The sequence below is a fragment of the Paenibacillus sp. alder61 genome (genome assembly GCF_020179875.1).
Lineage (GTDB): Bacteria > Bacillota > Bacilli > Paenibacillales > Paenibacillaceae > Fontibacillus > Fontibacillus faecis.
In genome coordinates this window covers 1-57,671 of record NZ_JAIUDG010000013.1, presented here as the reverse complement: position 1 = coordinate 57,671, position 57,671 = coordinate 1, and the positions used below count along the sequence as shown (strand labels likewise).

General features: G+C 53.6%; 44 protein-coding genes and 1 pseudogene (1 of these 45 running past the window's edge). 25 read left to right on the top strand and 20 right to left on the bottom strand.

What is annotated here, in order from left to right:
• A protein-coding gene (locus tag LBW89_RS15110) for a metal ABC transporter substrate-binding protein (RefSeq protein WP_225039513.1) crosses the window boundary here: on the top strand, positions 1 to 123 show its 3' end. The gene continues 1,020 nt to the left of window position 1, outside the view; only the last 123 of its 1,143 coding nucleotides appear in the window; the start codon falls outside the window, past its left edge; the stop codon is at positions 121 to 123.
• Between the two features lie 48 nt (positions 124 to 171).
• Here the strand turns inward: LBW89_RS15110 and speD are convergent, their stop codons facing one another.
• Positions 172 to 978 (bottom strand): adenosylmethionine decarboxylase, encoded by an 807-nt coding sequence (speD, locus tag LBW89_RS15105; protein WP_213505264.1) that lies wholly within the window; start codon positions 976 to 978, stop codon positions 172 to 174.
• A 316-nt stretch (positions 979 to 1,294) separates the two neighbouring features.
• Positions 1,295 to 2,413 carry a saccharopine dehydrogenase family protein gene (locus LBW89_RS15100; RefSeq protein WP_225039469.1) on the bottom strand — a complete coding sequence of 373 codons (1,119 nt, stop codon included), beginning with the start codon at positions 2,411 to 2,413 and terminating at the stop codon, positions 1,295 to 1,297.
• Positions 2,414 to 2,737: 324 nt separating this feature from the next.
• Between LBW89_RS15100 and LBW89_RS15095 the strand changes: the two genes are divergently transcribed.
• The 6 genes from LBW89_RS15095 to sdaAA all read left to right on the top strand — a co-directional run bounded on the left by LBW89_RS15095 (position 2,738) and on the right by sdaAA (position 8,952).
• A complete protein-coding gene (locus tag LBW89_RS15095) occupies positions 2,738 to 4,474 on the top strand; it encodes a cellulase family glycosylhydrolase (RefSeq protein WP_225039468.1) in 1,737 nt (578 codons plus the stop codon).
• A 192-nt stretch (positions 4,475 to 4,666) separates the two neighbouring features.
• Positions 4,667 to 5,443, top strand: a complete 777-nt coding sequence (locus LBW89_RS15090) for an ABC transporter permease (RefSeq protein ID WP_148450696.1) — start codon at positions 4,667 to 4,669, stop codon at positions 5,441 to 5,443.
• On the top strand, positions 5,440 to 6,240 hold the full coding sequence (locus LBW89_RS15085; RefSeq protein WP_213505260.1) for an ABC transporter permease: 801 nt from the start codon (positions 5,440 to 5,442) through the stop codon (positions 6,238 to 6,240). The genes LBW89_RS15090 and LBW89_RS15085 overlap by 4 nt, the downstream gene beginning before the upstream one ends.
• A 15-nt stretch (positions 6,241 to 6,255) precedes the next feature.
• On the top strand, positions 6,256 to 7,245 hold the full coding sequence (locus LBW89_RS15080) for an ATP-binding cassette domain-containing protein (RefSeq protein WP_225039467.1): 990 nt from the start codon (positions 6,256 to 6,258) through the stop codon (positions 7,243 to 7,245).
• A 120-nt stretch (positions 7,246 to 7,365) separates the two neighbouring features.
• Entirely contained in the window at positions 7,366 to 8,031 is a 666-nt protein-coding gene (gene sdaAB / locus LBW89_RS15075) for an L-serine ammonia-lyase, iron-sulfur-dependent subunit beta (protein WP_225039466.1), read from the top strand.
• A gap of 39 nt (positions 8,032 to 8,070) precedes the next feature.
• The gene (gene sdaAA / locus LBW89_RS15070) at positions 8,071 to 8,952 is read left to right on the top strand and encodes an L-serine ammonia-lyase, iron-sulfur-dependent, subunit alpha (RefSeq protein WP_148450692.1); all 882 of its coding nucleotides are present in this window, start codon (positions 8,071 to 8,073) and stop codon (positions 8,950 to 8,952) included.
• A gap of 26 nt (positions 8,953 to 8,978) precedes the next feature.
• Here sdaAA and LBW89_RS15065 read toward each other — a convergent pair whose 3' ends face one another.
• On the bottom strand, positions 8,979 to 9,563 hold the full coding sequence (locus LBW89_RS15065) for a TIGR00730 family Rossman fold protein (protein ID WP_148450691.1): 585 nt from the start codon (positions 9,561 to 9,563) through the stop codon (positions 8,979 to 8,981).
• A gap of 221 nt (positions 9,564 to 9,784) precedes the next feature.
• Here LBW89_RS15065 and LBW89_RS15060 point away from each other — a divergent pair, with 221 nt between their 5' ends.
• The gene (locus LBW89_RS15060) at positions 9,785 to 10,552 is read left to right on the top strand and encodes a methyltransferase domain-containing protein (RefSeq protein WP_148450690.1); all 768 of its coding nucleotides are present in this window, start codon (positions 9,785 to 9,787) and stop codon (positions 10,550 to 10,552) included.
• Positions 10,553 to 10,608: 56 nt separating this feature from the next.
• On the opposite strand, the gene LBW89_RS15055 is transcribed toward LBW89_RS15060, so the two are convergent.
• Positions 10,609 to 11,640 (bottom strand): LacI family DNA-binding transcriptional regulator, encoded by a 1,032-nt coding sequence (locus LBW89_RS15055; protein WP_148450689.1) that lies wholly within the window; start codon positions 11,638 to 11,640, stop codon positions 10,609 to 10,611.
• A 277-nt stretch (positions 11,641 to 11,917) separates the two neighbouring features.
• Between LBW89_RS15055 and LBW89_RS15050 the strand changes: the two genes are divergently transcribed.
• Both LBW89_RS15050 and LBW89_RS15045 read left to right on the top strand, forming a co-directional pair.
• Positions 11,918 to 12,970 carry a 2,3-butanediol dehydrogenase gene (locus LBW89_RS15050; RefSeq protein WP_148450688.1) on the top strand — a complete coding sequence of 351 codons (1,053 nt, stop codon included), beginning with the start codon at positions 11,918 to 11,920 and terminating at the stop codon, positions 12,968 to 12,970.
• Between the two features lie 184 nt (positions 12,971 to 13,154).
• Complete coding sequence (locus LBW89_RS15045; RefSeq protein WP_225039465.1) at positions 13,155 to 14,054, top strand: GNAT family N-acetyltransferase; 900 nt, start codon at positions 13,155 to 13,157, stop codon at positions 14,052 to 14,054.
• Positions 14,055 to 14,286: 232 nt separating this feature from the next.
• Here LBW89_RS15045 and LBW89_RS15040 read toward each other — a convergent pair whose 3' ends face one another.
• A complete protein-coding gene (locus LBW89_RS15040) occupies positions 14,287 to 14,505 on the bottom strand; it encodes a hypothetical protein (protein WP_225039464.1) in 219 nt (72 codons plus the stop codon).
• Between the two features lie 278 nt (positions 14,506 to 14,783).
• Positions 14,784 to 15,599, bottom strand: coding sequence for a MerR family transcriptional regulator (locus tag LBW89_RS15035; protein ID WP_225039463.1), 816 nt, complete (start codon positions 15,597 to 15,599; stop codon positions 14,784 to 14,786).
• Positions 15,600 to 15,801: 202 nt separating this feature from the next.
• Here LBW89_RS15035 and LBW89_RS15030 point away from each other — a divergent pair, with 202 nt between their 5' ends.
• The gene (locus LBW89_RS15030; protein ID WP_225039462.1) at positions 15,802 to 21,954 is read left to right on the top strand and encodes a phosphodiester glycosidase family protein; all 6,153 of its coding nucleotides are present in this window, start codon (positions 15,802 to 15,804) and stop codon (positions 21,952 to 21,954) included.
• Between the two features lie 467 nt (positions 21,955 to 22,421).
• Here the strand turns inward: LBW89_RS15030 and LBW89_RS15025 are convergent, their stop codons facing one another.
• Genes LBW89_RS15025 through LBW89_RS15010 form a run of 4 tightly spaced genes read right to left on the bottom strand, consistent with a single transcriptional unit; the run spans position 22,422 to position 27,436 of the window.
• On the bottom strand, positions 22,422 to 23,180 hold the full coding sequence (locus LBW89_RS15025) for an ABC transporter ATP-binding protein (protein ID WP_225039461.1): 759 nt from the start codon (positions 23,178 to 23,180) through the stop codon (positions 22,422 to 22,424).
• A gap of 8 nt (positions 23,181 to 23,188) precedes the next feature.
• A complete protein-coding gene (locus LBW89_RS15020; protein WP_225039460.1) occupies positions 23,189 to 25,513 on the bottom strand; it encodes an ABC transporter permease in 2,325 nt (774 codons plus the stop codon).
• Positions 25,513 to 26,778 carry an MFS transporter gene (locus tag LBW89_RS15015; protein WP_225039459.1) on the bottom strand — a complete coding sequence of 422 codons (1,266 nt, stop codon included), beginning with the start codon at positions 26,776 to 26,778 and terminating at the stop codon, positions 25,513 to 25,515. The genes LBW89_RS15020 and LBW89_RS15015 overlap by 1 nt, the downstream gene beginning before the upstream one ends.
• A 10-nt stretch (positions 26,779 to 26,788) precedes the next feature.
• Positions 26,789 to 27,436: a TetR/AcrR family transcriptional regulator gene (locus LBW89_RS15010; protein WP_225039458.1), complete on the bottom strand. Its 648-nt coding sequence runs from the start codon at positions 27,434 to 27,436 to the stop codon at positions 26,789 to 26,791.
• Positions 27,437 to 27,637: 201 nt separating this feature from the next.
• Between LBW89_RS15010 and LBW89_RS15005 the strand changes: the two genes are divergently transcribed.
• A complete protein-coding gene (locus LBW89_RS15005; protein WP_225039457.1) occupies positions 27,638 to 28,219 on the top strand; it encodes a YdhK family protein in 582 nt (193 codons plus the stop codon).
• A gap of 279 nt (positions 28,220 to 28,498) precedes the next feature.
• Positions 28,499 to 28,612: a hypothetical protein gene (locus LBW89_RS27905; protein WP_225039511.1), complete on the top strand. Its 114-nt coding sequence runs from the start codon at positions 28,499 to 28,501 to the stop codon at positions 28,610 to 28,612.
• 134 nt (positions 28,613 to 28,746) lie between these two features.
• Here the strand turns inward: LBW89_RS27905 and LBW89_RS14990 are convergent.
• The 4 genes and pseudogenes from LBW89_RS14990 to rlmD form a co-directional block, all read right to left on the bottom strand.
• Positions 28,747 to 30,342 (bottom strand): annotated as a pseudogene (locus tag LBW89_RS14990) (bifunctional metallophosphatase/5'-nucleotidase); the annotation flags it as partial.
• Positions 30,343 to 30,598: 256 nt separating this feature from the next.
• Positions 30,599 to 31,060: a GNAT family N-acetyltransferase gene (locus LBW89_RS14985; protein WP_225039456.1), complete on the bottom strand. Its 462-nt coding sequence runs from the start codon at positions 31,058 to 31,060 to the stop codon at positions 30,599 to 30,601.
• Positions 31,061 to 31,239: 179 nt separating this feature from the next.
• A complete protein-coding gene (locus LBW89_RS14980) occupies positions 31,240 to 31,812 on the bottom strand; it encodes a nucleotidyltransferase domain-containing protein (RefSeq protein WP_225039455.1) in 573 nt (190 codons plus the stop codon).
• 811 nt (positions 31,813 to 32,623) lie between these two features.
• Complete coding sequence (gene rlmD, locus LBW89_RS14975) at positions 32,624 to 34,135, bottom strand: 23S rRNA (uracil(1939)-C(5))-methyltransferase RlmD (RefSeq protein WP_225039454.1); 1,512 nt, start codon at positions 34,133 to 34,135, stop codon at positions 32,624 to 32,626.
• Positions 34,136 to 34,454: 319 nt separating this feature from the next.
• Here rlmD and recQ point away from each other — a divergent pair, with 319 nt between their 5' ends.
• The 10 genes from recQ (at position 34,455) to LBW89_RS14925 (ending at position 49,045) form a co-directional block, all read left to right on the top strand.
• Positions 34,455 to 36,296 (top strand): DNA helicase RecQ, encoded by a 1,842-nt coding sequence (gene recQ / locus LBW89_RS14970; protein WP_148450677.1) that lies wholly within the window; start codon positions 34,455 to 34,457, stop codon positions 36,294 to 36,296.
• A gap of 11 nt (positions 36,297 to 36,307) precedes the next feature.
• Positions 36,308 to 38,083, top strand: a complete 1,776-nt coding sequence (locus tag LBW89_RS14965) for a B12-binding domain-containing radical SAM protein (RefSeq protein WP_148450676.1) — start codon at positions 36,308 to 36,310, stop codon at positions 38,081 to 38,083.
• A 16-nt stretch (positions 38,084 to 38,099) separates the two neighbouring features.
• On the top strand, positions 38,100 to 38,801 hold the full coding sequence (locus LBW89_RS14960) for a response regulator transcription factor (RefSeq protein ID WP_148450675.1): 702 nt from the start codon (positions 38,100 to 38,102) through the stop codon (positions 38,799 to 38,801).
• Positions 38,798 to 39,799 (top strand): sensor histidine kinase, encoded by a 1,002-nt coding sequence (locus LBW89_RS14955; RefSeq protein WP_148450674.1) that lies wholly within the window; start codon positions 38,798 to 38,800, stop codon positions 39,797 to 39,799. Before LBW89_RS14960 ends, LBW89_RS14955 begins: the two co-directional genes overlap by 4 nt.
• A 182-nt stretch (positions 39,800 to 39,981) precedes the next feature.
• Positions 39,982 to 40,752: an ABC transporter ATP-binding protein gene (locus tag LBW89_RS14950; RefSeq protein ID WP_148450673.1), complete on the top strand. Its 771-nt coding sequence runs from the start codon at positions 39,982 to 39,984 to the stop codon at positions 40,750 to 40,752.
• Positions 40,727 to 42,682: an FtsX-like permease family protein gene (locus tag LBW89_RS14945; RefSeq protein WP_148450672.1), complete on the top strand. Its 1,956-nt coding sequence runs from the start codon at positions 40,727 to 40,729 to the stop codon at positions 42,680 to 42,682. Before LBW89_RS14950 ends, LBW89_RS14945 begins: the two co-directional genes overlap by 26 nt.
• A gap of 105 nt (positions 42,683 to 42,787) precedes the next feature.
• Positions 42,788 to 42,916, top strand: a complete 129-nt coding sequence (locus tag LBW89_RS14940; RefSeq protein WP_225039453.1) for a sporulation protein YjcZ — start codon at positions 42,788 to 42,790, stop codon at positions 42,914 to 42,916.
• Between the two features lie 187 nt (positions 42,917 to 43,103).
• Positions 43,104 to 48,620, top strand: coding sequence for a HAMP domain-containing protein (locus LBW89_RS14935; protein ID WP_148450671.1), 5,517 nt, complete (start codon positions 43,104 to 43,106; stop codon positions 48,618 to 48,620).
• On the top strand, positions 48,604 to 48,831 hold the full coding sequence (locus LBW89_RS14930) for a hypothetical protein (protein WP_225039452.1): 228 nt from the start codon (positions 48,604 to 48,606) through the stop codon (positions 48,829 to 48,831). Before LBW89_RS14935 ends, LBW89_RS14930 begins: the two co-directional genes overlap by 17 nt.
• Entirely contained in the window at positions 48,803 to 49,045 is a 243-nt protein-coding gene (locus tag LBW89_RS14925; protein ID WP_148450670.1) for a hypothetical protein, read from the top strand. Before LBW89_RS14930 ends, LBW89_RS14925 begins: the two co-directional genes overlap by 29 nt.
• Positions 49,046 to 49,676: 631 nt before the next feature.
• On the opposite strand, the gene LBW89_RS14920 is transcribed toward LBW89_RS14925, so the two are convergent.
• Genes LBW89_RS14920 through LBW89_RS14905 form a run of 4 tightly spaced genes read right to left on the bottom strand, consistent with a single transcriptional unit; the run spans position 49,677 to position 52,571 of the window.
• Positions 49,677 to 50,609, bottom strand: a complete 933-nt coding sequence (locus tag LBW89_RS14920; protein ID WP_148450669.1) for an alpha/beta hydrolase — start codon at positions 50,607 to 50,609, stop codon at positions 49,677 to 49,679.
• A 15-nt stretch (positions 50,610 to 50,624) separates the two neighbouring features.
• The gene (locus LBW89_RS14915; protein WP_148450668.1) at positions 50,625 to 51,020 is read right to left on the bottom strand and encodes a VOC family protein; all 396 of its coding nucleotides are present in this window, start codon (positions 51,018 to 51,020) and stop codon (positions 50,625 to 50,627) included.
• 10 nt (positions 51,021 to 51,030) lie between these two features.
• The gene (locus LBW89_RS14910) at positions 51,031 to 51,621 is read right to left on the bottom strand and encodes a tRNA (mnm(5)s(2)U34)-methyltransferase (protein ID WP_148450667.1); all 591 of its coding nucleotides are present in this window, start codon (positions 51,619 to 51,621) and stop codon (positions 51,031 to 51,033) included.
• A gap of 2 nt (positions 51,622 to 51,623) precedes the next feature.
• Positions 51,624 to 52,571 (bottom strand): TIGR01212 family radical SAM protein, encoded by a 948-nt coding sequence (locus tag LBW89_RS14905; RefSeq protein ID WP_148451193.1) that lies wholly within the window; start codon positions 52,569 to 52,571, stop codon positions 51,624 to 51,626.
• A gap of 386 nt (positions 52,572 to 52,957) precedes the next feature.
• Between LBW89_RS14905 and trmB the strand changes: the two genes are divergently transcribed.
• On the top strand, positions 52,958 to 53,665 hold the full coding sequence (trmB, locus tag LBW89_RS14900; protein WP_148450666.1) for a tRNA (guanosine(46)-N7)-methyltransferase TrmB: 708 nt from the start codon (positions 52,958 to 52,960) through the stop codon (positions 53,663 to 53,665).
• 68 nt (positions 53,666 to 53,733) lie between these two features.
• Here trmB and LBW89_RS14895 read toward each other — a convergent pair whose 3' ends face one another.
• Together LBW89_RS14895 and LBW89_RS14890 are read right to left on the bottom strand one after the other, a co-directional pair.
• Positions 53,734 to 54,873 carry an MGDG synthase family glycosyltransferase gene (locus LBW89_RS14895; RefSeq protein WP_148450665.1) on the bottom strand — a complete coding sequence of 380 codons (1,140 nt, stop codon included), beginning with the start codon at positions 54,871 to 54,873 and terminating at the stop codon, positions 53,734 to 53,736.
• Between the two features lie 51 nt (positions 54,874 to 54,924).
• Positions 54,925 to 55,452, bottom strand: coding sequence for a phosphatase PAP2 family protein (locus LBW89_RS14890; RefSeq protein ID WP_148450664.1), 528 nt, complete (start codon positions 55,450 to 55,452; stop codon positions 54,925 to 54,927).
• A gap of 561 nt (positions 55,453 to 56,013) precedes the next feature.
• Between LBW89_RS14890 and LBW89_RS14885 the strand changes: the two genes are divergently transcribed.
• Positions 56,014 to 57,252 carry a glycosyltransferase family 2 protein gene (locus LBW89_RS14885; protein WP_148450663.1) on the top strand — a complete coding sequence of 413 codons (1,239 nt, stop codon included), beginning with the start codon at positions 56,014 to 56,016 and terminating at the stop codon, positions 57,250 to 57,252.
• Positions 57,253 to 57,671: the final 419 nt, after the last annotated feature.

Here is a 57,671-nt window from a genome sequence, read left to right as displayed (position 1 = left end):
GCGAAAACCGCGGTGCTGAATCCGATCGAAGGTTTGACGGACGAGGATAGAGCCGAAAACTTGGATTATATCGGAATCATGCGTCAAAATCTGGCGGCGCTGAAGGCGGCGCTGCAGGAATAAAGCGCATATTGCTGTATCCACACAAACATGACCGGCCCGGTGGGCCGGTCATAGTATATTTTTGCCGTAAAAAATTTCGTCCATCTCGATCTTCAGACGCTCCGTGATTTCGTCTTGTTCCCGCGGACTGAGCTGGTCCTTGGTATAGCCAAACAGATAATTGTTCAGATCAAATTCCCGCAGTTTGCATTTCGTATGAAAAATATGCTCCTGGTAAACATTGACATCGATCATATGGTATTGTTCCAGCACCTCATCCGGAATGTAGTTCTGAATGGAGCTGATATCGTGGTCGATAAACAGCTTGTGCCCGTTAATGTCGCGGGTAAACCCTCTGACGCGGTAATCGATCGTCATGATGTCCGTATCGAAAGAGTGAATCAGATAGTTGAGCGCTTTCAGCGGCGAAATCTCACCGCAGGTGGAGACGTCGATATCGGCCCGGAACGTGCTGATCCCTTCATTGGGGTCATATTCCGGATACGTATGAACCGTGATGTGGCTTTTGTCCAACTGAATCACCACATTATCCGGCAGGGGTCCCGGCGACTCCTCGTACGATTCGTTGGGGACTTCCACGACGGGGCCCTCGGAGACGAGCACGGTTACGCTGGCTCCCTGGGGCACATAATCCTGCTTGGCCACATTGAGGACATGGGCGCCGATAATCTCGGCGACCGTGGTCAATATATGGGTCAACCGGTCGGAATTATACTGCTCATCGATATATGCGATATAGGCTTCGCGCTCTTCTTTGGTTCTCGTGTAACAGATGTCGTACATATTAAAGCTCAACGATTTGGTGAGATTGTTGAACTCGTGAAGCTGAATCCGCTGTTCTTGAGTCAGTTTCATAAGGGAATCCCCCTTCGGCTATTCTCACGGTAGTGTGTTGGCATTACCTTATTTTTATACCCCATTTGGCCGGGAAAAAACGCGCGCTGACGAGAATCGGAGAAATTCGGTTCGAGATACGGATAAATTGCTTGCGGCCTTATTTTAGGGAAAAACGGGCCGAAACCTGATTTTTGGACCCGCATCAGTGAAATAAGGCCCTTTTGGCCGCTATTATTCACTAAAACGCAAATCGGGTCAAAATAACGGCCCAAAAAGCCGTTATTCGGCGGTCGGCAAGATAGCTGAATCGGCGGGTGGGTAAGGGAGTACGGAGCTAATCCCCGTTTAACAAGACGGTGACTCCCATCGAACGCATATCTTCGATGAACCGATCCACCTGGACCAGATTGGCCTGGCAGTACAGTCCCGGCCGTGAAATGGAACCGTCTAAGTATTGCAAAAGGCAGGCAACGACGGGGATCGCCGTAAGCTGATAGCCGTCTTCATGGTAGAGCGACCCGGTGAAGAAGGCCGGCTGGCCGTTCCTTACTCCTCGCGCCTCCACCCGAATAACCGTCCCGTAAGGCGGCTTGCTGAAACGCAGCAGCCCCCAATGCATCCATTTGCCGATCCATGGCAAGGCGCGACGGGGGAAAAGCCGGAAGGCGATCATCGCGAAGGGAATGACCACCCAATCGACAAAGCCGTTAAAGCCTCCGACATAAAACCCCGTCTCCTTCAGGCCGGGGTAGCGGACGGGAAGCTCGCTCATTTCCTCCAGCATCATGGCCGTGCAGCGGTTAACACCGAAGGGGGGGCCGAAATCCATTTTTCGCATGCCGCCTTTTTTCCAGAGCCCATCGGAGAAGTAGGCCGCGTTAAAATCTTTGAGCTCGCCAACCAGTTCTAAAATGGTGGCTCGCGTCGGATTCAAGGCCGGCCAATCGATCCGGATGACGCTGCCTACCGCGGCGGCCTCCAGTTGATCCAGGCGGTCGGCCGCCCGGTGAACAAGTACGGCGGCCAAGCCGGGGTGAAATCCGCCGTCCGTAATGAAGCAGCGGCCCGCCTTAAGGATTTCGGGCTCAAGTTGTTTTAGAACGTCCAATTTATTTGAGGAGTACTGAATATCCAAATAGTCCGTGTCCGCAGCCAAGGCGGCACCGGCGATTTCCGGGGTGTACCGGGAAGTGCTGGAGGCGACGACGACGATGTCCGCAGGTTCGAACACTTTAATTAAAGCGGGCTTGTCGGCGGCATCGGCATACCGCCCTTCTACCCTGACGCAGCGGAATTCCGCGTTAAGAGCGGCGGCGGTTTCCTTGGCTTTGGCTTCATCGCGGCCCGCCAAGATGAGGTGAGCGGAGGAGAATTGCAACAGCAGCCTTGCGATCATCAAGCCGGTGATTCCATAGCCGCCCAGAATAACGATTTTCATTGTGTTATTTTTCACAAAATCAGTCCTGTTCCGTTGGATTAGGAATCGTAACGGAGGATTTGCGCGTGGGGAGCGTCTCTACGGGTCCTGCTTCTAATCTAACATAGTTGCCTTTCATGGAAACATACCAACTAAAGGGGAAAGGTGACAAAATCAAAAACCGACGGATCGATCCGCCGACTTTTAAAGTATGAATCGACAGTCTTTTTGTGAAGACCTGCAATTTACACATGATTTTATTTAAAATTATTCAGGTATATTCGACAAGGATAATTATGGTAGGCTGTTATATAGAAAACGCTTTCATAATAACGTTACTTCCGGGAGGGATTTTAAAGGATGAAGAAAAGGCATTACCGGTCGTTTTTGTCATTTGCTTTGGCCGCGGTCATGGCGATGACGGCTTTTTCGGCGTCCGTGTTGGCGGACCCGAAAAATGAAAAGGCTTCCAGTTGGGCGGGCAAGAAGCTCAGCAGCATCCAGGCTTATGTGGAAGATATGCAGCCGGGTTGGAATCTGGGCAATACGCTGGACTCGACGGGCAGCGACGAAACATCCTGGGGCAATCCCCGCGTAACCAAACAACTGATTCAACAGATCGCGGCAGAAGGCTACAAGAGTATCCGTATTCCGGTTACTTGGGATCAGCATATCGGAGGAGCTCCGGGCTACACGATTGATCCCGCCTATATGGATCGGGTGGAGGAGGTCGTCAACTGGGCTCTGGAGGCCAAGCTCTACGTTATGATCAATATCCATCATGATTCGTGGATTTGGGTCAGCCATATGGAAAAGAAACACGATGAAGTGATGGCGCGATATCAGGCGGTTTGGACGCAAATTGCCGACCGGTTCAAAAACCACTCCAATAAATTGATGTTCGAAGCCATCAACGAGCCCCGGTTTACGGACGGGGGAACGACGGATCATGCGAAGCAGCATGCCATGCTGAAAGAGCTGATCACTTCGTTTCATAGCATCGTCAGAAGTTCCGGCGGGAACAATGCGGTTCGACCGCTGGTCATTCCGACGCGGGAAACTTCTCCGGCCCAGGAGGATTTGAATGAGCTGTACAATAACATCGTCAAGCTCAACGATCCCAATCTCATCGCAACGGTCCACTATTATGGGTTCTGGCCGTTCAGCGTAAACATCGCCGGTTATTATAAGCTGGAAAAAGACACGTTAAACGATTTGACCACCACTTTCGACAATGTACACAAAACGCTGGTGGCCAAAGGGATTCCGGTCATCCTCGGCGAGTACGGCCTGCTCGGCTTCGATAAGCATACCGGCGTGATCGAGCAAGGGGAGAAACTGAAGTTTTTTGAAATTCTGACCCACGCTCTGAAAGAGAGAAACATTACGCACATGCTGTGGGATAACGGGCAGCACTTCAACCGGACGACCTATCGATGGAATGACCAAGAGCTGATTGATATCATGAAAGCCGGTTGGAAGAACGGGCGCGCCGCTACGGCTGAAACGGATCTGATCCATTTGAAAAAGGGCGGTAAGGTAAAGGATGCCAAGGTGAAGTTGAACTTGAACGGCAATAAGCTGACCGGGCTATGGGTCGGCGGCGAGCATCTCGTCGCTGGCAAAGACTACGCTTTAAGCGGCGAGGAATTGACGATTAAGGCGGCTCGTCTCTCCAAGCTGACAGCATCCGGACAACTGGGGCAAAATGCCGTCCTGAACGCCAAGTTTAATCAGGGACCGGATTGGAGATTCAAAGTTGTCGTATTTGATCGTCCGGTACTCGGACACGCGACGGGAACCACCGAGAAGTTTGCCGTTCCGGTCGACTTCAAGGGAAATCAGTTGGCCACGATGGAAGCCGTCTACGCGGACGGGAAAAACGCCGGCCCGCAGGACTGGACTTCCTTCAAGGAGTTCGGATATGCGTTCTCCCCCTCGTACGACAGCAAAGAGATTCAACTGCTGCCCGAATTTTTTAAGGAAGTGAAGGATGGCGAGGTCCAGTTGAAATTCCATTTCTGGAGCGGGGAAATCGTCAGCTACAAAATAACGAAATCGGGCACGAGCGTGACCGGTCAGCCGGTAGGGAAATAAAACATTTAAAATGTGCGGGTTGTTACGGGAAAAAGAGTCCTGTGCAGCCCGTATTTTTTCTTTGTTTACGTTGTCGGCGAAAAAAGGATTGTCTCCTATGGAAAATTACGGTATGATGGAATCCTTCTTGCAAAAATCGCCTTGTCTGAAGTGGACGGAAGAGCCGTCTAATACGCTTATCGGAGGTGCTTCATGCTTTATTTCACATTGGCTTCCAAAGCCTACACCCGCAATTTGCAGTACCGCAGCGCACATATGGTGCACAATATCGCGAGCGCGATGTTCGGCTTTATGTACGCCTGTATCTGGATCGGGCTCGGCAGGGATCATCCCCTGGGAGATTACGGAACCGCAGGTATGGTGAGTTACATCTCGTTCACGCAGGCGCTCCTGTGGGTCACGAGTTTTACCACCAACGGTCTCGGCATCCCCCAGTCCGTCAGAACCGGTCAAATCTCGCTCGATTTGATGCGGCCCGTCCATTTGTTCAGCCACATGATGGCCAAGGAATGGGGCCAGATCGCTTATCAATTCGTGTATAAGTCCATCCCGATCTATCTCCTGTACGTCTTTGTCTTTTCTCTTCAACTTCCCGATCAAGGCCTGACTTATTTGTATACGGTCCTTAGTGTGCTGGGGGCCGCATACCTGTCCATTTGCATCAACTACCTTATTGGTGTCAGCGCGCTCTGGACGACCGAGTCTTCATGGCTCTATTGGGGAAACCACGCGCTGATCAATGTGCTGGCGGGATTCTTTATTCCGCTGGAATGGCTGCCCCGCTGGCTTGAACAAATCGCCTGGATGTCGCCTTATCCGTATTTGCTTTATACGCCGACCACGATTTATCTGGGGACGGGAGACCCAAGCCGTCTTTGGGGGACCTTGCTATGGTGCGGTTTGTTCACCGCGGCCTGTTTGCTGGCTACCCGGCTGATGCGCAGTAAAGTGGAGGTGCAGGGCGGATGAAGGCGGGAAGCTGGTTTCACTTGTATCGGTTGCTGATAAAGACCAGTGTCCGCAGCCGGATGCAGTATAAATTTAACTTTATCCTCGCTTCCGTGCTCGCGGCTTTAATCCAGATTTCCGAATTTTTAATGATCGCGATCGTGCTGTATAAATTCGGGGCGATTCAGGGCTGGTCCCTGTATGAAGTGGGGTACTTGTTCGCGGTCATGACGCTGTCCAAAACGGTGTACCGCACCTTTGCGGACGAGGTCCACCATCTGGAGAAATACCTCGTCAGCGGCGACTTCGATCAGCTCCTGACCCGGCCGATCCCCGTCCTTCTCGCGTTGATGCCGCAAAACTTCCGGATTATGCTCGGCGAGGTTTTGCAGGGCGGGTTTATTTTGTGCTGGTCGCTGGCGGGGATGATGCGGACGGGACAGGTGGGATGGACCGCGGTGCCGCTTACCTTGATGATTATCCTGACGGGGGCGGTCATCCTGTTTTCCATCGGACTGGCTACGGCTACGATCGGATTTTGGACAACCCGGATCGAAGAGCTTCAGAACATTACGGAGGATGCCGCGCGAACGGCGGCCCAATATCCGCTGACGCTGTACCCGAAGTGGATGTCCTCCGTACTGTTGGTGGTGATTCCGGTCGGATTCGTGAACTATGTCCCGTCTTTGTACATCCTCCGCGATGAACTCGGCGTTTGGGTGCTTCCCGCGATAGCGGGGGTTGCGGCCTTGTGCCTCGGAGGGAGTTTACTGTTTTGGCGATTCGGTATAACCAAGTACCAGAGTACGGGAAGCTAAGGAGGCGTTAGCGCGATGATTAAGGCAAGAGATTTGCATAAGGAGTTTAAAACGGCCGTCGTCAAGGAAGGGCGATTTTCCGGGCTGCGGACGTTGTTCTCCAGGGAATACCGGATGAAGGAAGCTGTAAGGGGCATTAGTTTTCAAGTCGAACGCGGAGAATTTGTCGGCTATATCGGTCCGAACGGGGCGGGAAAATCGACCACCATCAAAATGCTTACGGGCATTTTGCATCCGACCTCGGGCGAAGTGAGCGTGGGCGGTTATAACCCGCACCGGGATCGCCGGAAGGCGGTCAGGCAGCTGGGGGTTGTGTTCGGTCAACGGAGTCAGCTTTGGTGGGATCTGCCGGTTAAAGATTCCTACGACATTCTGGCCGAAATGTACGGGGTGACGGCGGCGGAAAAGCGGCAAAGGCTCGGACGTTTTGCCGAGCTCTTGAATCTGGACGAATTTTGGCAGACTCCCGTCCGGAAGCTGTCGCTCGGCCAGCGGATGCGGGCCGACATTGCCGCCGCCCTGCTGCATGATCCCGAGCTGCTGTTTCTCGACGAACCGACGATCGGGCTTGACGTTCACGCCAAAGTAAACATCCGTGAATTTTTGCGGGTGCTGAACCGGGATTTCGGGAAGACGATTCTGCTTACCACCCATGATATGGACGATATCGAGCAGCTATGCGGGCGTGTAATGGTTATCAATCACGGGACATTGACTTATGACGGATCGATCCCCTCGCTGCGGGAAACGATCGGACTGCCAACGCGGATGACCTTGAAATTCCGCGGGCCGTTCCAAGTGCCGGACAATTTTGCCGCCTCCGCTTCAGCAGGGGTGTTTCGGATCCTCGGCGTCGAAGGCGATACCGTTCGTCTCGAGGCGGACCGCCGGGAAATCCGGGCGGTGGATATTATTAGGGAGCTGGACGGCTGGGGGGAAATCGACGACGTCTCCATGGAAGAGCCGGAATTCGAGGAGGTCATCCGCCGCTTCTCGTCTTCGTAAACGCTGCCCTTATCGAGCCGCGTTCGGCCTTAATCCGTCCTTTATTCGAAAATTCATAGCAACGGGCCGAGTTCCGGGGTAAGCTTAAACAAAGGACTATAATTACCGGAGGGACCAAAGATGCGGTTTAAAAATGTATTCTCCATCATCGGACCGGCCATGATCGGCCCTTCGAGCTCTCATACCGCCGGAGCGGTCCGGATCGGAAGGTTCGCCCGCCAACTGTTGGGCGAACCGCCCGAGGCGGCCCGGATCTGTTTTTACGGCTCGTTCGCGGAAACCTATGCGGGACACGGTACGGACCTTGCCGTGGTCGGGGGAATTCTCGACTACCGCACGGATGACGAGCGAATTCGCCGCTCGCTGCAAATTGCGGAAGACTCGGGGATCCAGGTGCATTTTACGACCGGAACCGCTCCCGGAATTCATCCGAACACCGTAAGAATCTTGCTGTCCGCTGGGGAGAGAACCTGCGACGTGACCGGGGCTTCCATCGGCGGGGGGACGATTTCCATCCGGCAAATGAACGGCTTCGAAGCGAAATGTTCGGGCGAACTTCCGACCTTGGTGATCGAGCATGCGGACCGGCAGGGGGTGCTGGCGGGGATTACCGCGCTATTCAGCCGGGAGGATGTAAATATCGGGTATATTAATACGGACCGCAAGGGAAGAACCGGTGAAGCGCTGACGGTCGTGGAGGCGGACCAAGTCATTCCGGATTCGCTGATCGGCGAAATCTCGGGTCTGCCCCATATCCGCCGGGTTTCTTTTATCCATCTCACTTAATATAGATGTCAGACCAACCTAATTTAAGGAGCGGGTAAGATGCGTTTTCGGAATTTAAGGGAGCTCATCGAAATATGCCAGACGGAATCGAAAACGATTTCGCAAATTATGCTGGAGGACCAGGCTGAGGAAAGCGGTCAGCCGGAATCCGAAATTACGGCCGTCATGACGGAGTATTATCAGATTATGAAAACGGCCGTTCATAAAGGCCTGACCGAGGATATCACCTCCACGAGCGGGTTGACGGGCGGAGACGCGAAGCGGGTGGAAACCTACCGTAAAAACGCGGAACCTTCGGCCGGCGACATCGCCTGCCAGGCCATGGCCTACGCTTTGGCCGTATCGGAGGTCAACGCCTCGATGGGGCGGATCGTCGCAACGCCGACCGCGGGCTCCTGCGGCATTATTCCAGGCGTTTTCGTCAGCGCGCAGGAGCGGTTCGGCTGGCCCGACGAGCATCTGGTTCGCGGCCTGTTCTGCGCCGGGGCCATCGGGTATGTCATCGCCAACAATTCCTTTATCTCCGGCGCGGAAGGCGGCTGCCAAGCGGAGATCGGCTCGGCGATCGGGATGGCGGCCGGGGCGATGACGGAGCTGCGCGGCGGCAGTCCGGAGCAGGCGGTGCACGCGGTGGGCCTGGCCCTCAAAAACACGCTCGGCCTGATCTGCGACCCGGTGGGCGGCCTGGTGGAGATTCCCTGCATCGTCCGCAACGGCTTCGGAGCGGTTAATGCCTTGGCCGCCTCAGATATGGCTCTAGCCGGCGTCAAAAGCGCCATTCCCTCCGACGAGGTAATCGACGTGATGCTCGAGGTCGGTTCTTCGATGCCGAGCCGCCACCGGGAGACGGCCCAAGGCGGATTGGCCCAGACACCGACCGGCCGCAAAATCATGAAAGAACTGCGGGCAAGAAAAAAATAGCGGGCCGTCGCCCGCTATTTTTGCTGTTACAGCTGTTTTTCCGACTTTAAAAAAGTTTTAACCGTCGGCGGCTCATACGTGCGGAATTGATCCAGCAAACCTTCCGGCGTGCCGTCGGATAAAACCATGGACCGGAACTTCTCCTGAATAAACTGTTCATCGGTCATATGGTTGAAGAGTTCGATCAGGAGATCGTAATATCCCCCGAGGTTCAGCAGGCCGCAAGGCTTCCGGTGGAGGCCCAACTGGCCCCAGGTGAAAATCTCAAAAAATTCGTCCATCGTTCCCGCACCCCCGGGAAGGACGATGAAGCCGTCGGCAATTTCGGCCATCTTGGCTTTGCGTTCATGCATCGTATCGACGATGATCAATTCGGACAGGTTGCGGTGGGCGATCTCCCGATCCTGCAAAAACACGGGGAGAACCCCAATCACCTGACCGCCTTCTTCCAGAACGGCATCGGCCACGGCCCCCATCAGCCCCACGCTTGAACCGCCGTAAACCAGGGAAAGTCCCCGGGCGGCCAATTCCTTGCCCAAAGCGATGGCTCCTTCTTTGTACACGTCTTTTGCCCCGAAGCTCGATCCGCAAAACACGGCTATTTTTTTCATCCCATCGCCTCCAGTTTATGATCATACCAAATTATAACATGACAATGTCATCTCTGTTTAAATTACGGGGCAGAGTGGAGGAAATCGCGTAAGCGATAGTCGGGCTGCTTCTTTTGGCCTCAACCCCCGGTTGAGAGAACCGGAAAATTCAAATGCCCGGTTATTGTGCTTGCTCGCCGATGTCCCCTACAATGGGCTTACGAAGAGGAGCGTGATTCGTTATGAAAGAAAAGCTGGCGAGAACGATTAGTCACTACCGGAAAGAGAGGGGGTTCACACAGGAGGAACTCGCCCAAAGATTAGGCATCTCGTTCCAGGCGGTATCCAAATGGGAGAATGCTCAGACGATGCCGGACCTTGTCTTGCTGCCCGAATTGTCGAAAAATTTGCGGATCAGCGTCGACAAGCTGTTGGGGTATGTGCCGCAGGAGAGCCCGATCACGATCTATGAGGAGGAATACCGCAATAAGCAGTCCTATTACTGGGGAATCGAACCGAATCAGGCGTGCTATGAAGTTTTAAAATGCATGCCGCCCACCCGGCCGCTCAAACTGCTGGATATCGGCTGCGGCGAGGGGAAGGATGCGGTCTTCTTCGCCCGCAACGGGTATGAGGTGAGCGCATTCGATGTAACGGACGCGGGGATCGAGAAGACGAAAAGACTGGCCGAACAGACCGGCGTTCACGTTCATGCCTTTAAAGCCGATATTTCCGATTTCCGGCTCGATACCGATTTTGACATTTTATATTCCAGCGGAGTGCTGCATTATATCAAACCGGAGCTTCGAAACGAGATATTTGCCAACTATAAGCAATTTACCAGGCCCGACGGACTCCACGTTTTTAACGTCTTCGTGAACAAACCGTTCATAGCGCCCCCGCCCGAAAAAGAGCCCCATGCTTACCCCTGGCGTTCCGGTGAGCTGCTCGGCCATTATCATGACTGGCTGTTCGTCGAAAGCGCCGAGGTCGTGTTCGATTGTCATTAGTCGGGCATTCCACACCAGCATGCTATGACAAAAATGATGGGCCGGAAAATGCGCTTTTAGGCCTCGTTGCGCGAGTAATGTTTCATGCTGACGCTGGATTCCCTAACGATCAGCCGCGGCTCGAATTCCACCCGTTCATAATCCAAAGGCTGCGCGGACTGGATGCGCTTCAGCAGCAGCTCCGCGGCCAGGCGCCCCACCTCATTGCCCATAATCGATACCGAGGTGATCTGCGGAGTCGTGACGGTCGTCCATAAATTGTTGTCGATTCCGGCGACGGCCACATCCTCCGGAACCCGGACCCCCAGTTCCTTGAACCGGTTCACAATTCCGATCGCCACCATGTCGTTCACCGCATAGATGGCATCCGGCATATGTTTCAGGCTATAGAAATAATCGGCCGCCTGCCGCCCCGTTTCGAACGAGAAATCTTCACCGAAAAACACGAGCGAAGCCTCCACCTGTCTCAAGGACTGCTCGTAAGCGAGATAACGCTCCTCGATCTTGTCCTTGGGAGCGCCGGCATAGGCGATCCTTGTTCTCCCGATCTGCAGCAGATGCTCCATCACCAGCTTTCCTTCCTGGCGGGCCAATCCGACGATATCGGCCTTGAGGTCGGTGCTGAGTTTTTTTCCGTAATTGATAACGGAGACGGGAATGCCGCACTGATTGATCAGGCTTTCCAGCGTCTTCGGGTAAGCCAGCGGAAACAGAACGAGGCCGTCCACATGCAGCTTCTTAACCTCCCGCAAAATCTCAAGCTCAAGCCGGGCATTGCCCAGCGTATTAATCTGCACTACCCGGTATCCATGCTGCTTGGCCGCCTGTTCTACGGACCAGGCTATGTCGGGAATGATCGCGTTGCGGATATCGGGAACCGCCAGCGCAATCTGGCGGGTTTGGCGAATTTTCAGGCTCTGCGCCGAGGTATTCGGAACAAACCCCATCTCTTCAATGACCTGCATGATGCGCGCCTTGGTCTTCGCGCTGATGCCGCCGCTGTCATTCAGCGCCCGGGACACGGTCGCTATGCCGACGCCCGCTTGCTTCGCTACATCTTCAATCGTCACCTTTCTCCTGTTGGCCATTCGATTTTACCCTTTCTTATAGGAATCGTTTCCGAAAAATAACGAAAATTTTCACTCTTTGTTTATATTATATCATGTAACAGGCTTTGACTTTATAGTTACTATGGAATCAAATTACATTAATCACATGCAACAGGTAAAATCATTTGACAATATGTCGGATATGTGACAATATAGACATCGGAAACGTTTCCTAAATTATTTTATATTTTGACTGTTTAAGCTTTTTAATTTGTGACTTTTTCACTTTTTCTTCAAGACAGGGAGATGAGCTTTAATGAAGGCATTGAGATGGCACGGAGTAAAAGACTTGAGGGTTGATAACATTGAAGAACCGACTTCCCTTAAAGGGAAAGTTAAAATAAAAGTGGAATGGTGCGGGATCTGCGGCAGCGATTTGCACGAATATGCGGCAGGACCGATTTTCATTTCACAAAATAGCCCGCACCCGCTCACTAATGAGAAGGCGCCTGTCGTCATGGGACATGAGTTTTCCGGTCAGGTTGTTGAAGTCGGCGAGGGCGTGACGAAATTCAAAGCGGGCGATCGCGTTGTGGTCGAGCCGATTTTCGCCTGCGGCAAATGTACGGCCTGCAGACAGGGCAAATATAATCTTTGCGAACAAATGGGCTTCCTCGGACTGGCCGGGGGCGGAGGCGGTTTCTCCGAATATGTCGCAGCGGATGAGCACATGGTTCATAAAATTCCAGACAGCGTATCTTACGAGCAGGGCGCTCTTGTCGAGCCATCCGCTGTGGCGCTGTATGCCGTACGCCAAAGCCAGTTCAAAGTCGGCGACCGTGCGGTGGTGTTCGGCGCGGGACCGATCGGGCTGCTTGTCATCGAAGCGCTCAAAGCTTCCGGCGCATCGGAAATTTATGCGGTGGAGCTGTCGGCCGAGCGGAGAAACAAAGCGGAAGAACTGGGAGCCATCGGTTTGAATCCGGCGGATGTGGATGTCGTCCAAGAAATTCACCGGCTGACGGATGGCGGAGCGGATGTTGCTTATGAGGTAACCGGGGTACCGGTTGTACTGACCCAGGCGATCGAATCCACCAAGCTGAGCGGCCAGATTATGATCGTCAGCATCTTCGAGAAGGAAGCTTCCATCCATCCGAACCGGATCGTGATGCATGAGCGCAATATTGCCGGTATCATCGGCTACCGGGATGTGTTCCCGGCCGTCATCAGCTTGATGAATCAAGGCTACTTCTCCGCGGAGAAGCTGGTTACCAAACGGATCGGGCTGAACGAAATCGTGGAGCAGGGCTTTGAAGCTTTGCTGAAAGAGAAAAATCAGGTCAAGATCCTCGTTTCTCCAAATCTCTAATTGTTGAAAATATCGCAGCCGGGCAGGGCGTTCCTGTTCCGGCTGCTTTTGCGTGGCGTGTCATTTTCAAGTATAGCCGAGTTTGGCCTGGATACCCCGGGAGGCCCGTGTTAAGGTCGAGATAATAGAGCCGAAGGAGGCGTTTGCCATTAGCACGATTCCATCTCCCGCGGGAGAGGAGACAATGATCCGCCATTTTGATAAAGAAGATATGCCCATGCTGGGCGAACTGTATCAAGCCGTCATGAGAAACAAGGACGCCTTGTTTTGGTGGGTCGGCGATGAGGACAATTGGGAGAATGTATACTGCGCTTTCGAGCACGGCAGAATGATCGCCAAAGGTCAGGTCGCCGTCATTAATGTCGTTCCGCCGGGCCGGTCTACGGCATGCAAGCACTCCATTTATCTCAACTTGAAGACCGTTCCGGAAAGGGAGGGCGATACGGTCCTGCTGGATCGGGTTTATTCGCATTTGTTCGCTAGGTCGCTGGCATTGAAAAAGTCGCTGTCTACCGAATACGGCACTTTGCTTTGTATGGGAAATGATGCCGGGGAGGAAGTCAACACCCGTTATTTTACCGACAAAGGATATCGTCCCTTACACAGTCTGTTCTGCATGAGCCGCGACTTGCATGAACCGATCCCGGAACCAGCGCCGGTCCCGGAATTTGATTATTCCTGCTGGAGGATGGAGTCCGCCCGGGAGGAGCGCGAGTATTTGCAGATAGAAGCGGAAATTTGGCCGGATACGCCGCTAGGGCTTGAAAGGCTGAGGGAATACAAGGGAAAAGACCTGTGGACCTCCCTGGTGATCCGGCAAGAAGACCGGATCGTCGCCGGATTAATGGCCTGGCGGGAGGGGGACGAAGGGACGATCGAGGACGTTTTTGTCAGGGAGCCTTGGAGAAAACGGGGTTTGGCCAAGGTTTTGCTGGCCCAGGGTTTGCTTTACCTTAAAGCTCACGGTCTTTCGCGCGCCAATCTGATGGTGGCTACCGCAAACGCTTCCGCGCTATCCCTTTACGTATCGTTAGGCTTCAGGGCAACGAAAGAGGAGAGACGGTACGGCGTGGATTTGGAGTAACGAAAAGGGGGCGGCTGCTTTTTTATGCAAATGATAGCTGCCTCCATCTCATTCCACTGGTGAAAAATTAACGGGAATTCTGCCCGTTAATTTGGTGCCTATGCGGCGGCAGAGATGAATTACCGGGAAAATCTCCCGTTAATTCGTCCGAAATGGCGGATATCGGCAGCCCGGCCGCGAAATAGCTGGAGGTTTTCCTGCTAAATTTGATCCATGGGCAAAAAGCGGGGAATTAACGGGAAGTTTTCCCTCTATTTTCGTACCACATGCTGCAGTAGGAAGCGTAGTTCCCTTCCGGAGTGAGAACGGCCACCTTCAGGCTCAAATCCACGTGAGGACGTAGCATTTCCGCACTTAAAGCCTGTTCGGTTTCCGGGGTAAACCGGAATGAGCCTTCCCCGTTGGCCTCATGATCGAAGCCCCTCCATAAGACGCGCCCGTACTGGTACAAGTCCAGGCCATCCTCCATGCTCGTGATGGAGAACCCTGCGGGCAGCTCATAGCGCGTTGGTGTTTTGTCCGGACAGAAAACGGAGTCGGTCTCCTTATGTTCCGAGGCAAAATAACCGAGGTCCGCGGCAATATCTTGAAACTCCGTGTCGGTATCCGCGATAACAACGGAAAATTCCTTTTTACTGGAAGAATATCCTACTTTGTTTAGAATTGTTCTTTACCAAAGAGAAAGGTCTGGATGGCGATCCAGACCTAAAAGTTATACGGAAATACGGTTTATTTTTTCGTGACGGGAGCTTGAATTTCGGTCAGATAGTCGGCCGGATCTTCTCCGGTCCACGGCCCTTTATGGTAGATAGCCCGATGCGGGCCGTTCCAGCGGTAACCGTTGGATTCCAGCCAAACGCCCAGGGCATGATAGGCCGCCGACATTTCGTCGAACGGACCATGATGAAAGATGCAGGCCATTTCAGGAACAGCTTCGAGCTCCCTCACCTTGATACGGTCAGATTCGGCCGCTTGGCCCTGGAAGCACATCGTGACCTCCACGTCGACATTCCCTTCTTTATAACCCTCATCGTAATATATCGCGTAGCATGGTGCGGTCACCTTAACATGGTGCTCCTGGACAAAGTCCCCTAACTCGTTCCACAACGCCCCCTCCGCGTTATAAGCGTGCAGGGTGTCTCTCAGCGCCAGAACTTTATAGGCGGGGATCTGCTTAACAGTTACTTCATAATTCATATACATATCCTCCTTGTTAAGTTGGCCGATCAGAAACTCGACGCGCCGCAGTTTCGTGTGTTCACTCTCGATGACTTCCGTAATTTGACGCTTCCGGTTTTCCAACAGGCTGAGCAGTTGTGTGGTATCCAGATCCTGATTCATTAAGCCCGATATTTCCGCCAGGGAAAATCCCATCTCTTTCAAAACCTGGATTCGGTTAGCCCGGGGAATCTGCTCCACAGAGTAGTAGCGGTAACCCGTAAACTCGTCCGTGGACATTGGCTCTAACAGTCCAATTTCGTCGTAATGCCGCAGCATCCTTATCGATACTCTGACCAGTTTGGAAAAATCACCGATTTTAAACATAAGGCCTCCTCATATTTCGTTGATCCGGATCGTAATTATCATAGACCCTCCCATATTGTGAGAGTCAATGCGAAATCTCTTAACATAGTTTGCGATTCCATTTAATCTCTTGTTTACGTTTCGACAGTAAGATGTTCTTTATGTCATCGTTCTTAAGTTGATTTTGGGAGCGGAAAAACCGACAGGGAGGATATCGGGCAAAATGAGAAGGTTTAGGCGACAGATCAACGCAATTGTAGCATTTGTATTGTTTTTATCGTTGTTGCAGCCGTTAAGCAGCGTAAACGCGGCTTTCGGCGAGCCGCAGGCGGGCGGTTACGGCCAGGTTATCGATACAAGACGGACGGAAATCGGGCCGGAAGCCGTTTATGCCTGGATGGACATCCAGGATAACCGCGGCCGGCAGAAGATTCATGCGATCGAGTTTAATCCGGCCCATCCGGGTCTTGAACTGCAGGCCGGGACCAAAGACGGCAAGGTCTACGGGATGAAACCTTTGACAGAGATGGCCGCTTACGCGGACAAACCGGGAAATCGGGTCATTGCGGGAATCAACGGCGATTTCTATGAAATTTCCGGGATGGCTACCGGTGTCCCGAACGGCCTGTTTGTGGATGACGGCATCATTCTAAACAGCGGCAGCTCTTCCTACGCATTTGGACTTACGGAAGAAGGGCGCTCGTTATACGGAAAGCCGGTCCTGGAGAAAACCGTGACGATCGGCGGGCAAAAGACGAATTTGACCAGCATCAACCGTTACCGGAACGAGAATCAGCTCGTTCTGTTTACGCCGGATTATGCGAATTCCACGAAAACACCGGCTACAGGTGATGAGTTTATTTTAGATGTGTTGGAGGGTGAAGTAAAAAGCGGGCAAACCCTGAAGCTGAAGGTAGCCGAAGTCCGCTTGAACCAGGGGGATGCGCCCCTGGCAGAAGGGCAAGTCGTATTGTCGGCGTCCGGGACGTCCCGTGCGGTGACGCAGGATCTGAAAATCGGGGATGAACTGACGGCGAGCTTTGCGCTGGACGGAGAATGGAATGAGGCGGAGCTGATCATCAGCGGACAGGGGCCGCTCGTGAAGGACGGGGTTGTTAGAACCGGCATAGGACCAGCCGGCGTACATCCGAGAACGGCGATCGGCACCAAGACCGACGGCAGTGTCGTGCTTTTTGAAGTGGACGGTCGCGCTCCCGGGTTTAGCGAAGGGATGGAGACCGAAGAGCTGGCCGCGGCCATGCAATCCATGGGTATCGTCAATGCCATGAACCTGGACGGCGGGGGGTCCTCCACACTGGTTGCCCGGATGCCGGGGACTACGGGCGTCAAGATGATGAACCGGGGATCCGACGGCTATGAGCGAAAAGTCGGAAACGGCCTGCTGCTGGTCAATACCGCTCCCGAGCTGTCCACCGTCGCAAGTTTGGCGGTCCAGCCCAACGCCGAACGGATTCTTGCGGGAGCTTCGGTCCCTTTTCAGGCAGCGGGTGTAGATGCCAACGGGCATCCCGCTCCGGCTTTGGGGCAGGTGTCATGGCAGGTTGATCCCGTGCTTGGGACCATCGATGCGAACGGTTTGTTTACGGCCGGAGCGGCTGCGGGAACGGGCCGTGTGGAGGCGACCCTAGGGTCAGCCGAGGGCAGCGCGGAAATCGAAGTGGTGGATCAACTGACCGCCTTGGCGTTCCCGGATTCGATCAAAACGTATAGCAACGGCGAAAAGGTCGTTTTGTCCGTCAAAGCGCTGCGAAACGGGCAAACGATTCAGGCCGGCAACGAGAATTTTACATGGCGGGTCGAAGGCAACATCGGCACGGTCGACGAACACGGCGTCTTTACGGCGACGAACGAGAACGGGGCGCATGGCAAAATATATGCCGCCTACGGGGATGTAGAGGCCTCGTTTGAAGTCAACGTCGGTCTCCCTCCGGTTATGCTGGAGGATTTTGAAAATGGCGTCGGAAACTATAAAGCCACCATGGCGACAGCGACGAAATCCGCCTCCATTTCCGAAATCACCGATCTGGATTATGTGCGCGGAGGGAGCAAAGCGGTTAAATTGGAGTACGATTTCACCGGTACAACCGGAACCTCCGGCGCTTATTTAACCGCGCTCGATGGGAAATCGATCCAGATTCCGGGATACCCGGAAAAAATCGGCATGTGGGTCTACGGCGACGGGCAGAAGCACTGGCTGCGCGGCCAGCTTCGGGACGGAAACAAGGCCGCCATTGCGGTGGATTTTACCGATCAAACGACGGGCGTCGATTGGACCGGGTGGAAATATGTCGAGGCGGTTGTGCCTAAGGGGAAGACAACGCCGCTAACGATGGATCTGCCGGTCAGATATATGGAGACCAAGAACACGAACAAAACCGCGGGGGCGCTGTATATCGACGACATTCGTGCGGTATACGGACCCTTGGACGAAGACCGGACCCCACCGGTTTTCAAACAAAGCTCCCCCGGGGACAATGAAGTGGTGAAGACGGGAACTCCGACCATTTCCATTACCGCGGAAGATGCGGGCTACGATCCCGTGCAGCACCCGGGTACGACTCTGATCGACCCGGCGACGATCCGCGTCTATGTGGACGATCAGCAGGTGGAGTACGGATTCTATCCGCCGAAAGGGCAGATTTCCTATCAGCCGAAAACACCGTTGGCGGAAGGAAGGCATAAGGTGAAAGTGGCCGTCCGCGATTTGAGCGGAAACCAGAGCATCAAGGAGTGGTATTTTACCGTAAACCTGGGTTCTCCGTTCTATGTGTACGATACACCGGATACGTTGTATGCGGGCAAAACCTATACGTTGGACATCTATGCGGAAAGGGCCGCGGAGTTGAAGGAGGGGGTTGTTGCCTTCAAATTTGACCCGGCCGCCGTTAAAAATTTGGAAGTGGTACGCGGCGAAAAAGTAAGTGAAGGGCAATTAAGCTCCAACGTGGACGACCAGGGCGTCGTCAAGCTGGAACTGCATAATCTCCATGAAGCGAAGCTGGGAGACCGGGATCTTATCGGTCAAATCCGCTACACCGTACGGGGCGACTACGTCGGACCGCATACGTTGGAGGAGGCGGACGGACAACTGAGTAAGCCGCTGAAGATCGCCTTCCATGAAGGCTCGGTCACTTCCACCAAGGGATCGGGGCAGCCGGTTACTTATTTAAGCGCGGACGTGGAAGCTACCGTGCTGACGGAGCTCGGACTGACATGGAACACTTACGAGGTTGCCAAGGGCTATGAGGCTTCTTTCACGGTAAAAGAGGCGAGTGGAGCCGGCGCGGCAGGTGCAAAGCTGCTTCTGGACGGGGTGGAAGTACCTGATGCGGTCGCGGATGCGGCCGGTGTGATCAAGACGGACAGGATCACGCAAAATACGGGGACTTTTCACATTCAGGCGGTAAAAGGGGACAGTTACAGTCCATTAATGATTTTTAAAGTTGCCGAGCATGCGGGTTCCGCCGAACCGCGAAACATCAGCGTGACGATGGGCTCGGACGCCGCGACGTCCCGGCACATGACCTGGCATACGGATCCGGCAACGGAGGGAACGGTGGTGGAGTTGGCGAAACGTTCGGAATTTACCGATTTCTCGGCTGGGAACGTCATTCGCATCACCGGCGGAAGCTCCCTCTATAACACGAACAACGACGGTACGATCCGCGTGCACAAGGCGGAGGTTCAGGGCCTGGAGCCGGATACGGAGTACGTGTACCGCGTTGGAGACGGCGGCGCCAACATGAGCGCGGTCGGAACATTCCGTACAAGCGGACATACGGGAGACGCCGTAAAATTCCTGTTCATCGGCGATTCCCAAGCCGAAAACAAGAGCGGCTTTGCCCAATGGGGGAACACGCTGGACCAAGCGGTGCAGGATATGCCGGATGCCGACATGCTGGTCCATGCCGGCGATATGGTCGACAAAGGCTTTGAACAGGAGCAGTGGGATTGGTGGTTTGAGGCCGCCCAGCAAGAGCTGATGCAGACGACCCTCGTACCGATTATCGGAAACCACGAGGTCATGGGCAACAATGGAAACGGCGATTATCTCGCCCAATTCCATAATCCCCAGAACGGGCCGGCCGATACGAAGGGCTCAAGCTTCTCGTTCGATATCAATAATACGCATTTTGTCGTTCTGAACACGGAAGGTTCAGAGGAAAGTTTTAAGGAACAGGCCGAGTGGCTGGACAAAGACTTGGCGGGCACGGACCGTAAGTGGAAGGTGCTGTTCTTTCACCAGGGTCCTTACGGAAGCATTTATGCCAATGAGCGGGTGCAAAAGATCTGGGTTCCGATTTTCGACAAGCACCAAGTGGATCTTGTATTGAACGGACATGATCATATTTATATGCGCAGCTTTCCGATGAAAGGCGGAAAGATCGTTCCGGAAGGCCAAGGAACCCGATACGTGATCGGCGGTTCTTCGGGACCGAAGTTTTACTCGCTGACGGAGCGGTTCTGGCAGGAGAAAATATACGACGAGGACATCCACGTCTTTACAGGTGTCGAGATTGTCGGCGACACGCTTACACTAACGGCCAAAACGGTGGACGGTACGGTGATCGACGTGTTGACCTTGGGCAAGACCGAGCCAACGCTTCAATCGATTGAAATTCAAGGTAAGCTGCAGCTCGCTCCGGGCGACAGCGATCGTCCCGTAGTGGAAGGCGTATATTCTTCGGGAGCGCGGACGATCCTCCATGAAGGTATCGCGTATAACAGCAGCGAAGAATCGGTCGCTTCCATCGACGCGGACGGAACGATTAAGGCGCTGGCGGAAGGGATGACGGTCATTTCCGCAACCTACGAGGGATTGACCGATTCCTATAACCTGAAGGTTACCTTGGATGCACCTAATATGAGCGGAGTGGCCCTCCGCGGTCCGAAAGAACTCAAGCGGGGAGAAACCGGTACGGCTGTGACCGAGGCGGTTTACAGCGACGGCTCAAGCTATCCTTTGAAAGAGGGAGTCCTTTACAACTCCTCGAACCATAACGTGGCCACGATCGATGCCGAGGGCAGATTGAAGGCCGTGGGAGAAGGGATTTCCGTCATCAGCGCGGTGTATGAGGACTGGTCGGACGCGTACGAGCTGACGGTCAGCGCGGGCCTCAGACCGACGCCGACCCCGGATCCGGACCGGGATTCGGATGATTCGGACCCGGGAAATACAACGCCACAACCGGTTACACCGCCAGCAGCGGTCCAAACGCCGGGCGAGCTTATCATCGGAGAACGGGAGCTGCTTAACCGCGGGGCCGATGGAAGCGTGTCGGTGGAAACGAAGGGTGAAATCCGGAAGATTGTTCTGCCGGGCAACGCCGCCGAACTGCTCAAAGAGGCGCCGCTGCGGATTCACTCGGAGGAGTTGCAGCTGGACATTCCGGCAGCGGTATTCGGCCAGCTTGCGGCTCAACGGCCGGCGGGTACGACGGCAGGTTCTTCGATCATCCTGTCGGCGGAACCGGCGGGGAATGCACGGAATTGGCTGGACGGCGCAAGTGCCCGTTCGGGGGCGACTCTCTCGGCGGTCGGCGCGATGTTGACATTGTCGATGGAACTGAAAGATTCAGCGAATCGGACGATGGCTTCCACTGGCGCACTGACCGAACCCGTAACGGTCTCTTTCCCGGTATCCGTCGAAACGGATCGCGAACTAACCGGTATTTATCTTATCGGTCAAGACGGATCATTACGGTATGCCGGCGGGAAATGGGAGGGCGACCGGATTACGGCCAAAATCCATCAATTCGGAACGTTGGCCGTAGTGAAATTCGACAAATCGTTTGCCGATCTGCCTTCCGACCATTGGGCGGAGCGGACGGTGAAGAAACTCGCGGCCAGGCTGCTCGTGGAAGGCGTGTCCGCGGACCGGTTTGAACCGGACAGACAGGTTACCCGGGCCGAATTTACGGCGATGCTCGTCCGGGCTTTGGGGCTTGAGGGCAGCCAGAGTCAAGGGGGCACACCTGTTTTCGCCGATGTGAAGGCGGGCAGTTGGTATGCCGAAGCTTTGGCGCTTGCCGGCCAGGCTGGACTGATTCAGGGAACGGGCGAAGCGAACTTCCATCCGGATCGGGCCATCACCCGTCAGGAAATGGCCGCCATGCTGGTGAGAGCTTATGCCAAGGCGGCGGGAAGCGGCGCGATTTCTATAGCGCCGGCAAGCCTGTTCTCCGACCTGGACGGCTCGCCGGTCTGGGCTCGCAGCGCCGCCGATCAAGCCGGCGGACTGGGTCTGATGAAAGGGCGGGGGCAAGGCCAATTCCATCCGTCCGCCAACGGTACCCGCGCCGAAAGCGCACAGATGCTGCTGAATCTGATTGAACGGTTGGAGCAGCGGCAATAACCAAAGAAGACAGGACTGCCGAAGTGAGTAATGAGCGGTCCTGTCTTTTTTATTTGGGGTTCTAGGCGGTTGAGCTCGCGAAGCGTACGAAACAAAAAACACCTGATGGGTTCGTTATCATAGGAGTGTTCAAGCTACAATGTATAACGAAAGGAAGAGGTGGTTTAATGGCCAATGGAAGTGATATGTCACATACAAAGAAGCGCCTAGTGTGCTTTCAAACTTCCAACTCCAAAAAGATGCAAATCTGCAGGTATTTAGGCCGCTTCCCGAGGGGATGTGGAAAAAGATGCAAATCTGCAGGGATTTCCAGCGATTTTAGAGAAACGAGCCGGTTTCGTCGAAAATTCCTGCAGATTTGCAGGTATTTAGGAATTTTGAGTCCAAACAGGAAAAAAGCATGCAGATATGCAGGAATTTTATGTTATCAAGGTTGTTTGACGGGTAGTTATGAGTGTTTTCGCAAGTCAAATCCCGATCTCCCGCATTTTTAACGTCACTTCTTCCATTCTTCCGTCCAGATCCGTACCGCGGAACTTCGGAAGCTTCAATTCGCTTGCGATATTTCCGTCGCGCATAAACAGGATCCGCTCCGACCGCGCCGCAACCTTGGCGTCGTGGGTAACGAGCAGGATCGCCGTCCCGTCCGCGTTGACTTCGGCAAACAAGTCCATGACCTCCTCCCCCGACCGGGAGTTCAGTGCGCCTGTAGGCTCGTCGCCGAAGATGATTTTCGGGTTGTTCATCAGTGCCCGGCATATGCCGGCGCGCTGCAGCTGACCTCCCGAAACCTGCGTAATGTCGCGCTTTTCCAGGTCCCCGATGCCCGTTTTTTTCATCAGGACTCTCGCCTTTTCCAAAATTTCAGCGGCGTTTCTTCGGTTTCCGCGCATGGACGGCAGAATGATGTTGTCGAGAATATTCAGATTTTTCAGCAGGGTCGGCTGTTGAAACACAAACCCCATTTTCGTTCTGCGCAGGTCTGAGAGTTCGTTCTCTCCGACCTTCGTTAGATCGCTGCCATCAAACACCACTTTACCGCCGTCAATGCGATCCGTTCCGCTTAGGGCAAACATCAGTGTAGATTTTCCCGAGCCCGAGGGGCCCATCACCGCGGCGAACTCTCCTGCGTGGATTTCGAGGGAGACTCCGTCCAAAACGATGCGTTTTTCATTACCCTCGCCAAAAGATTTTACCATCCGATCCCCGATCAGCACTTTTTCCATTGGTAGGTTTACTCCTTTACATTTTCGGATATTTTGATTCGACCCGCGTTCGCTGTACCGATTAAGGTGGCGGCAAGCACCGTGCACATCATCATGAGCGGACTGAGAAAATACGCGGAAAGCGAATGGACCGAGAAATGAAACGTTGACGCTCCGAACGAGGAGATCACCGCACCGGCAAGCATCTGTCCGAGCGTGTTGGCCAGCAGGGTGCCGAGAACGATTCCGATCAACAGAACGAAAATCGAACGCGAAACATACTGTGCCGTGATATCCGAGTTCGTGAAACCGAACGCCTTCATGACGGCGATAGAATACCGGTCTTTGGCCACAAGCAGCTTCGTAAACAGCAGCGTAACGAGGGCTGCGATCAGCAGGCTAACCGCGATGGCGGCGTTGGAGGCCTTTTTCACGGCGCTGATCGTTGACCCGAACGTCTGCCGGACGAATTCCGCAATGTCCGAAACCTTGGCAAACCCAAACCGGTTGGCATATACCGATACCTTTTCACCGGCAAGAGCCGGGTTCGCGAGCTCGGCGCACACAATGCTCCGCATTGGAGCCGCCGAATCGTCTGCAAATACAGCCTTGGCGGTTTTGCCGCCGTTTGTCACGTCGGAATAGATTCCGACCACCATGAGCGTTTTCTCCTCCTCGTGAAGAAGTAGGGTAAGGGGGTCGCCGACCTTTTTGCCCAGATCATCGGCATAGATGACCGAGAGGGCGATTTCGTCATCCGCAGCGGGCGCTCTGCCAGCGGAATAAGCAATAGGAAAGACCGAATGGTCGCCGAGCTCGACCTTCATATTCTCCTCCGAGCCGCTCTCCAGCTTGGCCCGAAAAGTTTTGGTGGTGAGGACGGCGTATTTGGCAATGTCTTTGTCACCGTCCATGACGTCGGTAATTTCGCCGGTTTTCTCGGAAATCCGGTCGGTCTGCTGAATGTCGATGCGCAGGTCGTAGCTCCCGATTCCCATATATTTGATAAAGCTGTTCGAAGAGATGGTATGATGCAAGTTTTGCGGAACGATCAGAATAAATGCGGAGATGACCAGAACCGCGAGCATGGTGGCGTACAGTTTTTTTCGCGACAGGACTTCCTTTATCCCCAGAAACAGATTTGTACCCAGCAAACGATTTTCGCTTAAATGAAAGCGCCGGCCGGCCGTGGTCTTTTCCTGTGAAACGCCGAAACGAATGGCTTCCGCTGCGGAAATATCTCTGAAGCGATTCAGGACCCGGTCAACATACGCCACGATGGCGAGGGAGACGAGCATCACGCCGATCCCGCCCCAAAGTAGCGCGTAAGAAGAGTTTCCGCTTTCCCCCATAAACAGCCGGATATTTTCAAGCAGCATGCCTTTGAACATAAGGGATAGGACAAAACCGAGTAAGCCGCCGGCCGTCGCCGTCGCCGCGTACTTCGCCAAAACCATTTTTTTGATGTCGGACAGGCGGAGTCCAATGGCCTTCAAAACGCCGATTTCACGGTAATCGTCTTCCATTTTCGCCAGGAGGGTAAACCGGATGCATAGCAGGGCGATGGCGACGACAAGCAGGCTGATCAGTAAAATAACGCCGATCATCATTCCGTCGGAAAGGGCGTTCAGCATTTTAAAAAGCGGATAGGTGACCGTAGGGCCGTTCGCTTCGAGACCCGCGGAAGCGTACGCGGTTTCGAACGCGCCTAGTTTGGATGCATCCTTCAATCTGAACTCGATCAGATACTCCAGGCTACCGCGCCTTTTGAGTTCGGCATAGTCATGCTTGCTTACTAGAAATCGCTTTGAAGCGGAGAGGGTGGAGTTCATCTGGGAATCCCGGAGGAACCCCGCTACGGTCAACGCTTTCCCGCTGATTACGGCCTTGTCGCCGACCTTGACGGCGTTGTCCCGCATAAAGTGAATGGGTACATAGAGTTCACCTTTAGCCGGCCGGATCACGTTCCCGTCGAGATCAAGCAAGTAGTCAAACCTCTCGCTCTGTACGCTGAACCCGTTGTCCTGAACGCTGTTCATAAGCGTCCGATCGCCCAAAACAATCTTCGACCCGTCGATATTGAGAAATTCAAGCACCTGAAATTCATCGACGTTCCCGTTCCGCTCCGCAAAGGCGTTAAGCCGGGCCGTGTCGATCCCGCCGGAATGCATCTGCATGAAATGCGGCGTTTTCGCCGTCTTCATCAGCGTATCCAGCGCTCCGGTAAGATGGATGGCGAGGATGCATGCAAGCGAAAGGAGCATACCGGCGGCAGCTACGAAGATCAGGGTTGTGAGCGTAACGGCTTTGCTTCGGAGAATATCTTTTTGCATAATTTTAAAATATAAGTGCATTAGCCACCTCTTGTTTCAAGCTGTCTTACTGATTTGATCCGGTACAGAATACCTGAAGTCACGCAGAGCAGTGCCCCTCCAAGTATAATGAGAAGCCCCGCGCCTCTTCCGCTTCCCGTCCCGATGATCCGTCCCACACTGCCGGCAAGCGTCCCGCCGTCAAGCAGCAAGGGCGTGAACGCAACGTCCGCCAGCACGCCCGAGATCGAATAAGCGGCTACATATCCCAGTTGGGAAATCAGGCCGATCAGTCCCCAAGCTCTGCCTTGAACCGAATTTCCGATATGGGTTCGAATCAAATAATCCAAGCTTGTGTTGGCAAACGGAAGCATGCCAAAAAACAGAAACCCCGACACGCTGATGAGAACCAGATTCTCGCGCAGTCCGAACGCCCCCATAAAAATACCGGCACAACACAGCGAGACCGAGAGGATGTTCACATGCCCCCGCTTGATGGGGATCATCCCGATCATTACACTGGTCACGAGCATTCCCGAAGCGGCGATCGTAATGACTGTTCCTAATTTGGAACTGTCCGTAAAGGAAAGAATCATCGGCGTGGCCAGCGTTTGGATAAATCCGAGGAAAAATACGATCACCGACGTCATAAGCACAAGCACGAGCACGCCTTTATTTTCGGAAAGGGCACCCCATCCGTCTTTAAATTCGCGGACAAACGGTTGTTTTGTTTCGTGGTTTTTGGAAGCAAGGCCTCTGCGTACGGCGACCGTCGCGGCAACGGTAACCCAAAAAGTGCATATGTCGATCGCCAGCAGCAGCTTAATATCCGAAATCTGGAGCAGAAATCCGGCTAAGATCGGCGAAATCAAATATTTTGCCGAACCCGCCGCCTGAACCAGGCCGCTAGCTTTGGTGTACTGTTCCTTGGAAAGCAAGTCCGAAACCGTCGCTTTGTAAGCGGGGTCCATCAGTGAGGAGAACACCGAGCTGACCGTAATTCCCACGCAAATCTGCCACAGCTGAGCGCCGCCTTGAAGCATACAGACCAGAATATACACAAGGCCCGCCGCGGACAGGCTGTCGCCCGCCACCATGAGAAGCCTCCGATCATAGCGGTCCGCCAGGACTCCCGCCAAGGGCGTTAACAGCAGTGAAGGCAGAAACGCCAACAAAGTCACAAGCGCCGCAGCCGAAGCTTTGCCCGATTGCTGAAAAACATAGACTCCGAGCCCGAATGACGTAAGTCCGCTTCCCACGGCGGAAACAAACTGACCGGACCACAGCAGGAGAAATTTCCCGAACATTAGGTCTGGACTACGCATGAGCGCCCCGATTTTCACCGCCGAACATGGGTATCACGGACATTAAACTTCCGCTCTCCGCACCCAGAAGTCGCTCCGTATTAAAGACGAATGCCTGTAGGCGTGAGGCGAGTTCTTCGTCCGTCAAAAGAACAATATCGTCATCAAAAATGGTGTTCGCATAAACCACGACCATTTCCATGCATTCATACGGAAACGGGGTGTTGAACACTCCTTGCCCGATACCTTCACGGATAATTTCCGTCAAGATCGGGGGGACTCCGCCGATGATGAACTTTTGTATTTTTCGATGCATCAGCGCGTTTTCCGGCTTATGAATCTGCTCCATAATTTCCTCGCTGCTTCCTCCGCTTAAGTTCAGAGCCATAACGACGCGGACAATGCGTTCGACGACGGGGACGCTCCGATCCGCGGCCACTTCCCGTGCCGCGCTTAACAGCCGGGCGCTGTAGCGTTCGATCAGCGCGTCCATGATATCCTCCTTCGACTTGAAGTGATGATACAGCGTGCCCCGGGCGATTCCGACCTTTTCGAGAATATCGTTCGTACTGGTGCCCTCGAAGCCTTTTTGCCCGAACAGCTCATCCGCCGCGTCGAGAATTTCATTCTTTCGCTCCTCGGCGTTTTTTACGACTCTCATTTCATTCACCTCACCTTTATGCTCTTCCCACTAGACCGACTGTCTGTCGGTTATATTCTAACATGATCCTCCATCGTAAAGTCAAGATTGCGGGATAAATTTTACAAAATAGATAAGAAATCAGGGGGGTGATAGGTTTGATATATACCCCAATGGGGTATATTGTGTTTGTAGCGATAAAAACAAGGAGTGAAGCAGGGGATGAAGAAACAGCTAATTTTACTCGGTATTGCCGCGCTGATTTCTTTGAGTGGATGCCGCAATAACGCCAACCAAAGCACTACAGAAGGCAGCGCCCCCACCGCGGGAGATGCGAGTCATTCCGAGATGAATCATTCCGAGATGAGCCATTCGGGATCGGGTGTAATTCCGTCAGGTTTAAAGGAATCGACAAACCCGAAATTCAGAGTGGGAAGTCAAGCGGTTATTCACGCGGACCATATGCCGGGAATGAACGGGGCAACGGCAACGATTGTCGGGGCTTATGAAACCACCGTCTATTCGGTATCGTACATCCCTACAACTGGTGGCGATCCGGTTAATAAACACAAGTGGGTTATCCACCAGGAAATAAAAGACGCAGGGGACAAACCTTTTGAGCCGGGTGCCAAAGTGATCTTAAATGCGGACCACATGCCGGGAATGCGCGGAGCGAACGCTACCGTGGATACCGCCCAAGCCATGAACGTCTATATGGTGGACTATACACCGACCACTGGCGGAGAAACCGTTAAAAATCATCAATGGGTTACGGAGGATGAATTGTCTGCAAAGGACCTGTAGAGTATGGAGAGAGCCGCCTGTACGGGCGGCTCTCATTTTACCATTTAAGTAGTACGATTCACTAACGGCAGCACGATCCTTTGTCCCGGATAAATCACGCGGGGGTTTGTAATCTTGTCTTTGTTCAATTCATAAATTTCTCTCCAACGCGTTCCGTCGTTTAGCGTTTTCTGAGCAATTCGGAAGAGATTATCCCCCTTAACTACGGTATACGTTTTTGCGGCTCCCTTTTGTTCTTGTGCGGAGGATTCGCGGTCAGACGCTTCGGTTGCAGGAGCCTTGCTCACGGAAGCTTCGCTTCCAGGGGCTTTGTTCACAGGAGCTTCACTGGCAGAAGCTTCGCTTTCTCCCGACGGCTTGGCTCGCCACTCTTTGACCGACTTTAAAGAATAGCTATCCGCGTCCGGTTTTACAACCACTCCGCCATTCAAATGCTCCGTAAATAACTCGACAAGCGGTACCGCATATTGAATATAAGTTTCAACTTTTACGTCAGGATCTCTTTCGACGGCCTTTTCAAAAGTGGCATATCCATCTTTACCAAGAGCCGTGAACGAATTCGTGGCTACAACATAGGTTTTGTTCATGTCGATGGGGGACCATACACCTGTTTTGCGATCTTTGACTTCAAGATTGTACGCGCTCTTCATTCCTTCGTCGGCGTTTAAATAAACGTCATATCTCAAGTGTGACGAATAGGGGAATGCGCCTGTCGACTGCGTAATCCCTTGCGAATAACGAATGGCTTCGTCCAACACATCGCGTATTTCTTCGCCGGTTAATTCAAGAGTCGTTATCGTATTCGAAAACGGCAGCATCGTATAGGCATCGGCCATCGTAAAATCGCCTTGCCTAAAAGTTTCTCTTACGCCGCCCGCATTTTGGATAGCCACGTCGGCATGGGGCAGGCCGTACAAAAACGAGTCGGCAACCACCTGTGCCGCAAAGCTGCCGTTCGCGTCGTTAGGATTCGTGAAAGGTTTCGGAATTCGTTCGTTAGACAGATTTTCCTGGATAGAACCGATGACGGTTTCCATTTGGGCTTCTAGTGCTTTTCGGTAAGGCGTAATAGTTTCCTCCATAGTCGGATCGATTTGACCCTCCACTAGAACGCTGTTGTTTGCAATAGCCTTTTTAATATGGGTTAAAGCTGTCTCGTTCGCATCAACCCATTGATCGTCCACATTCACTTGATACGGTCCGCCGACAGGTAGAATCGGACTCCCTGCCGCGCTGATGATTTCGCCCTGTGCATCAAATTTCAAATCGATCCTGCCCAAAGCTTTAGCATATTCCCATGCTTGAACAATATAAGTGCTCTTGCTGTCTGCGTTCTGAACCATCGTCGGATATTCGCCGGTTACCGGCAAGCCTAAAGCCTTTGCTTCTCCCGAAGAATCGAGCAAGTTGTGCGTGTCTCCGCCAACGATCAGGTCAACGTCGCTCGTTTCGGCTGCCAACACTTGGTCGAAATCGTATCCTAAGTGGCTCAGCACGATGATTTTATTGATGCCTTGTCTCTTTACCTCTTCCACCGTAGACTTAACGAACTCGATTTCGTCAATAAATTCGACATCCTCGCTAATCAGAGAAGATTCCTTCGTTTTTTCAATTTTGATAACGCCGATGATGGCGATCTTTTCACCGTCGACTTCTTTGATCAGATAGGGCTGGTCCAGGTTTCCGTAGAGAGGCGATCGTTTGGTCGGCTTTATGTTGCCTGCCAGAATCGGGAACCGCGCCGTCTGATACAAATCGGCAAAATGTTGGTCGCCCTCGTCAAACTCGTGATTGCCGACCATGTAAGCATCAGGCCGTAAGGCGTTGATTACCTTCATGTCGGTTTCGCCCTTGTACAGGCTGTAATAGAGGGTTCCGTTTAATTCCCCGCTCTGCAATAGCAAGGAATGATCGTTTCTATGTTCACGAATGAATGAAGATATGTAAGACATTCCGCCCAATTGCAGGCGCACCTTTTCTCCTTCTTGAGTGTCGTCATAGTTTAAATTCAGATCAAAGGTTTGGGGATCCAGATGCGAATGATGGTCATTCACGTGCAAAATCGTCAAATTAAAAGGTTCCGAGGCACGAGCCGTTGCAGGGCTGCTTAATGAAGCGAGCATCATAGCAGCTAAACCAAGCCCAAGCAAGTTTCTTTTCAACATAACTCTCTCCTTTAAGCTGATTTTTTATAAGGAGAGTTTACACGTCGAGGATTTTGATACGTTGCGTTATACGTTAAGATTATGTAAATAAAGAGGTTGGGACGAGCGCCCGTTACCGCTTTGACAGCGGGGCAGATAAATAGAGGCGTTTTTGGCGCCTATTTTGTCGAATTCGGCTGGGCGGGGTGAAGTAGCAGCCCAAAAGGCCGCTATTTCAGCGGGCGGCTTGAGAAATGCAGGGCATCCTTAGACTCATAGTAATGTTTCTTTCAGAGAATCCCATTTGTTTATAAAGTCGAACAGCATGATTATCTGCAAAAACTCCCAGACGAATCTCAGGATATCCTTCGGACTGCAGGTGCTCAATGGCACTTTTCATTAAGTGTTTAGAGATGCCTTTTCCTCTATACTCTTGAGTTACATATAATTCGTATATAAAGCCAATCATCTCATCGGTGAATTGGTCTTTGATTGAACCTATTAGAATCCATCCCATCAAATTATCTTTTTCTGCAGCTATTAAGTAGTAGCGGCCCCTCTCCAAAAGTGGCTCAACGAGTCGCTTGATCCTTTCGTCTGTTGGTCTAACTCTGCCCAGTGTCCCTTCAAATAAGGCTTGTGGCGAGAGTTTCAAAATGCTTTCAAGCTCCACAATGTTTGGTTTTCTGATTTCCATAGATATGATGTACTCTCCTGAATAATATAACAAAATAGGGGTTAATCCCCCTCTACACTTTATGTCCGCTAAGACATCTTCAACTATTAGTCTTTCCTAACCCGCAATTAGTTTTTCTAACCAACAACGACAAGGGGTCTCGATCATTTCCTTACTGCCGATACGGGTCCTGCCAATCATTATTTTTTCAGAAACTTAATCCAAGGATGCTCGCCATAAACGATCCTTAACGAACCTTGAAGCCACCGCCTTTGTTCAAAATCCAACCGGGAGAAAGTATTCTCAAAATCAACGTCATCTTTCGGTCTCGCACCTTTTGATTTGTAAAGCAATGTAATTTCCGGACGAAGGTAAGGAATTCCATTAGTTGTTTTCATGATAGCTTTAGACAATTCTCTTCGAATTCTAGGATCTCTGCGATAAACCCATTCTTTACCTTCAAGCTCATTAAGAAGAATCTCTATCTTTTCGTTTAATCGTTCTGCATACGTTTCATGTATAGGTAATTCTAACCTTTCATCTACTCCCCAGGGTTCAATTTTCCCACCGACAACCTTCTTGAATTCCCATCCAGACAAGTATTCAAGAATACTTATTTGGTCGTTTCTAAACACAACAATTTCAATGTCACTATGCTCTCTTGTAGTTTTGCCAAGAAAGAGGTCTATCGCCCAACCTCCAGCAATTGCCCAAGGCTTATTAAACCCCTTCATGGTTGTAAATACGGAAGCATAAGGTTCTATTGAAAACACCTCCTATACGTCATCCGATGTCTTTCACATTTACAACGCCAACACCATGTCATTTTCAAAGTTGTTACTCTAAATCTCTTGATGACATATCAGCAAGAGATTTGGTCTCCAAAGGCTTTATAGGTCGAACTTTACAGTAAATACAAGAGGAGTCTCTACACGGAGCAGGCAACCATTTGTTACAGGAGGGACAGAACTCGTTATCGTACTTGTCGTAATAGATAATGTTTTCCTCATCAAGATATCTATATTGGTTGAACTAAAAAATTGGCGTGAGGGAGGGATATGAGATGGTTTCGGAGATACGTTGCCGACGTCCACAATTGTATATATATCAGAGTTTACATCTTTAACGGGAAAATCTCCCGTTAATGTACCGCTCCTGGCGCTTCTATCGGATTTAGCTGGAAAAACTCCATCTATTTCGCGGCCTTTTTGTCGATATACCCATTTTCAGGCGAATTAACGGGAGGTTCTCCAGCTAATTTGCCTCTACAGCAGCATACGCGCCAAATTAACGGGAATATTTCCTTTTAATTCAAATGAGCTGCAGGTGAAGAGTGCGAAAAGATGCAAATCTGCAGGAATTTAGACCGATCCACGAGGGTATGCGAAAAAAGATGCAAATCTGCAGGTATTTCTAGCGATTTTAGAGAATCAAGCCGCTTTCGCCGAAAATTCCTGCAGAATCGCAGGAATTTTAAAATTTTTGCTCTGAACAGGAAAAAAACATGCAGATATGCAGGAATTCTTGTTAGTCAAATTTGCCTGACGCTGCCCTAGCCGGCAACCAATAGTAACTTCTCTTTTATTATCTAACCAACAACGACACGCTCTCCACATGGCTCGTCTGCGGGAACATATCGACCGGCTGCACCCATTCGAGCTTGTAGCCGCCGTCCGTCAGCACCTTGCAGTCCTTTGCCAGCGTGGACGGATTGCAGGAAACGTAGACGAAACGCTTCGGTTTCGTACGGAGCACGGCTTCAAGGAAGCGAGGATCGAGCCCGGTCCGCGGCGGATCGGCGACGATGACGTCGGGCGAGAAGCCGGCCTTCACCCAGCGCGGAAGGAGCTCTTCCGCCAAGCCTTCATGGAAGGCCGCATTGCCGCGCCCGTTCCGCTCGGCGTTCGCCTTGGCGTCCGCGACGGCCTCGGGGATCGCCTCGACCCCGCGCACCTCGCGCGCGTACGGGGCGAGCCAGAGGCCGATCGTGCCGGTGCCGCAATAGGCGTCGACGACCGTCTCGCGGCCGGTCAGTCCGGCTGCCGCGCGCACCGACTCGTACAGCTTCACCGTTTGCAACGGGTTCAGCTGAAAAAACGCGCGGGGCGACAAGGTGAAATCCAGGTCGCCGAGCGACTCCTGGATATGGTCCTCGCCCCAGAGGATGAACGTTTTGTTGCCGAACACGAGCGACGTGTTCTTCGGATTGACGTTCATCGCGATGCCGGTCAGCTCCGGGATGGCCAGCCGGAGCTCCTTGATCAGCTGCTCGCGCTGCGGCAGCTTGTCGCTTGCGGTCACCAGCGTGATTTGCAGCTGGCCGGACTGGAAGCCCCAGCGGACGACGAGAGTCCGTACCAGGCCTTGCCCGCCTTTTTCCCGGTAAACGGGAATCTTCAGCCGTTCCAGCACGTTCCGCGCCCGGTCGACCGCTTCATTGATCTTTGGATGCTGGATGGGACAGCCGGTGATATCGACCAGACGATGCGAGTCCAGGCCGTACAGCCCCGCGATCATCCCTTCCTCCTGCATCCCCAGCTGAAGCTGGGCTTTGTTGCGATACCCCCACGGGTGGTCCATGCCGAGGATCGGCTTCATCTTCACCTGCTCCATCCCCGCGTACCGCGAAAAAGCTTCGCGAACGAGGTCCTCCTTGCCCTTAAGCTGTCCTTCATAAGAAAGATGCTGAATCTGGCAGCCGCCGCAGATGCCGAATACCGGGCAAGGAGCCTCGACCCGGTACGGGGAGCGCTTCTCGATCTCCAGGATTTGGGCGGTGATGAACTTGGGTTCCACCCGGGTCACCTCGGCCTTAATCACCTCATCCGGCAGCGCGCCCCCGATAAATACCGCTTTCCGCCGGTAATACCCGACGCCTTCGCCGTTGATCCCGAGCCGTTTGACGGTCACGACGATCCGGTCGCCGGCCTTGAGCTCTTCCGCGGATTCGCGGTTCGCTACCCGGGGGGCCGTCTTTTGACCGGGACCGCCTGGGCCGCCGTGCGAGCCCGCTTTTCCCGAACCGGGTGCCTTGGAGCCCGCTTTCTTTGTATGCTTAAACGTTTTTTCGTGCTTGGTTTGATTTTGATTTTTCATAAAATAGCCGCTTCTCCATCCGTTATTATAATCCGACTCTACTATACCACGGAGATTGGGGTCGAGTACAAGCAAGCAGCGCCCTGAGACCTTAGCTAACTAATACGTTCTCCCGAATTCTAGAGTTGCCTCCGCATCATGCTATACCCCTCTTTTTTGCGCATGGCGTTATAATGGTAAGTATGGACCGGAACGGAGCGCATCATGTAAGGATCTCCAGCCCGGATGCGGGCCGGCGTGTTGCCCATTGCCGCTCGGCCCGGTAAACTAAACTTATGGAAGAAATACGTCCTGTTCAAAGGATCAAGGAGTTTATGTTATGAATACGCAAACCTCCCGTTTGGAACAAGCGCAGCAACTGCTGCAAAAATATTACGGGTACCCCGATTTTCGCGAAGGCCAGCGGAAAATCGTCGCCAGTGTCCTGGAAGGGACCGACACGCTGGGAATTATGCCGACCGGAGGCGGGAAATCGATCTGTTACCAGATCCCCGCTTTGCTGCTGCCGGGGCTGACCCTGGTGGTGTCCCCGCTGATCTCGCTGATGAAGGACCAGGTGGACGCGCTGGTGACGATGGGGATCCCGGCCGCTTACATCAACAGTTCCTTGTCCGGGAAAGAAGTGAACGACCGCATTCGCGCAGCCAAACGCGGCGAAATAAAGCTGCTGTACGTGGCGCCGGAACGCCTCGAGCTCGATTGGTTCCGCGAGGAAATGAGCGCCCTGACGATCTCCTGCGTCGCCGTCGATGAGGCGCACTGCGTCTCGCAGTGGGGGCATGACTTCCGGACGAGCTATCTCGCGGTATCGCCATTTGTCAACGGCCTGCCGCGGCGGCCGATTCTCGCCGCCTTTACGGCAACCGCAACGCCCCAAGTCATGGACGATATGATCCGCCTTCTGAAGCTGGATCAACCGTCCGTGTTCGTGACGGGGCTCGGCCGGGACAATCTGGCCATGTCGGTGCTGCGCGGCGAGAACAAGCGCGAATTCATTATGAATTACGCGGAAACTCACGGGCATCAGCCCGGCATCATTTATGCGGCGACCCGCAAAGAGGTCGACGATCTATACAACCGTCTGCGGGAGAACGGAATTCCCGCGGGACGCTACCATGCCGGCCTGTCCGACCGGGAACGCGAGGAAAGCCAGGAGGCGTTCCTTTACGACGATATCCGGGTCATGGTCGCCACCAACGCTTTCGGCATGGGGATCGACAAGTCGAATGTCCGTTGGGTCATCCATTACAATATGCCGAAGAATATGGAGGCCTATGTCCAGGAAGCGGGGCGTGCCGGCCGGGACGGCGAGCCGAGCGAATGCATTCTGCTGTTCAGCCCGCAAGACATCATGACGCAGAAGTTTTTGATCGAGCAAAATCCGCAGGACGAGGACCGGAAACGCAACGAGTACCGCAAGCTCCAGCAAATGGTGGAGTACTGTTATTCCACCAGCTGTCTGCGTTTTGCCATGCTCGATTATTTCGGCGAAGTTCACGACCGCAAGCCTTGCGGCATCTGCAGCTCCTGCCGGGACGAGCGCGAGCTGGTCGACCTTACAGTGGACGCGCAGATCGTATTTTCCTGCATTCACCGGATGCGGGAGCGCTTCGGCGTTTCGCTCGTATCGTCGGTGCTGAAAGGTTCGCAGAACAAAAAGGTGCTGCAATATCGGTTTGATCAATTGCCCACTTACGGCATGATGCGCCGCAAAACGGAGCGGGAGATCTCCGAGCTGATCAACCTGTTTATCGCCGAGGGGTATTTGGCGCTGTCGGAAGGGCAGTACCCGGTGGTCCGGCTTCAGCCCCTGGCCGCCGACGTGCTCCGCGGTCAGCACCAGGTGATGATGCGCGCGCCGGAGCCGACTGCGGCGAAGGGCCAGAAGACGGGCGGCTCCCGGCGCCGCGGTTCGGGTTACGACGACGGGCCGTCGGCCGTCAATGAAACGGTCTTTGAGCAGTTGCGCCTGATCCGCCGGGATTTGGCGGAGAAGGAGCGGGTGCCCTCCTACATTATTTTCAACGATGCGACTTTGCGTGAAATGAGCCTGGTTTGCCCGACTAGGGAAGAGGAGATGCTGAAAATCAAGGGTGTCGGTGAAGTGAAATTTCGTAAATACGGCGCGCCGTTTCTGGAATTTTTTCAAAATATGGAATAGGGTTGTGAGCGATGAAAGTCATCTTAGCTACGTTAAACGCCAAATATATTCACACCTCGCTGGCGATCCGGCTCCTGAAGGCCTACAGCGGTAACCGGTTCGATATCGACCTGGCCGAGTACACGATTAAGGATCCGGTCCTGAATATCGTATCGGATTTGTACCAGAAGCGCCCGGACGTGGTCGGATTCTCGTGTTACATTTGGAATATCGAAGAGACGATCAAGGTGGTGGAGCTGCTCCGCAAAGTGCTGCCGGATACCGCGATCGTGCTCGGCGGACCGGAAGTGTCCTATGATACGGAATATTGGATGCGGCGGATCCCCAGCGTCGATTTTATCGTAATGGGCGACGGCGAGGAGACGTTCCACCATCTCCTGGAGGAGCTGGCGGGCGACCGGAAGTTCCACTTCGTGTTCGGCGCGGCTTACCGGAAGGACGGGGAAATCCGGCTCAATCCGCCGCGGCCGAAATCGGATCTGAACACGCTGCCGTCCCCGCACCGCTTTCCCGAGGACATTCCGCATCTGGGCAAGCGGATCGTGTATTTCGAGACCAGCCGGGGCTGTCCGTTCAGCTGTCAATTTTGCCTGTCCAGCATTGAGGTGGGGGTTCGCTATTATGATATCGAGCGCGTCAAGTCGGACATTTTGTATCTGATTTCCCACGGAGCGAAGACGATCAAGTTTCTGGACCGTACATTTAACATTAACCGCAGCTATGCGATGGAGATGTTCGAGTTTCTTATTCAAAACCACGGCGGATGCGTCTTTCAGTTCGAAATCACGGCGGACATTATGCGGCCAGAGGTCCTGGATTATTTGGCCGAAAACGCCCCGCCGGGGATTTTCCGCTTTGAAATCGGGGTCCAATCGACGAACGATCCGACGAACGAGCTCGTTAAACGCCGTCAAAATTTCACCAAACTGAAGCGTACGGTGACAAAAATCAAAGAGAGCGGCAAAATCGACCAGCATCTCGATCTGATCGCCGGACTCCCGGAAGAAGATTACGCGACGTTCCGCAAAACGTTCAATGACGTCTTCGCCATGCGGCCGGAGGAGCTGCAGCTCGGTTTTCTCAAGATGCTGCGCGGCACGGGGCTGCGGAACGACGCCGTCAAGTACAATTACATTTATATGGACCATGCGCCTTACGAAATTTTGGGCAACGACATTTTGCCCTTTTCCGATATCGTCCGGTTGAAGCGGCTCGAGGATGTGCTGGAGAAATACTGGAACGATCACCGGATGGACCATACGATGGAGTATCTGATTACCTCGGAGTTTGACTCTCCGTTCGATTTTTTCCAGGAGTTCGGCGACTTCTGGGAAAGCCGGGGATGGCAGCGCATCGGCCATCAACTGGAGGACCTGTTTACGCGGCTGCATGAATTTTTGGGCTGCCGGGGGATGAAGGAGCCGGAAATCGTGCTGGGCTTGATGAAGCTGGATTATTATTTGCAGCATAAATACAAACCGCGGAAAATCTGGTGGGAAGACCGGCTGGACAAGGACCGCCGGACCGCGATTTTCAAACGGCTCGCCGAACGTCCGCAGAGCGTTTCCGCCGCGTTTGCCGCTCACGGGTTTAACGAACGGGAACTTCAGAAGAACGCGGTCGTGGACGAGCTGCCTTTTTCACTGCAGGCCGTACTGGACGGGACGCAAGATTCCCCGGAGGGACAGGGCGGTTCCCTGCTGATCGTGGTCTACCAGCAGGAGCCGGCAGCGGACAAACCGCTGTTTTACACAGCGCCGTTACAGCTGTCCCCGGCTCAACGTTGAAAGGAGCGATAGTCCCATGTTCACCATTTTGATTGTGGAAGACGATCCGAAAATTACCGCGATGCTTTCCGCTCAAATCGAGAAGTACGGGTATCGCGCCGAACAGGTATCCGATTTCAGCCGGGTGCTGGAACGGTTTACGGAAAGCGGGGCGGATCTGGTCATGCTGGATGTGAATTTGCCGAACTTCGACGGATTTTATTGGTGCCGGCAAATCCGCTCCGTATCGACCTGTCCGATTCTGTTCATCTCCGCCCGGGACAGCGGGATGGACCAGATCATGGCGCTTGAGAACGGGGCGGATGACTACATCACCAAGCCCTTTTCATATGAAGTGGTGATGGCTAAAATCCGCAGCCACCTGCGGAGAGCCTACGGCACTTATGCCGCAAAACAAGAGGAACGAACCGTGGGCGGCGCCGGGCTGCTGCTGTACCCCGAACGGTTTACGGTCACGCGGGGAGATCAGGCGGTCGTGCTCACCCAGAAGGAAGCGGTCCTGCTTGAAGCGTTGATGGAGCGGGTGGGACGGGTCGTCACCCGGGAAAAACTGCTCGATCTGATGTGGCAGGACCATCATTTTATCGATGACAACACGCTGAACGTGTATGTGACGCGGATCCGGAAGAAGCTGAAAGAGCTGGGGCTGGAGGATGCCGTCGAGACGGTCAGGGGAGCGGGATACATGCTGCTGCCTTCCGTGGCGGGAGAAGCATGAGGCTTTTCTGGAAAGAACAGATTCCGCTTCTGCTCTTTTTGATCCCGCAGATGGTTCTGGTTCCTTTTCTGTATTGGCTTGCCGGGAGCCGGGAACTCGACATCGCGGTGTACGCGCTCCTGCTAAGCGTTACTTGTCTTCTGTTGTACTTGGGATACCAATACTTTAGCCGCCGCGAAGTATACCGCAAGCTTACGATTCCGCCCGGGAAACTGGAGGAGCTGATAGACCCTTCCGGCGAAACGCCGCTGGCCCTGGCGCTGGATTCCCGGATGGAGGCCGGTTACCGCCTGTTCCAGGAGGAATTGTACAAGTACCGCAGCCAGATGGAGACCAATACGGCGTTCACCAACCGTTGGGTCCATCAGATGAAAACGCCCTTATCCGTCATTCAACTCACCTTGGAAAATGAAAAAGAAGCGCTGCCCGAAAGCGTGCGCGAAAGCATTCAGGAAGAGCTGGACCGGCTGCGCGGCGGACTGGAGATGGCGCTGTACACGTCCCGGCTGGAACGGTTCGAAAGCGACTTCCGGGTGGATCGCGTCTCTTTGCGGGATGCCGTTAACCGTACGGTGGCGGCCCATCGGAGGCTGTTTATCCGGAAAGGGGTCTATCCGGTGATCGAAATCGGGGAAGAGGTCCAGGTGTATTCCGACGAGAAGTGGCTGGAATTCATCCTGGGGCAGATTGCGGTCAACGCCGTTAACTATTCGGCCGGCAAAGGGAACAAGGTGGAATTTACCGCCATGCGGCGGGGCAAAAAAGTGGTGTTGGAAATTGCCGATCATGGCGTGGGGATCCGAAAGGAAGATCTGCGCCGCGTCTTCGACCCTTATTTTACGGGAGAACAGGGCAGACAGTACCGGGAATCGACCGGGATGGGGCTTTACCTCGTCCGGGAGGTTTGCCGCCGTTTGGACCACAAAGTGGAGCTGGAGTCCACATGGGGAGAAGGGACTACGGTCAGGTTGATCTTTACCGCGGATCGGAAGTTGTAGCTGCAGATGCTGCCGTTGAGAAACGGGGCATCTTTTTTTTGCGAACAGAACCTTACAAATCGTTAAGACAGGGTTAAGAAAAATCGATGGCCCGAGCCGGAGGGATTGGATAAAGTAAAAACAAGGCTAGATGAAATGCCGCCCCCCGTACGCGTTGGGGGTGAGTGAAAGGAGAGAGTACTATGGATTTATTGCAAGTACGGGGCCTCGGCAAGGTGTATCCGGGCAAAATCGTAACGCGGGCCCTGCACGACATCCATTTGACGATTGAACAAGGGGAGTTTGTCGGAATTATGGGGCCCTCCGGCAGCGGAAAAACCACGTTGCTGAATCTGGTTTCGACGATCGACGCGCCCAGTACGGGAGAGGTGCTGATCAACGGCAAAAATCCGTTTGCGTTAAAAAGAAAAGAACTCGCAGCCTTCCGGCGCAGGGAGCTGGGGTTTGTGTTTCAGGATTTTAATCTGCTGGATACGTTGACGGTGGCGGAAAATATCGTGTTGCCGCTGACGCTTGACCGGAGGCCGCTCCGGGAGATGGAGAAGAAGCTGGAAAGAATCGCGGACAAGCTGGGGATTCGGGATATTCTCGGCAAAAGAATTTATGAGATTTCCGGAGGCCAGCGGCAGCGGGCCGCGATCGCCCGGGCTATGATCCCCGGCCCCTCGCTGCTGCTCGCGGACGAACCGACCGGCTCGCTCGATTCCAATGCCTCGCGGGCCGTTATGGAGCTGCTTGAAGGCATCAACCGGAGCGAGGGCACGACCATGATGCTGGTGAGCCATGATCCTTTGGCCGCAAGCTACTGTGACCGGGTGGTATTTATAAAGGACGGCATGCTGTCGAGCGAGATTCACCGGGGGGACAGCAGGCAGGCTTTCTTCCAGAAGATCATTGAAATGTTGTCCTTTTTGGGAGGGAACGCCCATGAGCTTTCTTCAATTCGCGTTTAACAATGTAGGGCGAAATGCGCGGGCCTATATCGCTTATTTTTTGAGCAGCGCCTTTATGGTGATGATTTTTTTCACATACGCGATGTTCATCTTCCACCCCGGCATCACCGGCTCGGAAATGGGGAGGATGACGCGGGTCGGCATGCAGGTCGCCGAATATATCATTTTCGTCTTCTCTTTTTTGTTCGTGCTTTACTCGATCAGCAGCTTTTTGAAGGCGCGGAGCAAGGAATTCGGCATTTTGACGATCCTGGGAGCGACTTCGGGAACGATTAACCGGCTGATTTTTCTGGAGAACATGATCATCGGTTTGTTGTCCGTTATTGTCGGGCTTGCCAGCGGCATGCTGTTGTCCAAGCTGTTTCTGCTGCTGGGCGCCAGCGTGACGGGGATGAACGGCCTTCCCTTTTATATGCCCTGGAAAGCGATGATCTTTACGACGGTGGCGTTCCTGCTGCTGTTTCTGTTTTTATCGGTGTTTACGCTGATATTTATACGTAAAAATCGGGTGCTCGAGCTCCTGAGCGGAAGCAGTAAACCGAAAAAAGAGCCCAAAACTTCCTGGCTGCTCGCATTGTTGGGCGTCGGCCTGCTTGCGGCTTCCGTAATGCTGCTGCAGCGCGGATCCAAAATCGGCGAGAAGGAGGTGATGCTCGCCGCGGTGACGGGAGTCGGAGGGACTTATTTTTTCTACACGCAAGTTGCGGTGTTTCTGATTAAGGTGGCTAAACGAAGCAAACGGATGCTATGGCGGGGCACGAATCTCATCTGGGTTTCGGAGATGGCGTATAAAATCAAGGATAACGCGAGGATGCTGTTCATGGTCACCGTCGCCACTTCCTTGGCCTGTATGAGCGTCGGGGTCATTTTATCGATCAATACCCAGATTGCCAAATTGTACGCCGGCGATCCCTTTGCGATAAATCTTAGCGTATACAACGAATCCGATCTGAAGAAAGACCTGGGATGGATTGAAGGTCAACTGAACAAAGAGGACATCCCGTATGAAACGGTTCGCACGGAGACGATTCAATCCTCTGTTTCGGGCGGAAATTGGGTGTACGTAGAGCTGGCTTCCTTGACGAATTACAACAAGTTGGCCGAGAAAGCCGGCGCAGCCCCGCTGGATCAGGAAATTCCGCAAGATCAAGGCGTGCTGCTGTATTCGGCGGACGATCCTCCGAAGGATTTATTGGGGCTGGAAGGGGAGACCGTCTCCCTGGAATCGCCGCTGTCCCATACGTTTAAGATTTCGGAAAAACGGCCGGCACGGCTCTTTGGCGCAGGCGGCGGCAAATCGCTGATTGTGCTGAACGATGCGGCTTATGATAAATTAAAACGGCAAATCCCTGAGGATGAGAGCGGGTGGCTCTCTTCCGACGTCCGCTTCCTGATTAAGGCATGGGATCGCCAGGGCGTACCCTCCCTGCAGGATCCGGAGGTCGCCATGACGGTCCGCTTGGTGGCGGAGAACAGGGAGAGATTGGATGACGGAGAGACGAAAAACTATCTGTCCGCCCGGGGAGACTCGTACGCGAACACCAAACAAGGGTTGTCCATGTTCATTTTCGTCGGCGTGTTTATCGCGGCCATTTTCTCCATCTCGTCGGCCAGTTTCCTGTATTTCAAGCTGTACAGCGAACTGAATCAGGACCGCCGGATGTATCATTCCCTTTCGAAAATCGGGCTGGCCGACCGCGAAATGAAGTTCGCGTCCGGTTTGCAGATCGCTCTGCTGTTTTTTGTGCCGATTCTGATTTCGGGCATCCAGACGATGGTGGTTCTGTCGCTGCTCGGCAGCGCCTTTAATTTAGGCGAAGTCACCGTTCCCGTGCTGGTGTCGACCGGTACCTTCCTGGCGGCTCAAGCCCTCTATTACGCGGTGGTCCGGTCCCGGTACATGATTCAACTCAAGCGTGTGATGGTTTAGTTTTTTGAAAAATCAGGGCCTGTGCCCAACTTGGAGGGAAGGCCCAGTCAAGCGCCGGGATACCGAATAGAATAGGGTGTACTTTAAACCAAAGGAGGAATCCATGTGAGCGGTGTTGGCGGTAATGTTGGAGGATACGGCGGCGGATATCCGGGGGGCATTTGGACATCTACCGGTGTGATTTTGGTATTGTTCATTCTGCTCGTCATCGTATCCAGAGCTTTCGTAGTATAAGCTAAGTTGAATAATCCCGCTTTGCCGTCAGGCATGGCGGGATTTCCTCTTTTCTGGGTCTTTGTGCCGGATGTCTTTACGGTTAATGACAGCGCGTTGATTTGCGTAGTAAACTATTTAAAGGTTAAGATTTTGTCATAGGTTGTATATATATGTCTATAAACAAGATGTCGGGAGAGGATCGAGGATGTCGAATCAGGATCAGCAGCAATCTCCGCCGCCCCGCGACGGGATCGACGCCGGCGAATTGCTGAATGCATTGGTAGCGATGAAAAAGGGAGACTTTACCTTCCGGATGCCTTACGACAAAACCGGTATCGCCGGAAAAGTGGCGGACACCTTTAACGAAATTATGGACATGCAGGAGAACCTTGCGGGCGAAATTCGAACGGTCGCCCAGGTCGTCGGCAAGGAAGGCAAGCTTTCCCGAAGATTCCAACATAAAAATACCGGCGGCGGCTGGGAAGTTATCGTAGAGTCGTTGAACGGTCTGGTCAGCGATCTTGTCCAGCCCACGACGGAAGTCGCCCGGGTGATCAACGCGGTCGCCCAGGGGGATTTGACCCAGAAAGTCGAAGTCGAATTCGAGGGCAGACCTTTGACCGGCGAGTATTTGCGGATGGCCAACAATATCAATATGATGGTCAATCAGCTCGGTACGTTCGCTTCGGAGGTGACCCGGGTCGCCCGGGAGGTCGGTACCGAGGGCAAGCTGGGCGGCCAGGCCGATGTGAAAGGCGTCTCGGGCACTTGGAAAGACTTGACTGACAGCGTTAATAATATGGCCGCGAATCTGACCGACCAGGTGCGCAATATCGCCGCGGTGACGACCGCCGTCGCCAACGGCGATTTGACGAAGCAGATTACGGTCAACGCGAAGGGCGAAATTCTGGAGCTCAAGGATACGATCAACACGATGGTGGACCAGCTCTCCATGTTTGCTTCGGAGGTGACCCGGGTGGCCCGGGAGGTCGGAACCGAGGGCAAGCTGGGCGGCCAGGCCGAAGTGAAGGGCGTCTCGGGAACGTGGAAGGATTTGACGGAAAGCGTCAACGACATGGCTTCGAACCTGACCGATCAGGTGCGCAACATCGCCGTCGTGACGACCGCCGTGGCCAACGGGGACCTGTCGAAGAAGATTACGGCCAACGTTCAGGGCGAGATTCTGGAACTGAAAAACACGATCAACACGATGGTGGATCAGTTGTCCACCTTTGCCTCCGAGGTCACGCGGGTGGCGCTGGAGGTCGGGACCGAAGGGATTCTCGGCGGGCAGGCCGAGGTGACCGGGGTGGCCGGGACGTGGCGGGATTTGACGGAAAGCGTCAATTATATGGCGTCCAATTTGACGAATCAGGTACGGAATATCGCGGAAGTCACGACCGCCGTCGCCAAAGGCGACTTATCCAAGCATATTACGGTGAATGCGAAGGGCGAGATCCTGGAGCTGAAAAATACGATCAACACCATGGTGGATCAGTTGTCTACCTTTGCTTCCGAGGTCACGCGGGTGGCCCGCGAGGTGGGAACGCTCGGCATTCTCGGCGGACAGGCCCAGGTTCGCGGCGTGGCCGGGACGTGGCGGGATTTGACGGAAAGCGTCAATTACATGGCCTCCAATTTAACGAACCAGGTACGGAACATCGCCGTCGTGACGACGGCGGTCGCCAACGGGGATCTGTCGAAGAAGATCACGGCCGACGTGCAGGGAGAAATTTTGGAGCTGAAAAATACGATCAACACGATGGTGGATCAACTGTCGACCTTTGCCTCCGAAGTGACCCGCGTGGCGCTGGAGGTCGGGACCGAAGGCCGGCTCGGCGGCCAGGCCGAGGTGAAGGGCGTAGGCGGCACGTGGAAGGATTTGACCGAGGGCGTCAACAATATGGCGCGAAATTTGACCGATCAGGTGCGCGGCATCGCGGAGGTTACGACCGCGGTGGCGAAGGGCGATCTGTCGAAGAAGATTACCGTCGATGCGAAAGGCGAGATCTTGGAGCTGAAGAACACCATGAACACGATGGTGGATCAGCTCAGCCTGTTCGCTTCCGAGGTGACGCGCGTCGCCCGCGAGGTGGGAACGGAAGGCAAGCTCGGGGCCCAAGCGGACGTGAAGGATGTGTCCGGGACCTGGAAAGACCTAACCGATACCGTAAACACGATGACCAGCAACCTGACGATCCAGATGCGCAATATCGCCGGTGTCACGACGGCGGTCGCGAATGGCGACTTGTCGAAGAAGATCACCGTCGATGTCAAAGGCGAATTGTTGGAACTGAAGAACACGATCAACACGATGGTGGATCAACTGAACTCCTTCGCCTCCGAAGTGACGCGGGTGGCCCGCGAAGTCGGCACGGACGGCAAGCTCGGCGGACAAGCGCAGGTTAACGGCGTCGGCGGGATATGGAAGGATCTGACCGACAACGTGAATATTATGGCCGCCAACCTGACGGATCAGGTCCGCGGCATCGCGAAGGTCGTCACGGCGGTGGCGAACGGCAATCTGGAGAAGAAGCTGACGGTGGAAGCGAAGGGTGAAATCGCGGAATTGACGGACACGATCAACAACATGATCGATACGCTGGCGACTTTCGCCGATCAGGTCACCACGGTGGCCCGCGAGGTGGGAGCGGAAGGCAAGCTCGGCGGCCAGGCGAACGTTCCGGGAGCGGCCGGGACGTGGCGGGATCTGACGGATAACGTTAACTACATGGCGAGCACGCTGACCTCGCAGGTCCGCGCCATCACCACCGTCGCCACCGCGGTGACAAAGGGAGATTTGTCCCGCAGCATCGATGTCGCCGCGGCCGGCGAAGTGGCCGTATTGAAGGATAACGTAAATGAAATGATCCGTAATCTCAAAGAGACGACCCGGATCAACACCGAGCAGGATTGGCTCAAGACGAATTTGGCCAAGTTCTCCCGTCTGCTGCAGGGCCAGCGTGATTTGTACGCGGTCTCCCGCATGATTTTGTCGGAGCTGGCTCCGCTTGTTTCCATGCAGCATGGAGTGATGTACATCAACGAGCAGATCGGCGGCGAGCCGACCTTGGTGCTGTTCGCCAGCTACGCTTACCAGCAGCGGAAGCATTTGTCCAATCAATTCAAGGCGGGCGAAGGGCTTGTCGGCCAATGCCTGATCGAGAAGCAGCGCATCCTGCTGACGAATGTGCCCGAGGATTACGTCGTGATCTCGTCGGGTCTCGGCGAGGCGGCTCCGTTGAATATCGTGCTGCTCCCGATCATTTTTGAGGATCAGGTGCTTGCGGTCCTGGAGCTTGCCAGTTTCCGCCGGTTTACCGCGATCGACCTCGACTTCCTTGACCAGTTGACGGAATCGATCGGCATCGTGATCAACACGATGCAGGCGAACCGCCGGACCGAAGAACTGCTTATGCAATCCCAATCCTTGACGGAGGAACTGCAGAACCAGCAGTTGGAACTGCAGAAAACGAACGAGGAGCTGGAGGAAAAAGCCCGGCTGCTCGTACTGCAGAAAGCCGAGGTCGAAAGCAAAAACAACGAGGTCGAAATCGCGAAACGCGTGCTGGAGGAGAAGGCGGAGCAGTTGGCCTTAACATCCCGCTATAAATCCGAATTTTTGGCCAATATGTCCCATGAACTGCGCACGCCGCTGAACTCCCTTCTTCTCCTGGCCGAGCAACTGGCGGAAAATCCCGACCGGAATCTGACGGATTCCCAAGTGAAATTCGCCCAGACGATCCAGGACGCGGGGACGGAGCTGCTGGAGCTCATCAATGACATTCTCGACCTGTCGAAGATCGAGTCGGGCACGGTGACCGCGGATTACAACGAGATTAAGCTGAAGGAAATCAAAGGAAGCCTGGAGCGAACCTTCCTCCATATGGCGGAACAGAAGCAGCTGGACTTCGCGGTCAAGCTGGACCGGAATCTTCCGGAAAGCCTGGTGACCGATCCGAAACGGCTGCAGCAAGTGCTGAAGAACTTGCTCTCCAACGCGTTCAAATTTACGGAGAAAGGCCAGGTTTTACTGCACGTCCGCAAAGCCGAGGACGGTTGGAGCGCCGGAAACGAGAAACTGAACCGGGCGAAGGAAGTCATTTGCTTCTCCGTCAGCGATACGGGGATCGGTATCCCTGTCGACAAACAGGCGATTATTTTCGAGGCGTTTCAGCAGGCCGACGGCAGCACGAGCCGGGAATACGGAGGAACCGGCCTGGGTCTCGCGATCTCCCGGGAGATCGCGACCCTGCTCGGCGGAGAAATTACGCTGTACAGCGTCGTGAACAAAGGCAGTGTCTTTAACTTGTATCTGCCGCTGTATACGGACATTCCGGGCCATGAGCCCGAGGAAGACGCCGAGACGGTCTCGGAGCCCGCTTCGGCCGCGCGTTATGTCCCGGAAGTCATCGACGTCTCGCCGCGAGAACCGAAGCGGTCCGGCGTGACGAAGGAAGAACGGGTGATCCGGGATGACCGGGATTCGATTCAGCCGGGGGATTCCGTATTTTTGATCGTGGAAGATGATGTGAAGTTTAACGAAATTCTTCTCGATGTGCTGCATAAAAAAGGGATCAAGGGAATTATCACCACCCGGGGAACCGGGGCTTTGGAGCTTGCCCAGAAGTATCGGCCGGATGCCATCACGCTGGATTTGCGGTTGAAGGATATGGATGGCTGGCTCATCATCGACCAGTTGAAAAACGATCTCAGCGTACGGCATATCCCGATTTGCGTTATTACGGTAGAGGACGATGAGATCGAGCTGCGGCAGAAAGGCGTCTACGAATACATCCGCAAACCGGTTTCCAATGAAGAGCTGGAGTCGAAGCTGGATCAACTGCGGGAGTTCTCAAACCGGGACACCCACCGGCTGTTGATCGTCATGAGCGACGAGGCGCGCCGGAAGGAATCGGTGGAGCTGCTGGATAACAACGACCTTGAAATTGTAGCTTGCGACACCGGCCGCAAGGCGCTAAATCAGTTGAAAGCGAAGAGGTTCGACGTCATCTTGATCGACAACGACCTGGGCGGCACGGATGTGTTCGGCTTGATTTACGATATTCACAAAAATATGCAGAACAAAGCCGTGCCGATCATCCTGAACCGGCAGCGGAAGTGGACGCCGGAGCAGGAAAACCAGCTCGAGGATCTGATGAAGTCCTCCGTGATCAAGGAGGTCAAGACTCCGGTGCAGATGATGGACGAAACCAGCTTGTACCTGCACCGGAAGGCGGAGAATCTGCCGGACGAATCGCGGCAAACGCTGGTGAAGCTGCATGAATCGGACGAGATGATCAAGTCGAAGCAGGTTCTTGTCGTCGATGACGATATCCGGAATATTTTTGCGCTGACCACGATTCTGGAACGGCACAATATGAAGGTGATTCCGGCCGAGAACGGGCAGGAGGCCATTCAGATTCTGGAGAATACCCCTTCGATCGAAATCGTGCTGATGGATATTATGATGCCGATCATGGACGGCTACGAAACGACACGGGCCATCCGGCAAAAGCCGGAGTTCCGGGATCTGCCGATTATCGCGCTGACGGCCAAGGCGATGAGCGGGGACCGGGAGGCCTGCCTGGAAGCCGGGGCATCCGACTACATCACGAAGCCGGTGAACAGCGCTCAACTGCTTTCGATGATCCGGAGCTGGCTGGACCAGCCTCAGGAGGAAGAAGGCAACGCCGCACCGGAGGATGCGGAAGGGGAGTAAGGGGAAGAGGAAGAGGAAGAGGAAGAGGAAGAGGAAGAGGAAGAGGAAGAGGAAGAGGAAGAGGAAGAGGAAGAGGAAGAGGTTGGCTCGTGAGTACGGCTGTCCCGTTTGTCTTGTGAAGACGAACGGGGCAGCTTTTTTAAGTGTGGATTTAGCCCGGGCAAACAAAAAAAGATGCAAAAGTGCAGGAATTTCCGCTCATTCTCTTTAACAAAAAGCAAAAGGATGCAAAAATGCAGGAATTTCCGGACGATTCTGAGAAACGGGCGTTTGCTGCCCAAAATGCCTGCAGATTTGCAGGTATTTATGAAATGGGGTTCAAATCGGGAAAAAAACCTGCAGATTTGCAGGAATTTACGTGTGTTGTTGAGTGGGACGGTTGGAGCGAGCGCCTTACTAGCGGGTTGGAAGCAAGTGGGGGATGATTTAAAGGGTAAGGGGGTACGCTACTGCAATCGTTGGCGCTGAATCCGGCCGCATGATTTCTCCAGCGTGGCGTATACGTCGGCATGCCGTACGCGTTTACACGGCGTATGCGTTGGCGTGTGCCCTGGCATGGCGTATGCGTTGGCGTGGCATATGCCATTGAATCACGCAGAAATTTGTCAGCGGCCAGCTCCACTTTAAAGTACCGAGGAATAAGCGTCTTTAGAGGCGCTATTTTGTCGAATTTGGCTCATCGGTATGAAATAGCGGACTTTTGGGCCCTTATTTTTTAGAAAAGCGGGTCAAAACCTGATTTTGGGGCCCGCATCAGAGTAATAAGGCCCTTTTTGGCCGCTATTTTGCCCCGGGAGACGAATCGGGCGCAAATAGCGCCCCAAATGGCCGCTATGCGGTGGGTGGCTTGCGGGGGGTTAGATCCAACTCGCCGCGCCGCTTCCTGGTGCCCCCTGTCAGTCGGGATTAGGTGACTACAATCCGGTCGGATCGCCATCGCGCACAAACAAAACAAAGCGACAAACAACAGGGAAAGTTCATCCGTTATTTGTCGCCATTTGTCGCCGCTGTGGTGGCGAAACCGGTCGATTGACGAGTCAAGCCGAGCCGGCTAAATTATGCCGAAGGCAAGTGCCTTTCAAGCCAAGCGAGCGCATCCGCGGTCACCTCGTCCCGGTTGATTTCGTTAAGCATTTCATGCCGGCCTTCCGGGTACAATTTGACTTCGAGATCTTCGATCCCCAGTTTCTTGTACAGGGCGATAAGACGGCCGACGCCTTTTCCGTTCAAGCCGACCGGATCGCGGTCGCCTCCGAACACGTATACGGGTTTGTCCCTGGGGATTTTCCGCATGAGCTCCGGCCGATGAATCTCGCGAAGCAATCCGAACAGTCCTTGGAAGAATCCGGCGCTGCAGATAAATCCGCAGAGCGGATTTTCGATGAACCGGTCGACCTCCCGCTGGTCGCGGGAAAGCCAATCGAATGGCGTGCGCATCGGCAGGAAAGCGCGATTAAAGCTACCGAACGAGAGCGCGTTGAGCAGCAGACTCGGGTGCTCCTGTCCCTGGAAGACCGCCTGCCACCGGGCCAGTTGCTGGCCGAAGGAGAGCATTCCCCGCGGCCCGTTGGTTCCCGAGAGGATGAAGCCGCTGTAAAGTTCCGGGGCGGTGTACATCGTCTTTTGCGTCAAAAAAGAGCCCATGCTGTGCCCCATCAGAAACAGGGGAAGATCGGGATGATCGTTCCTGGCGCCTCTGCCGACCTCGATCATATCCCGGACCATTCCGTTCAGGCCGTCGGGTCCCGGCCAGCCGAGCTGCCCCGGGTTCGCCGCCGTCCGCCCGTGTCCCCTGTGGTCGTTGGCGTACACGGCAAAGCCCGCTTGGGTCAGCGCCTCGGCAAACCGACGGTACCGTTCCGCCGTCTCGCTCATGCCGTGAGCGATCTGCAGCACGCCCCGGAGGCGAACGGAGGGGGCAGGGGTCCAAAGGTAGACGAACACCTGATGCCCCGCGTCATTGCCGAAGGTAAAGGTTTGCTGTTGCATTGGGTAGCACTTCCTTTAATGGAGTGATGGCTCAAAAAACTCGATTCGTTCCCCGTCCGGCCCGTTGAAAAAGAAGAACCGGCTGCCGTTAGGCAGAGAGCGGATTTCCGGGTCCAGCCCGGACAAGCCGAGGCGTGAAATCCGGGCGTATTCCTCTTCGATGTTCGCCACCGTAAAGGCGATATGATGGACTCTGCCTTCCCGTGGAAGCTCTTCCCCGTCACGGACATAAATCAGCTCCAACTCCACCGATTCCTGCCCCGGAAAGGTCAGAAAGGCCAGCCTCAGCGCTTCTCCGACCTCGCCGACAGTATGCAGGTGCCTGAGGCCGATCACGCGGACGTAAAATTCAATGGAATCTTCCAGGGCCGTAACCCGAATCCCAACATGCTCGATTTTTTTTACTGACATCGGAATCCCCCTATTGTTGTTGTTTTTTTTCGACGGCGATCAAATACGGAGCGGCCGGCTTCTGCGGCTGCCGGTACACGATCGCTTGCGCCGCCGCCTGCGGCAGGGCGGCCGCCCAGGATTCCACCGCCGCCGCTTCCTCATCGCCTCCCGCATGTCCCGGATATAACACGGCGGTCAGAATGCCTCGCGGCCGCAGCAGCCGGAGTGCCGCATCCAGAGCATGCAAAGTGCTGCTCGTCTGGGTAATGAGGGACGGATCCGCCCCCGCGGCGGGCAGAAAGCCCAAGTTGAACATGACGGCGCCCAGCTTGCCGCAAATATCGCCGGGCAGCGCCTGGGCCATCTCCGCGTGACTTTGCTGGAGCAAGGTCACCGCCGGAAGCAAGGCCGGCTCTTCCTTGAGCAGCCTGGCTTGCGTCAGGGCCAGGGCCTCGGCCTGGATATCGAAGGCGAATATCCGCCCGCGCGGGCCGCAGACCCTGGCGAGAAACAGCGTATCCGCCCCCGTTCCGGCCGTGGCGTCCACGGCGGCGTCGCCGGGCTGCAGCCGCTCGCCGACGAGTTTATGCGCAAAACTCAGCACCGAGAGAAATCCCATGACTATCCCCTCCAGTATTTTCCCTGCCAGGTGTCCCGGCGTTTCAGTTCATCGTCGATTCCGTTCAGGACTTCCCACTTGTTAAGGCTCCACATCGGCCCGATCAGCAAATCGCGCGGGGCATCGCCGGTAAGGCGGTGCACGATCATCTCGGGAGGCAAGAATTCGAGCGTATCGACGATAAGCTTGATATACTCGTCCTTTTCCAAAAAGCGCAGCAACCCGGCTTCATACTGTTTGACCATCGGGGTTTTGCGCATCAGATGAAGCAGGTGAATTTTGATGCCTTGCACATCCATATTCGCCACGGCGCGTCCGGTCTCAAGCATCATTTCGTGCGTTTCCTGCGGCAGCCCGTAAATAATGTGGGTGCAGACCCGGATATTGCGCCTGCGGAGCTTCTCCACGGCCTCCAGATAGCATTGCGTATCGTGCGCGCGGTTAATCAGTTCGGACGTGGATTCATGCACCGTTTGCAGGCCCATTTCCACCCAAAGATAGGTCCGTTCGTTCAACTCGGCCAAATAATCGACCACATCATCGGGAAGACAGTCGGGGCGCGTCGCGATCGACAAGCCTACAACCCCCGGCTGCTCCAGAATCGCTTCGTAATATTCCCTCAGCTCCTCGACGGGGGCGTACGTGTTCGTATAGGCCTGGAAATAGCCGATATATTTCGCGTTCGGCCACTTCAAATGCTGGCGGTCCCGAATTTTGTTGAATTGGGTCACCAGGTCGTCTCGCCGGCTTCCCGCAAAGTCGCCCGATCCCCGTGCGCTGCAGAACGTGCATCCGCCTTTGGCGATCGAACCGTCCCGGTTCGGACAAGTGAATCCGGCATCCAGCATGACTTTAAAGACCTTTTCCCCGAACTGTTTGCGCATCTCGGTGTTCCAGGTATGAAATCGTTTGTCGCCCCAAAGCATGGGGGGCGTTAATGGGGTGTTAATCATCTTTGCTCCTTTAATCCTATAAAGTCATAACGTTGTCAAAAAAATATGTTTTATGCCGTTAAATGCCCAAAATCCTTGAATTTAGCGGCTTCCCTAGCACTCATTGTATCAAAAATCATGAAAAAAAGGCATCCGGCCCGCCTTGTTTTCTTGCGATGAATTACAGATTATGTTATTTTAATTGTACCTAAACTACGTTTGGACCCCAATTCCAAAATATATCGAAGAAGGAATTCGCGAACCGTCTCCCCGGCGGTGCCGGATTCCTTTTTCATTTTTTTGCAGTGCTTCGTCATAATCCCTTTACTTTTAGATTGATCTTCGGCACAATATTTCAGTAATGGTTATAAAGCTATGGCAAAACATAAAGGCGGAGGAATGAGATGCGTTTACGCGGCAGAAAGGGAATCCGGGAGAATCTGGAGCAGCAGCAGGATCTGGTAGTTCTAAATCCCCGGGAGCATAAAGGAAAATGGTCGCAGTTGTTCGGCGATGACAGGCCTCTCCATATTGAATTGGGTATGGGCAAAGGCCAATTTGTCAGCGGGATGAGCTTCAAGCATCCGGACTGCAACTTTGTGGGCATGGATATGTATGATGAATTGATCCGCAGGGCCAGCGAAAAGGTGCGCAACATTTGGAGCGGCGAAAGCGGGGCCAATCCGCACAATGTCAGACTGGCTCTCGGCAACATAGAGTCGATTGAAGAATTTTTTGCACCGGGCGAGGTCTCGCGTATTTATTTGAATTTCAGCGACCCGTGGCCGAAGAAAAAGCATGCTCGGCGTAGGCTGACCCATCCGCGCTTCCTGGACAAATACCGCTCCTTATTGAATGAGGACGGGGAAATCCACTTTAAAACCGATTCCCGGGAGCTGTTTCAGTTTTCGCTTAATGCCTTTGCGGCTTGCGGGCTGCAGTTGAGCAACATATCGCTTAACCTGCACGGGGAAGGGATCAATGAGGAGCACGTGATGACCGAGTACGAAAGCAAGTTTGTGGGACAAGGGATGCCGATCTACCGCTGCGAAGTCAAGATAGGGGAAGCGGCTCTAGAACGTTATCACGCACATAAAATGGACGAGTTTTAATCGCCGTCCGCAAAGAAGGCCTCCGGAAATTCCGGAGGCCTTTTGCTTTTCTGCATGATGTTGATTGATTATTCCGCCAAAACCTTTTTGTCCTCGATCAGGTCCATGATAGCTTGTGCGCTTTGCAACGGATAATAGCTGGCGATATGGTCGAGCACTTCCTCACGGGTACGGACCACTTCTTCATAGTTGTTGGTGAGCCGTTTGATCCAGGCGGTGATGTCGTCGAGCGAGCCGATCGGGGTACCCCAGCCTTGGGAGGCGAAGTACTGCGAATTTTCTTCCTCCTGACCGGGAAGGGGCTTGTGAAACAGCATCGGAATTCCTTTGGCTAATCCTTCCGTGCAGGTCATGCCTCCCGGTTTCGTGATCAGCAGGTCGGAGACCTCCATCAGCTTGTCGATCTCCCTTGTAAAGCCTAGCAGATGGATATGCGGATGAATAAAGCGCGGGTCCTTCTTCATCTTCTCCAGAGATTTCGTATTGCTGCCGAAGCAGAAGATGATCTGAATCTGCTCACGATACGAGGCCAACAGGGAGTTGACCGCTTCATCCTTCATAAAACCCCAGCCACCGCCCATAACGAGCACGGTGGGCATATTTTTCAGGTTGAATTGGCTCCGGATATCCTCTTTCCGATGGCGTTCCCAAAAATTCGGATGAACCGGGATGCCTGTGATTCTTATTTTCTCCTCTTCCACGCCCCGTTCCAGCAGCTTTTGCTTGACCTGATCGGTGGAGACGAGGTAGCTGTTCACTTCCCGGCTGACCCAGGTTCCGTGGGCGTCATAATCAGTAATGACGGTGCAGAGCGGCACATCCAGCAGTTCAAGGCGCTTGATCCGCGATATGATCGCGCTGGGAATGGGATGGGTACACACAATCACATCCGGATGCAATTGACGGATAATCTGAATTGTACGCGTATAAAATATCCGATGTAAGGCAAGCGTCGTTAATCGGTTTAAGGATTTCTTATAATTGCTGCGGTACATCATGCGGACGAGCCGCGGCTGGGTGGACACCGTTTTCTTATAGGCGGTAATGATGATTGGCGCCACTCTAGGATTTAAAAAGCTTCCCAGTTCCAGTACTCTGGTCTGCACATGCGGCGCTACTTTTCGTAAACTGCTCGAGAGCGCATATGCCGCCTGGGTGTGACCGGCTCCAAACCCCTCAGACAAAAGCAAGACCCTTTGTTTTTGCACTTTAGTTTCACCTTTTCCTGCAAGGTTTTTCTACCAACTACAATATCCCCTTTACGTCCATAATGCAACCGTCCCGAGGGCTACGGAAGTCCCGATGACGGCCCCCGCAAGCACGTCGGAAGGATAGTGCAGCCCCAGATAAATGCGCGATATGGCCACGATTAAAGCCACGGGCCCGAGAACGAACGCAAGCGCCGGCATCGCCGCGATAAACGGCATGGTTACCGAAAATATGGCGGTCGTATGGCCGGAAGGAAAAGAGTGGTCCGTCAGCGGATTCCGAAAGGTGTTCGTCCCCGGGAGGGTCAGGTAGGGACGGACACGCGGGTATGTTTTTTTGGCAAGAGCGACCGGGAGGTGACTGATGGCCAAGGCGACACCCGCCTGAAGTCCCGTTTTGTTCCAAGGTTCCGGGGCTGCCAGCCAGATCAGCAAGGTGGCCAGGATCGTAAAGGTGGCTCCGCCCAGGTGGGTCAGATAGTACAGCCAGAAATTCAGAAAACTTCGGTGCAGCCGTCCGTTGATTCCCACGAACAGTTTCTGGTCCAGTCGTATCAGTTTTTGAAGCAATCGAGTCATAAAGATCCCTCCGCGCATGGTTTGCTGCAAGAAACCGGTCAAGTTGTTTGCTACATATTTTACATAATCCTCGCTCTTTATGGACAGGCGACGTTTTGTGTTAATATACCCTTTTTTTAAATTAATGTGAACGAAGCTGTGCCGTTGATTCAAATGATAGCAAAAAAGTTTAAAGAAAAATGAGTTATTGAGTAAACTTTTCTTTGCTTTTTTCGTTTGTATATTAGCTGCCTTTTTTTATATAAACGTTTACATATGAGAAAAAGGGGGGACTAAAGAAATAAAAACCGCAAAAACGGATGAAAATAAGAACAAAACGCACCGAATGCGGGAAGCGACGGTGTCTTGAGGGAATATAGAGTCACTACTGCCGGATTTTGCGGCCATCAGGTCTTACACCGGTTTGACAAATGGTGCAAAGTCATGGAAAATCGAAAAAGCGTTGAAAAGATTTTAGATTTTCAAAAAAGAAAAGCAATAAGGGTCATGAAAAACTCCGTACCAGATTTAGAGAAAAAAGACATGAAAATTTAAAGGAGTTAAAAGGGGGTACAGAGATCAATGTTGGACGCCATTATGATATCGCTGCAGGTTGTGCTTGCGGTGGTAGGGGTGTACCAGTTCGGTCTGGCGCTGTTTGGTTTGTACAAGAAAAAGAACAAGAAAACCTTTGCTCCGGCGAAATCCTTTGCCGTTCTCGTGGCGGCGCATAACGAGGAAAAGGTCGTCGGCGCTTTGATGGAAAACCTGAAAGAACTGAATTACCCGAAGGAACTGTACGATGTATTTGTCATCTGCGACAACTGCACGGACGGGACCGCCGACATTGTCAGAAGCCACGGCATGAACGCCTGCGTTCGTACGAATCCCAACCTTCGCGGTAAGGGATACGCCATCGAATGGATGCTGAAGCAGCTGTGGAAAATGCCGAGGCAGTATGACGCGGTCGTGATGTTTGACGCCGATAACTTGGCGCATCCGGACTTCCTGAATGAGATGAATAACGATCTCTGTTCCGGAGCACGGGTCATTCAAGGCTACATCGACACGAAAAACCCTGAGGACTCTTGGATTACGGCTTCCTACGGGATTTCCTATTGGTACTGCAACCGGTTGTGGCAGCTGTCCCGCCATAATTTGAAAATGGCTAACTTCCTCGGAGGGACGGGGATGTGCTTCGAAACCGAGCTCTTGAAAGAAATCGGATGGGGAGCCACCAGTCTGGTTGAGGATTTGGAATTTACGATGCGCTGCGTGGAACGCGGGATTTATCCGGTGTTTAACTACGACGCGAAACTTTTTGACGAAAAGCCGCTCACATTCAAAGCTTCCGCGCGTCAGCGCCTGCGCTGGATGCAGGGGCATTTCACGGTGGCTCGCCGGTATTTCTTTCCGCTTCTCTGGAAGAGCATCAAGGAACGGAATTTGGTCAAACTGGATATGGCCTTGTATGGGGTTAACGTCTACATCGTGCTCCTGACCTTCCTGCTGACCGCGTTTATCTGGGCGGACCAATCGCTGTTCGGCGGTCCAAATTTCGAAACGCTGTATGCCCATCTTCCGTTATGGCTCTCTTTTGTAGCGATCGGGGCCAACGTGTTTATCTTCCTGACGGCGATGATTCTGGAGAAGGTCAAATCGAAGAAAGTATACGCCTACCTGGTGCTGTTCCCGATTTACTTGGTATCGTGGTGGCCGATCACGTTTTACGCTTTCTTTACGCAGAACAACAAGCAGTGGAGCCATACGCAGCATACGCGGGTGGTACGCCTAGAAGAAGTACAAAGCAAACAAGGCTAATCTAAGGTAGCTCAAAATCCGGCTTTTGATCACGAAGTGATTCTTGCGAAGTCAAGTCGGCGTCGAATCTTGAATTCAACCGGCCCTTCCGGTGCTCACGTAGGCTTCTCCTACGCTCCGCTCCTCAGGTCCGGTTTCATCCAAGCTTCTCGGTGCTGAAAAACCGGATTTTGAGCTTTTTATTGAATGGGTAGCTCAAAATCCGGCTTTTGATCACGAAGTGGTTACTTGCGAAGTCAAGTCGGCATCGAATCTTGAATTCAACCGGCCCTTCCGGTGCTCACGTAGGCTCCTCCTACGCTCCGCTCCTCAGGTCCGGTTTCATCCAAGCTTCTCGGTGCTGAAAAACCGGATTTTGAGCTTTTTATTGAATGGGTAGCTCAAAATCCGGCTTTTGATCACGAAGTGGTTACTTGCGA

What these genes read in the sequence shown, in the direction of transcription:
- sdaAB (WP_225039466.1), top strand. Translation starts at nt 7,366, where the DNA reads ATGCGGTTTAAAAATGTATTCTCCATCATCGGACCGGCCATGATCGGC.
- LBW89_RS15085 (WP_213505260.1), top strand. Translation starts at nt 5,440, where the DNA reads ATGAAGGCGGGAAGCTGGTTTCACTTGTATCGGTTGCTGATAAAGACC.
- LBW89_RS15050 (WP_148450688.1), top strand. Translation starts at nt 11,918, where the DNA reads ATGAAGGCATTGAGATGGCACGGAGTAAAAGACTTGAGGGTTGATAAC.
- LBW89_RS14950 (WP_148450673.1), top strand. Translation starts at nt 39,982, where the DNA reads ATGGATTTATTGCAAGTACGGGGCCTCGGCAAGGTGTATCCGGGCAAA.
- LBW89_RS14955 (WP_148450674.1), top strand. Translation starts at nt 38,798, where the DNA reads ATGAGGCTTTTCTGGAAAGAACAGATTCCGCTTCTGCTCTTTTTGATC.
- LBW89_RS14920 (WP_148450669.1), bottom strand. Translation starts at nt 50,609, where the DNA reads ATGCAACAGCAAACCTTTACCTTCGGCAATGACGCGGGGCATCAGGTG.
- LBW89_RS15010 (WP_225039458.1), bottom strand. Translation starts at nt 27,436, where the DNA reads ATGAGAGTCGTAAAAAACGCCGAGGAGCGAAAGAATGAAATTCTCGAC.
- LBW89_RS15055 (WP_148450689.1), bottom strand. Translation starts at nt 11,640, where the DNA reads ATGGCCAACAGGAGAAAGGTGACGATTGAAGATGTAGCGAAGCAAGCG.
- LBW89_RS14910 (WP_148450667.1), bottom strand. Translation starts at nt 51,621, where the DNA reads ATGGGATTTCTCTCGGTGCTGAGTTTTGCGCATAAACTCGTCGGCGAG.
- LBW89_RS15080 (WP_225039467.1), top strand. Translation starts at nt 6,256, where the DNA reads ATGATTAAGGCAAGAGATTTGCATAAGGAGTTTAAAACGGCCGTCGTC.
- recQ (WP_148450677.1), top strand. Translation starts at nt 34,455, where the DNA reads ATGAATACGCAAACCTCCCGTTTGGAACAAGCGCAGCAACTGCTGCAA.
- LBW89_RS15030 (WP_225039462.1), top strand. Translation starts at nt 15,802, where the DNA reads ATGAGAAGGTTTAGGCGACAGATCAACGCAATTGTAGCATTTGTATTG.
- LBW89_RS15035 (WP_225039463.1), bottom strand. Translation starts at nt 15,599, where the DNA reads ATGTTTAAAATCGGTGATTTTTCCAAACTGGTCAGAGTATCGATAAGG.
- rlmD (WP_225039454.1), bottom strand. Translation starts at nt 34,135, where the DNA reads ATGAAAAATCAAAATCAAACCAAGCACGAAAAAACGTTTAAGCATACA.
- LBW89_RS15015 (WP_225039459.1), bottom strand. Translation starts at nt 26,778, where the DNA reads ATGTTCGGGAAATTTCTCCTGCTGTGGTCCGGTCAGTTTGTTTCCGCC.
- LBW89_RS14915 (WP_148450668.1), bottom strand. Translation starts at nt 51,020, where the DNA reads ATGTCAGTAAAAAAAATCGAGCATGTTGGGATTCGGGTTACGGCCCTG.
- LBW89_RS15095 (WP_225039468.1), top strand. Translation starts at nt 2,738, where the DNA reads ATGAAGAAAAGGCATTACCGGTCGTTTTTGTCATTTGCTTTGGCCGCG.
- LBW89_RS14930 (WP_225039452.1), top strand. Translation starts at nt 48,604, where the DNA reads ATGCGGAAGGGGAGTAAGGGGAAGAGGAAGAGGAAGAGGAAGAGGAAG.
- LBW89_RS14885 (WP_148450663.1), top strand. Translation starts at nt 56,014, where the DNA reads ATGTTGGACGCCATTATGATATCGCTGCAGGTTGTGCTTGCGGTGGTA.
- sdaAA (WP_148450692.1), top strand. Translation starts at nt 8,071, where the DNA reads ATGCGTTTTCGGAATTTAAGGGAGCTCATCGAAATATGCCAGACGGAA.
- speD (WP_213505264.1), bottom strand. Translation starts at nt 978, where the DNA reads ATGAAACTGACTCAAGAACAGCGGATTCAGCTTCACGAGTTCAACAAT.
- LBW89_RS14935 (WP_148450671.1), top strand. Translation starts at nt 43,104, where the DNA reads ATGTCGAATCAGGATCAGCAGCAATCTCCGCCGCCCCGCGACGGGATC.
- trmB (WP_148450666.1), top strand. Translation starts at nt 52,958, where the DNA reads ATGCGTTTACGCGGCAGAAAGGGAATCCGGGAGAATCTGGAGCAGCAG.
- LBW89_RS15005 (WP_225039457.1), top strand. Translation starts at nt 27,638, where the DNA reads ATGAAGAAACAGCTAATTTTACTCGGTATTGCCGCGCTGATTTCTTTG.
- LBW89_RS15060 (WP_148450690.1), top strand. Translation starts at nt 9,785, where the DNA reads ATGAAAGAAAAGCTGGCGAGAACGATTAGTCACTACCGGAAAGAGAGG.
- LBW89_RS15065 (WP_148450691.1), bottom strand. Translation starts at nt 9,563, where the DNA reads ATGAAAAAAATAGCCGTGTTTTGCGGATCGAGCTTCGGGGCAAAAGAC.
- LBW89_RS14945 (WP_148450672.1), top strand. Translation starts at nt 40,727, where the DNA reads ATGAGCTTTCTTCAATTCGCGTTTAACAATGTAGGGCGAAATGCGCGG.
- LBW89_RS15090 (WP_148450696.1), top strand. Translation starts at nt 4,667, where the DNA reads ATGCTTTATTTCACATTGGCTTCCAAAGCCTACACCCGCAATTTGCAG.
- LBW89_RS14965 (WP_148450676.1), top strand. Translation starts at nt 36,308, where the DNA reads ATGAAAGTCATCTTAGCTACGTTAAACGCCAAATATATTCACACCTCG.
- LBW89_RS15020 (WP_225039460.1), bottom strand. Translation starts at nt 25,513, where the DNA reads ATGCACTTATATTTTAAAATTATGCAAAAAGATATTCTCCGAAGCAAA.
- LBW89_RS14985 (WP_225039456.1), bottom strand. Translation starts at nt 31,060, where the DNA reads ATGGAAATCAGAAAACCAAACATTGTGGAGCTTGAAAGCATTTTGAAA.
- LBW89_RS14960 (WP_148450675.1), top strand. Translation starts at nt 38,100, where the DNA reads ATGTTCACCATTTTGATTGTGGAAGACGATCCGAAAATTACCGCGATG.
- LBW89_RS15025 (WP_225039461.1), bottom strand. Translation starts at nt 23,180, where the DNA reads ATGGAAAAAGTGCTGATCGGGGATCGGATGGTAAAATCTTTTGGCGAG.
- LBW89_RS14890 (WP_148450664.1), bottom strand. Translation starts at nt 55,452, where the DNA reads ATGACTCGATTGCTTCAAAAACTGATACGACTGGACCAGAAACTGTTC.
- LBW89_RS15045 (WP_225039465.1), top strand. Translation starts at nt 13,155, where the DNA reads ATGATCCGCCATTTTGATAAAGAAGATATGCCCATGCTGGGCGAACTG.